We start from the raw sequence: 55,756 nt of genomic DNA, 5'->3' as shown, positions 1-55,756 counted from the left end.
CGGCAGCGACGCGGTGCGCTTCAACCGGGCGTTCGCCGACTACGGCCTGGACGCCCGCTGTCTGCGCCTGAGCACGCTGATGGACGAGAACATGCTGATGGCGAGCGGCCCTTCGGCCACCTCCGACCTCTACAGCACGGCCGGTTTCTTCGCCTCGCTCGCCAACCAGGACACCCTCGACTTCCACGGCCGGTACGCGGCCCGGTACGGCGTCGAGGCCCCGGCGCTCGGCAGCCTCGGCGAATCCTGTTACGAGGGCGTCCTGTTGCTCGCCGCGCTGCTCAAGCAGGCGGGCACGCTGGACGTGTCCGCGATCGGGGCGGCGGCCGGGACGGTGTCGTACGAGGGACCGCGCGGGCTGCTGCACCTCCGGGACAGCCATGTCCGCCAGCGCATCTACCTGGCGCGCGCCGACGGCCTCGACTTCGACGTGCTCACGGAGCTGGATCCGCGCGCGTGAGCGACCGCCGCCGGCGCTCCAGACAGGCGCGTTCCGCCGGGTTCTCGGCGAGTTCCACGGCCGTCTCGTACGCGCGTACGGCGTCCTCGGCGCGGCCCAGCCGCCGCAGCAGGTCGGCGCGGACCGCGTGGAGGACGTGGTACCCGGCGAGGTCCAGCTCTTCGACGAGGGCGAGGGCCTCCCCCGGCCCCTGGACCTCGGCGACGGCGACCGCCCGGTTGAGCGCGACCACGGGACTCGGAGCGACGGCCGTCAGCTGGTCGTACAGCTGGAGGATCTGGCCCCAGTCGGTGCCCTCGGCCGTGGGCGCGTCGCTGTGGACGGCCTGGATGGCGGCCTGGATCTGGTACGGCCCGGGCCGGTTCCGGCGCAGACAGCGCCGGACGAGCGCCTGCCCCTCGGCCACGAGATCGCGGTCCCACCGCCCCCGGTCCTGCTCGGGCAGAGTCACCAGCCCGCCGTCCGCGTCCAGCCGTGCCTCCCGGCGGGACTCGACGAGGAGCATCAACGCCAGCAGGCCGGTGACCTCCGGCTCGTCCGGCATCAGCTCCGCCAGCAGCCGCCCGAGGCGCAGGGCCTCCGCGCAGAGCTCGGGCGAGCCGCCGTACCCCTCGTTGAAGATCAGGTAGACGACGGCCAGCACCCCTTGCAGCCGCTCGGGGAGGTCGGCGTCGCTCGGGACGCGGTACGGGATCCGGGCGTTGCGGATCTTCGCCTTGGCGCGGACCAGGCGTTGGGCCATGGTCGGCTCGGGCACGAGGAAGGCGGCGGCGATGCGCGCGGTCGTGAGGCCGCCGAGGAGTCGCAGGGTCAGGGCGATCCGGGCCTGGGGCGCGAGCGCGGGGTGGCAGCAGGTGAAGATCAGGCGGAGCCGTTCGTCGCGCACGGGACCCTCCTCGGGCGGCGCGTCGGGGGCGTGCAGGAGGGCGGCCTCGGCGTGGCGGGACTCGCGGGTGGACTCGCGGCGCAGCCGGTCGACGGCGCGGTTGCGGGCGGTGGTGATGATCCATCCGGCGGGGCTGGGCGGTACGCCGGTCTCGGGCCAGCGGGTGAGGGCCGTGGTGAAGGCGTCCTGGACCGCTTCCTCGGCGAGGTCGATGTCGCCGAGGAAGCGGACCAGGACGGCGACCGCGCGGCCGTACTCCTGGCGGAACACGGCCTCGACGTCGGGTTGCCGCATCAGTCCTCGGACTGGTGCTGGAAGGGCCGCACCTCGATGGGCAGCGTGGTCGCGAGGGCGGCCTTGCGCCCCCACTCCAGGGCTACGTCGAGGTCGGGCGCCTTCACGACGCAGATCCCGCCGAGCTGTTCCTTGCCCTCGGCGTACGGCCCGTCGGTGACGATCACGCCCCCGTCCCGCGGCCGCAGCACCGTGGAGGAGTCGGGGCCGTGCAGTCCTCCGGCGAAGACCCAGGCGCCGGCCTCGCGCAGCTCCTGGTGAAAGGCGTCGAGCCGCTCACCGATCCCGGCGAGCACCTCGGGCGCGGGCAGCTCGTCCCAGCCGGGCTGCATGACGTTGAGCAGGTAGTACTGCATGACGGCCTCCTCGCCATCAGGGTGTCCTCTCACCTCCTACACGAACGGCACACCCCCGGATCGACACCCCGCCCCACGACACCCGGAAGAATCTTGCTCATGACGCACCCCTTGGTCACCGAAGCCCACCGCCTGGCCGACACCCTCCTCGCCCCGCACGCCGAACGCGTCGACCGGGAGGGCGTCCCGGCGCGCCACATCGAGGAGATCAAACGCTCGGGCCTGCTCGGGGTGACGGCTCCCGAGGAGTACGGCGGCTCGGCCGCTCCCGGCGCGGTGGCGCGGGAGACGGCGGAGATCCTGGCCGGCGCCTGTCTGTCGACGTGGTTCGTCCAGACCCAGCACCACACGCCGGTCCAGACCCTGGCGAAGAACGAGTCGGCGGTCCGCGAACGGCTCCTCGGCCCCCTGTCCCGCGGCGAACTCCTGGCGGGGGTGGCCTACGCCCATCTGCGCGCCCACCCGCGGACCCCGGTCCGGGCCACCCGGGACGGCGCCGGCTGGCGCTTCGACGGCACGGTTCCCTGGTACACCGGCTGGGGCCTCAACGACGTGATGCTCCTGGCCGGAGTCACCCCCGACGACGAGGCCCTGTTCGCCTTCACGGAGGCGCGGGAGCAGCCCGGTCTGCGCCCGTCGCGGCCGCTGCACCTGGCCGCCCTCACCGCGGCCCGCACGGTGACCCTGGAGCTGGACGGCTTCCGCCTCCCGGAGGAAGCGGTGGCCCTGCGCACCCCGTACGACCGCTGGGCGGCGACGGACCGCACGAAGACGGTGAACACCAACCCGGCGGTCTTCGGGGTCACTTCACGGGCACTGACCTTCGTGGACGAGGAGACGGCGGCACCGCTTCGGCTCCGCCTGTCCCAACTCCGCGACGCCGCCTACACCTTGGCGGACAGCGCGGACCACCTGGACGAACGCCTGTCCCTCAGAACCCGTTCCTACGAGTTGATGCAGGCGGCGACGACGGCCGCGGTGGTCTCGGGAGGCGGCCGCTCGATGAAACTGGACAGCACGCCTCAACGCCTCGCCCGGGAGGCGTTGTTCCTGATGGTCCAGGCCCAGACGAAGGAGTCGAGACGCTCACACTTGAACGCACTGGCGGGTGCTTCTTAGGGGCGCGGAGACCTCAGCCCGCGAACGGCACCTGAGCCGACGGCACCGACGGAGATCCGACCGGATGCCGCCAAACCCCCTCCGCGGCCAGTCGAGGCAGCACCCCTTCCCCGAACCAGTACGCCTCCTCCAGGTGCGGATACCCGGACAGCACGAACTCCTCGATCCCCAGCGCCGCGTACTCCTTGATCCGCTCGGCGACCTCCTCATGGCTTCCGACCAGCGCCGTCCCCGCACCCCCACGCACCAGACCGATCCCGGCCCACAGATTGGGGTAGATCTCCAACCCGTCCCGGTCCCCGCCCCCGTGCAGGGCCAGCATCCGCTGCTGCCCCTCCGACTCACTCCGGGCCAGCCCGGCCTGCACGGCCTTCACCGTCTCCGCGTCGAACCCCGCGAGCAGCCGCTCCGCCTCCGCCCAGGCCTGCTCGGATGTGTCCCGGGTGATCACATGCAGCCGGATCCCGAACCGCAGCGTCCGCCCCTCTTTCGCGGCCAGCCCCCGGATCCACGCGATCTTCTCGGCGACCTGGGCGGGCGGCTCACCCCAAGTGAGGTACACATCCACATACTTGGCGGCCACTTCCCCGGCGATGGGCGAGGACCCCCCGAAGTACACCTCCGGCACCGGATCCGGCACCCGCGCCAACTTCGCGTCCTCGACCCGGAGATGCTCCCCCGCGAGATCGACGGTCTTGCCCTCCCACAGTCCCCGGACGATCTCCAGGAATTCTCCGGTACGGCGGTACCGGGCGTCCTTGTCGAGGAAGTCCCCGTAGGCCCGCTGCTCGTGGCTCTCCCCACCGGTGACCACGTTGAGCAGCAACCGCCCCCCGGTCTGCCGCTGGAACGTGGACGCCATCTGCGCGGCGAGCGTCGGCGAGACGAACCCGGGCCGGAAGGCGACCAGGAACTTCAGCCGCTCGGTGTTCTGGCTGACCATCGCGGTGGTCAGCCAGGCGTCCTCGCACCACGCCCCGGTCGGGGTGAGCGCCCCCACGAACCCCAGGTCCTCGGCGGCCCGGGCGATCTGGCTCAGATAGGCGACCGTCGGCGGCCGGTCCCGCCCGAAGGACGTGGCCGGTGTGCCATGGCCGCCGCCGACGACGTGCCGGCTGTCGCCGTTGGTGGGCAGGAACCAGTGGAAGGTGAGGGACACGGGAGGTCTCCGTTCGTGGGGGCCGCTAGAGGAGGCCGTGGCGGGGCGGCCGGGTGCCGTTGAGTACGTACCGGCCGATGTGCTGGATCTTCCAGCGGGTCGGATCGTGGAGGGTGTGGGTGCGGGCGTCGCGCCAATGCCGGTGCAGGTTCAGGGAGTTGAGGGCCGAACGCGTACCGGAGACCTCGAAGAGGGCGCTTCCCACCTCCACGGCGGCCTGCGCGGCCTGCACCTTCGCGGCGGCCACCGCGATGGATGCCTCGGCCGCCGAGTCGTCGGTCAGGTCGTCCCGGGCCGCGTCCACGGCTCGCGCCGCCTCACGGAGCAGCGCCTCCGACGCCCGTACCTGGAGGGCGAGTTCGCCGAACCGCTGGATCAGAAGGGGGTCCTCGGCGGCCGTGTCGACGCCGCTCTCGAACCACGGGCGGCTCTTGGTCCGTACGAACTCGGCCGCCGCTTCGAGCGCGCCACCGGCGATTCCCACGTCGATGGCGGCGTGCAGCAACTGGGCCACCGCGCCGTGGAGTTGCGGTCCCTCGAAGGTCAGGTGGTGGGGAAGCACCCGGTCGGCGGGGACCTCCACGCCTTCGAGGCGGACGGTGCCGCTGGCCGTCGTACGCTGGCCGAGGCCGTCCCAGTCGTCGACGACCGTGACACCGGGTGCGTCGCGCGGGACGTACGCGACGTGGAGCTTGTCCTCTTCGGCGCGGGCCAGTACCGGGATCCAGTCGGCGAACAGGGCGCCGGTGGAGTAGTGCTTGACGCCGTCGAGGACGTAGGAGCCGTCCGGTCGCGGGGTCAGCCGGGTGCGGATGTCCTGGACGTGTTTGGTGCCCGCCTCCGACTGTGCGTTGCCGAAGCGGCGGCCGGCGAGGAGTTCGGCGAAGAAGAACTTCCGCTGCTGCTCGGTGCCCTGACGGCGGATCACATTGACGTAGGCGAAGTGGCTCTGCGGGATCTGGGCGAGGCTCGCGTCGGCGGAGGCGAGCAGGCGGAAGATCTCGGCGAGGGTCGGGGCACCGACGTCCGCCCCGCCGTGCTCGGCGGGGACGGTGACGGCGAGCAGGCCGGAGGCGGAGAGGCGGTCCAACTCGGCGCGGGGCAGCCTGCGTTCGGCGTCCCGCTCGGAGGCGCCCGTACGGAACTCGTCGGCGAGCGCCGCGGCGACCGCGAGGGCCTCCGTGTCGTCGGCGATCACATGGGCGGTCACGGTGCTCAGCTCGCCGCCGCCAGGACCGGCCGGTGGCCCAGCGCGGTCGAGAACTGGTCGACGACCTGGGCCAGGGCCTCGGTCGCCACCGGCGCCACGGTCAGCGAACCGTCCTCGTGCACGGTGATGTCCTTGTCGAGGGTGAACCAGCCCTGCACGATGTGCGCCGCGCCCATGGAGCTGAGGACGGGCCGGAGGGCGTAGTCGATGGCCAGGACGTGCGCGGTGGAGCCGCCGGTGGCCAGCGGGAGGACGGTCTTGCCGGCGAGGGCGTACTGCGGGAGCAGGTCCAGGAGGGCCTTGAGGACACCGGAGTAGGACGCCTTGTAGACGGGGGTGCCGACGACCACGCCGTCGACGCGGGCGAACAGTTCGGTTGCCTCGACGATCGCCGGGTGCTTGAAGTCCGCGCCGAGGAGCGCCTCGGCGGGGATGGTGCGGACGTCGAGCGGGATCACCTCGTGGCCCTGGGCGGTCAGGCGCCGGTCGAGGTGGCGCAGCAGCCGGTTGGTGCGGGAGGAGGCGGAGGGGCTGCCGGAGACGGACAGGACGGTGGCCATGCGGTCCTCTTTCGGGGAGGAGGGGCGGAGCGCCCCCGGTTCAGGCGGGGGCGCCCCCGGGGAAGCGGTCAGGAGTACCAGGTGGGTTCGGGCAGTTCGCCTTCGAGGACCCAGCGGCCGACCTCGCGCCGCTTGTAGGCGACGGGGTCGTGGAGGGTGTGGGTGCGGACGTTGCGCCAGAACCGGTCCAGGCCCTCCGAAGTGGCCGTCGAGCGGGCTCCCGTCACCTCGAAGATGCGACCGGCGACCTCCAGGGCCACGTCGGTGGCGATGGCCTTGACGGCGGCCACCCGGACCTCGAAGTCGCCGCGCGTCTTCTCGGTGACCGCGTCGGGGTCGTCGTGCAGCTTCTGTCCTTCGGCGGCGACGGCGTCGGCGAGGGCCTCGGCCGCCCAGAGCTTGGCGGTGAGGTCGCCGTAGATGTCGATGACGTACGGCTCGTCGACCGCGCGCTCGAAGCCGCCGTGCAGCCAGGAGCGGGACTTCTCACGGGTGTAGGTGGCGGCGGTCTCCAGGGCGCCGCCCGCGATGCCGAGGTAGAAGTTGACGAAGACCAGCTGGATGGTGGGGACGTTGAGGGTGTTGTAGATCCGGGGCTGGAACACCTTGTCGACGTATCCGGCCGCCGACGACCAGGGCGTGCGGACGCCGTCGAGGGTGACGCCGCCGCTCTCGGTGAGGCGCTGGCCGATGTTGTCCCAGTCGTCGTGGAAGGTCAGGCCCTCGGAGTCGGAGGGCACGATCGCGAAGACGTGCTGGTCGGTGCCGTCCAGGACGCCTTCGAGGACGGTGACGTCGGAGACCTTGCTGCCGGTGGAGAAGGTCTTGCGGCCGGTGAAGACGAGGTCGTCGCCGTCCTCGGTGACCAGGACGTCCTTGTCGCGCGGGTTGACCGCGCCGCCGAAGAACCACTGCTCCCGGCTGGCCGTGGCCTCCACCTGCTCCCACTGCTCGCGGGTGCCGACCAGGCGGGCGGCCCAGAACCAGAGGTAGTGGTAGCCGAGGAGCTGGCCGATGGAGCCGTCGGCCTTGGCGATCTCGCGGACCACCCGGTAGGCGGTGGGCCAGTCCTGGCCCGCGCCGCCGTGCTCGGTCGGGCCGAGGAGGGTGACGAGTCCGGCGTCCTTGAGGAGCCGGACCTCGGCGTAGGGGGTGGCGCCGGCGTGGTCGCGGGCGGCGGCGTCGGTGGCGAGGACGGCGGCGACCTCGGCGGCGCGGGCGATCCACTCCTGGGCCGTCTCGGGGGCCGGACGGGTCTGCCAGTCGGTGTTCGTGACGGTGCTCATCTCGGGGGCCTCCTCAGATCCGGGCGGGGACGGACGCGGTGTCGGGCAGCTGGGCTTCGAGTTCACGGACCAGCGGGAGCACCCGCCGGCCGAAGTACTCGACCTCCTCGTGGTAGTGCAGGAAGCCGAGGAGGAAGAGGTCCACGCCGAGCCGCTTGTAGGCGACGATCCGTTCGGCGATCTGCTCCGGGGTGCCGATGAGGCCGGTGCGGAAGCCGTCGTTGTACTGGACGAGGTCCTCGAAGGAGGAGTCCTGCCACATGCCCTTCTTGTCGCCGGTGGACTGACCCGCCTGCTTCACCGCCGCGCCGAACCCCTCGACGGCCTCGGTGTCGGCCTTGGCGACGATCTCGCGGAGGGTCTCGCGCGCCTCCGCCTCGGTGTCGCGGGCGATGAGGAAGCCGTTGAGGCCGAACTTCGGTGCGCTGCGGCCGACTTCGGCGGCGGACTTGCGGACGTCGGTGAGCTGCTCGGTGACCCCGTCGAAGTCCTTGCCGTTGGAGAAGTACCAGTCGGAGACCCGGCCGGCCATGGCGCGGGCGGCGGTGGAGTTGCCGCCCTGGAAGATCTCCGGGTGCGGGCGCTCGGGCGTGTTGAGCGGCTTGGGCTTGAGGGAGAAGTCGCGCAACCGGTAGAAGTCGCCGCCGAGTTCGGCGTGGTCCTCGGTCCAGATCTTGCGCAGGGCGGTGATGAACTCCTCGGAGCGGCGGTAGCGCTCGTCGTGCTCCAGCCAGGGTTCGCCGAGGGCGGTGAACTCCCCCTTGAACCAGCCCGATACGACGTTGACGGCGAAGCGGCCGTTCGAGAGGTGGTCGGCGGTGGCGCCGAGCTTGGCGAGGACGCCGGGGTGCCACAGGCCGGGGTGGACGGCGGCGATGACCTTCAGGCGCTCGGTGGCGAGCAGCAGGGCGAGGCTGAAGCTGGTCGACTCGTGCTGGTACTCGGCGCCGTAGCTGGCCATGTAGCGGACCTGGCTGAGGGCGTAGTCGAAACCGTTGTTCTCGGCGAGGACGGCGAGTTCGCGGTTGTAGTCGTAGCCCCAGTCGGTGCGCTGCTCGATCTTGCTGGTGACGAGTCCCCCGCTGACATTGGGGACCCAGTAGGCGAATTTCACGGGCGCGGGCATGCGGAACTCCTGTTGCGGAATGTTTTCGGGCACGCCGAATTCACCGAGGGCACAGGTGTGGTGCGGGTGCGGTGCTGGTGCGGTGAATTCAGGCGGGGAAAAGCGCGGCGGATCGCAGGAGGTTGATCAGGCCGCGGCGCAACAGGAGGCGCTGGAGACGCGCGCGAGGTCGACATGGCGTCGCCGCGTGAGGTCCAGTCGCATCTTCATGTCCTCGATCGTGGCAGCCGTCCGCGAGAGCCGTCAAGGAAAACCCGACCGGTCTCGTATCGCGGACCATTGAATTTCACGAACGTGTGACAGGGAAACCCTTGAACCGGGCGGGAAATGGCCCGCATTCTGCGGTGCATGCGGACCGAACAGCTGGAATACATCGCGGCGGTGACCCGGCTGGGCTCGCTGCGCCGGGCGGCGGAGGAACTGCGCCTGTCACAGCCCGCGTTGAGCGAGACCGTGCGGAACCTGGAGCGGGAGCTGGGCGTCGACCTGCTGGAGCGCAAGCGGTCCGGGGCGACGATGAGCGCGGAGGGCCGGGAGCTGCTGCCGCACATCGTCGGCGTCCTGGAGGCGGTGGACCGGCTCCGGGCGGCGGCGGGCGAACAGCACCGCATCAGCCGTATGGTCCGGGTGGGCACGGTGAACGCGGCGACGGTGCCACTGCTGATCCCGGCCGTCGAGGACTTCCGTACAGTGCATCCGCTCACGCAGGTCGAGGTGGTCGGCGCCCAGCAGACGGAGATCCGACGGGCGTTGTCCGAGGGCGGGTTCGACCTCGGGCTCGTCAACCATCTCGACGGCGACGACACCCCCGCCGGCTTCGAGTCGACCCAACTGCTGCACGGGCGGCCGGTGGTGTGCCTGCGACCGGACAACCCGCTGGCGTCCCGGCCTCGCGTGTCGGTGGACGACCTGCTGACCCAGCCGCTGATCGCGATGCGCACCGGCTATGTCATGCACCGTTTCGTGCACCGGCTGCTGGGCGGCCGTGAGGCGTCCTTCGCCTACTCCACAGACGGTGCCGAGATGGGGAAGCTGATGGTCGCCGAGGGCCTCGGGGTGACCGTGCTGCCCGACTTCAGCGTGGTCGGGGATCCGCTGGAGCGGCAGGGCACGATCACCCTCCGGCCGATCGAGGGGGACCCGGCCCGGGTGCTGCTGATGCTCCAGCGCCGCCGGGCCGAATCGGTCCCGCGGGCGGCCCGGGATCTGCACGAGGTGTTCGTGCGCCGGGCTCGCGAGTTGGGCGGGACGCTGACCGCCTCGGTCTGAGGATGCGGGTCAGTCCTCGTCGCGTGCCGGGACCACCACGAGGAACGCGTCCGACTTCAGATCCATCACGACGGTCGCGGGCTCGCCCTTGGCGCGCCGCGCCGCCGCGTACTCCTCCGCCGGCCACGATCCGCGCGGAGCTCCCGCAGGAAACCGCTCCAACACCTTCGCGCCCATAGCGGCAGACACCTCCAGCGTCGATCTCCTCTTCGTACCAGTCCGGTTGCCCGGGATCGGGGCGGGCATGTTCACGTCTTCGCGTTTTCGCCCACGGATGCCGGCCCCCGGACGCGGTCCCCGTCCGTCCGAGGGACGCGACCGCATCCGAAGCGGCCCCTGCGACGGAAGTGATCGCGAGACCGGAAGGACGAAGGCCGATGGACCACGACGACACGCGCACGGGCCTGCCGGGTCTCGCCTGGCTGGAGATGCGCGTCTCGCCGGGCGCCGACGGTCGGACCCGCTGCCCCGCCGGCGGGCTCTCTTCCCTCCGCACGGTCTGCTGGGCCCGCAACATCGCGCAGGCCGCAGCGGACTCCTCCCCAGCCCCCTCCCCTCTCAGGAGCAGCGCCATGAGCATGTCCGTCGTCCTGTTCACCGCCGACCTGCGGCTGCACGACCATCCGCCGCTGCGCGCGGCGCTCGACGGCACCGACGGGGTCGTCCCGCTGTTCGTGCGGGACCGGGCCGTGGACGGTACCGGGTTCGCCGTGCCCAACCGGCTCGCCTTCCTCGCCGACTGTCTGCGCGACCTCGACGCCGGGCTGCGGGAGCGGGGCGGCCGGCTGGTCGTGCGCTCCGGGGACCTCGTCGACGAGGTGTGCAAGGTGGCCGCCGAGGCGGACGTCGACGAGGTGCACATGGCGGCCGACGTCAGCGCGCACGCGCACCGGCGGGAGGAACGGCTGCGGCACGCGCTGGAGTCGGAGGGCGTACGGCTCCACGTGCACGACACGGTGACGACCGCCGTCGCCCCGGGTGCGGTGCTGCCCGCCTCCTCGGACCACTTCGCCGTGTTCACCCCGTACTTCCGGCACTGGTCGCAGCAGCCTCTGCGCGATCCGCTCGCCGCCCCGCGCACCGTCCGGGTCCCGGACGGGATCGGTTCCGAACCCCTGCCCTCACGAAGGGAGTTGACCGGACTCTCCGAGGGACTTGCGACCGGCGGCGAGCGTGAGGGCCGCAAGCTGCTGACCGCCTGGCTCCGCACCGGGATCGCCGACTACGCGGACCGCCACGACGACCTGGCGGGCGACGCGACCTCTCGGCTCTCGCCGCATCTGCACTTCGGCACCCTCTCCCCCGTGGAGCTGGTGCACCGGGCCGCCCGCGCGGGAGCCGACGCCTTCGTACGGCAGCTCGCCTGGCGGGACTTCCACCGCCAGGTGCTCGCCGCACGCCCGGCCGCCGCGAGCGCCGACTACCGTACGCGGCACGACCGTTGGCGGACCGCGCGGGCCGCGGACGAGGACGTGGCGGCCTGGCAGGAGGGCCGAACCGGCTATACGATCGTGGACGCGGCCATGCGCCAACTCCTGTACGAGGGCTGGATGCACAACCGCGGCCGTCTGCTGACCGCGAGCTTCCTCACCAAGACGCTGTACGTCGACTGGCGCGTCGGCGCCCGCCACTTCCTGGACCTGCTGGTGGACGGCGACGTGGCCAACAACCAGCTCAACTGGCAGTGGATGGCCGGAACCGGCACCGACACCCGCCCCAACCGGGTCCTCAACCCGGTCACCCAGGCCAGGCGGTACGACCCCGACGGCGCGTATGTCCGGCGCTGGGTACCGGAGTTGGCGCGGCTGAAGGGCTCCGCTGTACACGAGCCGTGGAAGCTCCAGGGCCTGGACCGGGCCGGGATCGACTACCCGGACCCGATCGTCCAGCTACCGGACGGACTCGCCCGCTTCAAGCGGGCCCGCGGCCGCGACTGAGAACGCCTCGCCGGTGAGACCGGCCAGCGCGTCCCGCAAGGTGGTGGGGCGTGCCATGCCGGGCGCCGAATGCCCCAGCCAGCCGGGGCCGCCCAGCATCACCAGGGGCTTTCGGCGGGCACCCTTCACGCCCCACCGGGCGCCCGCCACCTGCCGGGCGAGCGGCAGGCTCGCCGAGGAGCGGGTCTGCGCCCACAGGACGACGGCCGAGGGGCCGAGCCGGTCCACGGCTGCGGCGAGTGCCTCGGCGGGCACGGCGCCCCCGAACATCCGTGTGGGCAGCCGCAGTTCACTCAGCGCGGCGTTGAGCGCTTCGAGCGGCAGGGTGTGCTGCTCCCCCGGCACACAGGCCAGGACGACCGGCCCGGCCGGCGAGGTCTCCGTCTGCGCGGCCGGCGGGCGGGTGGCTCGGCGCAGGGTGGAGGACACATGCCAGGACAGCAGGTGCTCGACCTCGACGTAACGGTCCCCCGACGAGGCCCACTTGCGGCCGACCGCGTGCAGGGTCGGCACCATCACCTCCTGCCAGGCGACGGCCACCCCGTACGTCTCGACCGCGCGGGCCAACCGCTCCTCCAAGGCGGGCGCGTCGAGCCGTACGGCGGCACGCGCGAGGCCGCGGCACTCCTGACGGACGTCTCCCAGGGGAAGCCCTCCGCCCGCCCGGGAGCGCGAGGGAGCCACCGGTTCGAGGGCCCCGGGCGGCGCCTCGCGTGCCGCCTTCGCCGCCTCCGCCGGCGGCACACCGGCCGACGTCAGACGGCACATCGTCTCCAGTACGGCGACGTCCTGCGCGGTCCAGCGGCGGTGCCGTCCGTCGGTGCGGACCGCGGGGCCGATGCCATAGCGCCGGTCCCAGGAGCGCAGCGTGGTGGGCGAGACACCGAGCCGACGGGCCAGGGCGCCGGTGGTGAGACCTGCCGGGACGTCCGGTTTCTCCGTCATGAGTCGACTATACGATGCAGAATCGATGCGAGTTGAGCGGACTGTTCCCCGCCTCACAGGATGGCTCCACCGAACGTGAGGAGCCGCCGTCATGAACTCGCCCTCGAGCACGATCACGACCCACGGGGAGACGGAGGAGGAGCTGGCGCTCGCGCGCGGACTCGTGGCGGGTGACCAGGCGTCCCTGGCGGCCGTCTACCGGCACTGGTCCGCCCTGGTGCACACGCTGGCCTGGCGCTCCCTGGGCGATGCCAGGGAGGCGGAGGACGTCACCCAGCAGGTCTTCCTCGGTGTGTGGCAGGGCCGCGGGACCTACCGGCCGGAGCGCGGGACGCTCGCCGGCTGGATCGTCGGCATCACCCGGCGCAAGACCGCCGACGCGCTGGCCGCGCGCACGCGCCGGGCCGACCTGGTCGCCTCGGCGGGCGCCCGCCTCCCCTGCACCGGGTCCTCGGACGACCGGACCGAGACCACCCTGGACCAGCTGGTCGTGCGGGCCGGACTCGCCCGGCTGCCGTCCGCACAGCAGCGGGTCCTGCGGCTCACCTTCTACGAGGACCTCAGCCAGACTCAGATCGCCGAGCGCACGGGGTGGCCGCTGGGCACGGTCAAGAGCCACGCGCGGCGCGGGCTGCACCGGCTGCGGCGCGATCTCTCCTTGATTTTCGACCCCTACACATAAAGCCCAAATAAGCGCAGAATGTAAGGAGGCGGCGCTTACCGCACACCGCAACAGAAGCGGTCAGGCCTGCGAGTCAAAGGAGACGAGAAATGGCCAACGTCTCGCCCACCAGAGGTGACATCTCCAGCCACCCTGATGTTTCCGAGATGCGGGCTCGTTACGCCCGTATGCTCGGCGGTCGCGATGTGGCGCTCGTGGACGGACCGGTGTTCCTGCTCGGTCTGTACTGCGCCGTGTCCCCCTGGATACTCCACTACACGACGAGCCAGCCCGCCCTCGTGACCCACAACCTCATCGTGGGCATCGCGATCGGTCTGCTCGCCCTCGGCTTCACCCGGGCCCCGGAGCGCATGTACGGCCTCAGCTGGGCGTTCTGCGCGGTCGGCGTCTGGATGATCGTCGCCCCCTGGATCGTCGGGGACAGCCCGGACGCCGGTGTCGCGCTGAACAACATCATCATCGGCGCCCTGGCCGTGATCCTGGGGCTGATGTGCGCGGGCACGGCGGCGAAGAGCGCGCCGACTCCGTAGGAACACCCCGGAAAGGACACCACTCGGGCCGGTCCGCCTCCGCGGGCCGGCCCTCGCCGTCTCTACAGGAGGGCGCCCAGCTCGCGCCGGTGGGCAGCGACCCACTCGCCCGCGCGCCGCACCACGTCCACCGCCCCGCGCTCCCGCAACCCGACCATGGCGGGCTCACCGCGCAGCGCCCCGGCCTCGATCCCCCGCCGGCACCGGTCCTGCCACCACAGCACCGTGTCCAGGAGCGCGTCCCGCTCGTCGAGTCCGTACGCGTCGCACACGAGCCGCAGCCGCCGTGCGGTCTCCGGTACGTCGGTCACCTCCGGCCCCAACTCCAGGTACTGCCAGCACACATGGGCCACGTCGTGGATCCGGGCCCCCGGCGCGGCGAGGTCCCAGTCGATGAAGGCCAGCGGGCGCCAGGCGCTCCCGGTGACCGCGTACACGGTGTTCTTCGGCGCGAGGTCGTTGTGGCACACGACCTCCTGGTCGCCGGCCAGAGCCGTGCCGTGCGTCAAGTCATGGAAGGCGCGGACCAGTTGGACCACCTCCACGAGCGCCTCGTCGGTGCGGGCCGCACGCCGCTCGGCCGGGGTGAGTGCCGCCCGGCCTTCCAGATAGGTGAAGCTCTCCCTGCCCTGGGCGTCCGCGCCCAGGTGGCGTGGCGCGCCCTCCCATCCCGCCCACTCGAACAGCGCGAGCAACTCCCGCACGAAGTCCGTCCGTTGAGACCGTGTCCGCCGTACCGTCGCACCGACTCGTACGACCTCGTTCACCGCTCCCCCACCGAGCACCGACTCCTCCATCGACCGCCTCCCTGGGGCAGGATCACACATATCGACGCCCACACGAGTCTCACCCTCACCTCGCCGGGGCGCGACAGGGGCTGGTGGTCCTGCGGATCGACGCGCGGAACGCGGCGAGCGAAGGGGTCTCCCGGGGCCGTGAGGTCTTCCTGCGCACCTGGTCCCTGCGGGCCTGAAACTCCGTCGCCCCGGCCCCGCCCGGCCTGTCACCCTGTGTTCATGGACCATGCGGACGTACTGCTCATCGGCGGCCGCGCCGGCGTCGGCAAGACGACCGTCGGCTGGGAGGTCTCGGCCCTGCTGCGGGCCGCGCAGGTCGCGCACGCCGTGATCGACGGCGACTTCATGGGGCAGGTGCATCCGGCGCCCGAGGGCGATCCGGGCCGGGCGGCGATCGGCGAGCGCAACCTGACCGCCGTGTGGGGCAATTACGCCGAACTCGGCTACCGCCGCCTCGTCTACACGAACACCGTGAGCGTGCTGGAGGAGCAGACCGGGATGTTCCGGCGTGCGATGGGAGACGGCGTGCGGATCGTCCGGGTGCTGCTCACCGCCACCGACGCGACCGCCCGACAGCGGCTCACGGCACGGGAGTTGGGCTCCGAGCTGGAGCACGAGCTGCGGGGCAGCGCGCGCAAGGCGCGCATGCTGGAGGACCGTGCGCCCGTCGGCACCTTGCGAGTGGTGACCGACGGGCGCGGTGTACCGGACATCGCGGCCGAGGTGCTGGCCGCGACCGGGTGGGTCAGCTGACGTTCAGCGCGGTGTCGTCGAGGACGAACGACGTCTGGAGGGTGGAGCCCTCCGTGCCGGTGAACTTGAGGGTGACGGTCTGACCGGCGTAGCTCGCCAGGCTGAAGCTGCGCTGGGTGTAACCGCTGGCGGCGTTGAGGTTCGAGTAGGTCGCCAGGGTGCCGAGGACGGTTCCGGAGCTGTTGAGGACCTGGACCTTGAGCGTGTCGTACGCCGTGCTGGTCGTGGTCTCCGCCGTGTCGATGTGCAGATAGAAGCTCAGCGCGGCGGTGGTGCAGCCGGACGGGATGGTCACCGACTGCGAGAGCGTGTCGGTGGTGGCGGAGCCGTAGCCGTCGAGCCAGGCGTAGTACGAGCCCGAACGGGCCGACTGGCTGCTGGAGTTGGTGATGACACCGCTGCTGGCGCTCCAGGTGGTGTTGCCCGACTCGAAGCCGTTGTTGCCGAGCAGCTGGGCGGCGGTGCAGGTGCCCGAGCCGCCCCCGTCGTCGCCTCCGCCGCTGCTGCTCGCGCCAGAGAGCCACTCGGTGGCGTTGAGGGCGAGGGCCGCGTTCGTGGCGCCGGAGTCGTTCCAGCCGTCGTAGAGCGTGTTGCCGGACTGGCCGGTGCCGTCGTCGATCGGCGAACTGTCGCCCCAGAAGGCCACCCGGCCGCTGCCGAAGGTACTGGTGGCGAAGAAGGCGCCGGTGTTGCCGGAGTAACCGGTGCGGTAGAGCAGGCCCTTGACCGAGGAGTTGTCGGCGGGCTTGAGGGTGGCGGTCGTACCGCTGGCGATGAGGCTCTTGGTGACGGTGCCGAAGGAGCCGTGCAGCACGGGGTCGCTGCTGTCGCTGATGGCCGACGGGTAGTCGGAGCTGATGCTCAGCGAGTCGATCGAGAAGCCGAACGGGTCGGTCGAGTCGACGCTGTTGTTGGTCATCAGGTCGTTGAGGATCTCGACCGCGTCCTCGCCGTCGTTGTTGCGGTCGGCGCCGGTGTGGTCAGAGATCATGAAGAGACCGCCGCCGTTCTTCACGAACGTCATGATCGCCGTCTTCTCGGCGGTCGTGAAGAGCGTGTTCGGCTCGGGCAGCACGAGCGTGTCGAAGTTGGAGAGGTCGGTGGTGGACGAACCGCCGTACGTGAGCGCGCTGGTGGCGGTCTTGAGGCTGTAGCTGCCGGTCTTCTGGAGGTCCACGCCCCAGGACGAGAGCGCGCCGGTCCAGTCCGTCTCGGCGGACGGGGAGGAGTCCTGGGCCAGCGGGTCCGGCTTGCTGGTGGAGATGATCCAGTCCGCGTTGCCCGCCTCCTCGGCGTGGCCGTCGTCGAACAGGACACGGTGCGTCGTGGCCGCGTGGGCAGCGGGGGTGGCGGCGACCTGGACGGCGAAGCCCGTGGTGAGCAGGCCGATTCCGGCGAGCACCGCGCTGAGTCTGCGTCGGGGTCTGGTGAGTCCACGCATCCGGCGTACCTCCGTGAGGGGTCGGGGGGAAGGAGCTGTGCGGGTGCCGGTGGCTACGCGCGTAGAAACAGGGCATCTGCGCGCGTAGACCATCCGCCGTACGAACTCAGTACGGCGGATCGAGTTGAACGGTACATGGCAAGCGGAAGGCCGAACAGGGTCGATCCGGCCCAGCGGCCCAGGATTGACCGGCTGTTGACCGATGGTTGAAGCGGAGCCGGACTGCCCTTGCCTCCAGCGGGCAATGGCATTACTGCGGGGGCTTTCGGAAAAGGGGGTGGAGATGGAGATCGACGGCATCATCAGCGCCATCGTGATCGGCATCGTCATCGGAGTCCTGGGCCGGCTCGTGGTACCCGGCCGGCAGCGCATCGGGATCCTGTGGACCATTCTGGTAGGCATCGTGGCCGCGCTCATCGGCTCGGCGATCGCCGGTGCCTTCGACGTGGCCGACACCAAGGGCATCGACTGGGTCGAGTGGCTCATCCAGATCGGTCTCGCCGCGCTGGGCGTGGCGGCACTGGACCGGTCGAAGGCCCGCCGCTGACCTACGGACACCGACAGCAGAGCGCGCCGGACGGTCCGGCGCGCCGTCGTATATCCGTTGCGTCCGGCGGACCGCGGCGGCAGGCTGCGACAGCCCGCACACCGCCTCCCCGTGACGGAGACCCTCTTGTCCTTCCACCTCACCCCGCTCGCCGATCCCGAGCCCGGTGCCTCCAGTCGCCGGCTCGCCTGGCTGGCGACCGGGGCCGACGGCGTGCCGCTCGGGTCCGCGTTCCTGCGGCTGTTCACGAAGGAGGGGCAGGAGCATCTCGCCGAGCTGGAGGTCGCGGTGCACGGCGCGGAACGGCGCCAGGGCGTGGGGACCGGGCTCCTGGAGGCGGCGGTGGCCGCGGCGAAGACCGAGGGGCGGCGGAGTGTCATCGCCCAGAGTGTGCTGGGCTCCCCCGGTGACCTGTTCCTGGCCGCGCGCGGCTTTCGCCGGGTGCTGTCGCTGACGTACGCCCGCCTTCCGCTGGCGGACGCGGACCTGAAGATGCTCGACGCGCTCGTCGAACGGCCTTGTCCCGGCTACCGGTTGACGCGGTGGGAGGGCACCGTGCCGCCGGAACGGGCGCGGTCGTTCGCGGACTCACGCCGTGCCATGGACGACATGCCGATGGAGGGCACGGACTTCGGCACGGTCGTCTGGGACGTGGAGCGGGTGGTCGCGGCCGCCGAGGCGGTCGCCCGGCGCGGGGAACTCCTGTACACGGTGGCCACCGTCGAGGAGAGCACCGGCGAGGTGGTCGGCTTCTCCGAACTCGTCGTGCCCGGCGACGGGTTGGGCGACGGGCAGCACTACGGCACCGCCGTGCTGCCCGAGCACCGTGGCCGCGGCCTCGCCCGCTGGATGAAGGCGGCCTCGATCCGCTCCGCCCGCGAACGGCACCCGGAACTCGCCGGGTTGTGCACCGACACCGCGGACGGCAACGCGCCGATGCTCGCCGTCAACGACGCGCTCGGGTACGTACCGACGCACCGGGCCGTGGAGTACCAGCTCGACCTGTAGATCACCGGGTCGCCGCGTGCAGCGCGGCCACGCCGTCGCGGGTCGACGGATACCTGGGCGTCCAGCCCAGCTCCCGCTCGGCCTTCGCGGTCGAGACCCGCATGTTCGACACCATGATGGCGTGCGCGTACGACAGGGGCCGCATCAGCCACAGCGGTACGGTCATCGGCTTCGGCACGCCGAACTCCTCGGCGGTGGTCACCACTTGGGCGCGGAAGCCGATCGGTGTGCGGTCGGCGATGTTGTACGCCTGGCCGGGGCGCCCGTGGTCGACGGCGGCGGCCACCGCGCGGCCCGCGTCGGTGAGTTCGACCCACGGCAGGACCCGGCCGTGGTCGCCCGGGAGAGGGAGCTGCCGCTTGCGCAGCATGGCGAGGATGGCCTCGGTGCCGCCGGGGCCGTAGAAGAGGCCGAAGCGGAGGGCGATGCCGTCCAACCCGGGGGTGCCGAAAGTGAGTTGTTCCTTGGTGCGCATGCCCGCGAGGTGCTGCTCCAGTTGCCCGGTGGTGCCGGGCGGGCCGAAGGGGTCGTCCTCGGTGAGTTCGTGGTCGCCGAAGTCGCCGTAGCCGTAGCCGAAGACCATCGACTCGGTGACGAAGCGGCCCGCTCCGACGAGCTGGGCGGCCTCGACGAGGTGCGAAGTGCCCTGGATGCGCAGGGCGTTGGTGGCGTGCATGTCGCTGTGGCGCATGGGCGCCTTGCGCAGGGCGGTCGCGGCGTGGACGACCGTGTCGAAGCGGTGCCCGTCCACGGCACGCAGCAGGGCGTCGCGGTCCATGAGGTCGGCGCGGACGCCGTTGTCCCTGCTCCGGCCGAGTCCGGTGACCTTGTGACCGGCTTCGGTCAGGGCCCGGGTGATGTGCCGGCCGAGGACTCCGCTCGCGCCGGCGAGGAGGATGCTCTGGTTCTGGTTCGTCGTCATGCCGGTACGACGGACCGGGCGGCGGGGATGTGACATCCGCCAACGAGATTTCCGGCTACACCTCGTACACGTACGGTGTCGTGGTCGTCAGCGGTTCGAAGCCGAGGCGTTCCAGGATGGGGCGGCTGGTGCTCATCGCGTCGACCTGGAGGTAGCGGTAGCCGCGGTCCACGGCGGCGCGGGCGCGCTGGGCGACCAGGGCGCGGTAGATGCCCCGGCCGCGCCACTCCTCGACGGTGCCACCGCCCCACAGACCGGCGAAGCGGGTGCCCGGCACCAGCTCCATGCGGGCCGCGCTCACGGGCTCGTCGCCGGCGAGCGCGACGACGGCGACGACCGTGTCCGGGTCGTCCGTCAGCCGGGCGAGCAGCTGGCGCCGGAGCCGGGAGCTGTCGGTGCCGAAGGCCTTCTCGTGGACGTCCGCGACGAGATCGACGCCCGCCCGGTCGGTGACCGGCAGGACCCGGATCCCCTCGGGCGGATCGACGTCCAGGGTCAGGTCGGCGACCTCCGCGATCATCAGCGTCTCCTCGGGCTCGGGCGTGAAGCCCGCCGCCCTCAGCCGCTGACCGAGGTCGAAGGGCAGGTCGTGGCCGTACAGCTTCCACTCGAACTCGCGGCCGAGCCCCGTGTAGTACGCGACCTGCTCGGCGATCGCCGCGTCGGCGTTCGTCTCGTCCAGGTCGGACCAGACGACGCCGTTCCAGCCGTGCGCCTCGGCGACCTGGCGGACCACCCCGCCGACCCGCTCGACGCGCGTACCGGGGCCGTCCGGCTGGGCGCCTTCGCGCATGTCCCGGTCGTAGAGCGCGAGCACCGCTGCATGATCCATGGGCCCACTTCACCACCCGGACGTCCCCGGGGCAATGTCGTTTACGGCCGCCGCACCACGTTTTCGCCGCTCTAGGCTGTGCGCATGGTCGTGACGGAGATCGAACTGCCCCATCTGCGCCGCTGCGTGGAACTGGCCGCCGAGGCGCTGGAGGCCGGGGACGAGCCCTTCGGCTCGGTGCTCGTGGGCGCCGACGGGGAGGTGCTCGCCGAGGACCACAACCGGGTGGCCTCCGGCGACCGCACCCGGCACCCCGAATTCGAGCTGGCCCGCTGGTCGGCCGCCCACCTCAGCCCCGAGGAGCGGGCGGCGGCGACGGTGTACACCTCCGGTGAGCACTGCCCGATGTGCGCGGCCGCGCACGCCTGGGTGGGCCTCGGCCGGATCGTGTACGTGGCCTCCTCCGAGCAACTGGCTGGTTGGCTGGCCGAGTTGGGCGTCCCGGCCCCGCCGGTCCGGACACTCCCCGTCCACGAGATCGCACCCGGCGTGATCGTGGAGGGCCCGGTCCCCGAGCTCACGGAGCGCGTACGGGACCTGCACCGCCGGTTCCACCGGCCGTAGTCGGCCGTCCCTCCAGATGCAGCCGCCTCATCCGGCTCCTACGATCGACAAGGAACCCGGACCAGGTGGACGGCCCGGTCTCCTCCAGTGGGGGGAGGCGCTTGCCCTTGCTGTCGGCATACCGGCTGATGGCCGCTCACGCGACCCTCGTCGCGGTCGCCACCGTCGTCTACATGACGGTGCCGAGCGCCCGTACCCCGCTGTGGGCCGTGATCGGGCTCGCCGGTGTCGCCGCCGTGCTGACCGGGATCCGGATCCACCGACCCGCCCACCGCTGGCCCTGGTGGGCCCTGGCGGCGGGGCTGCTGACCTTCATCGCGGGCGACACGTACTACAACGTCCTGGAGGAGTACTTCCACGCCTCCAACCCGTTCCCCTCCCCCGCCGACGCCTGCTACCTGGCCACCTATCCGCTGCTCGCGACCGGGCTCTACGGGCTCATCCGCTACCGCTGGGCCGGACACGACCTCCCCAGCCTGCTCGACGCCCTGATCCTCACCGCCGGACTCGCGCTGCCGGTGTGGGTGTATCTGGTGCAGCCGCTCGCCGAGACGGCGGGGATGACCTGGCAGCAGCGGGCGATCAGCATCGCCTATCCCCTCGGTGACGTGCTGGTCCTCGCCCTGCTGGCCCGGCTGGTGACCCCGAGCCCCGTCGAGGGCCACAACCGCTCGGTCCAGCTGCTGGTCGTGGGGACACTGACGCTGCTCGGCTTCGACATCGCCTACGGCATGCTGCAACTGGGCGGGATGTGGCAGGCGGGCACCCTGCTGGACTCGGGCTGGATCGTCTTCTACACCGCCTGGGGCCTGGCCGCGCTGCACCCGGCGATGGCCGGGCTGACGGCCGCCGTACCGCAGAGGCGGTCCCTGCTCCCGCCCCGGGGCCGGGTGCTGATCCTCGCGCTGGCCACCCTGATCGCCCCGGGCATCCTGCTCGCCGAGGCGATGACCGGCGCACCTCATCACGCGGCCGTCATCGCCGCCTTCTCGGGCGTCCTCTTCCTGCTGGTCATCCTGCGGCTGTCGGGCATGGTCGTGGCCCACCGCGGAGCGGTCGCGCGCGAGCTGGCGCTACGGCGGGCGGCCGCCTCGCTGGTGTCCGCGGTACGGCAGCAGGAGGTGGCCCGGGCCTGCGAGGGGGCCGTGGACCTGCTGCTGGGCCCTGCCGAACACCACCGCACCCTGCTGCTGCCCGCCGACCCGTCCCTCGGCCCGGCCCCGTCCGAGACCCGGCTCGTGGCCCCCACCGAGCTCGGACCCGCGCTCGCCGCCCTGCTGGGCGACCTGCCCGCGATCCTGGTGTGCCCCATGATCCCGCCCGACCGTCCGGCCGCCGAGATCCCGGGCGTGCTCCTGGTCGCGGGACCCCGGCGGGCGCTCGCCGAGACCCGGCGCTCCCTGGAGATCCTGGCCTCGCACGCGGGGCTAGCCATGGAGCGGGTCGTGCTGCGCCAGGAGGTGGTGCGCCGGGAGAGCGAGGCCTACTTCCGCACCCTGGTCCGCAACACCTCCGACGTCATCCTGATCGTCGAGGACGACGACACCGTCCGCTACGCCAGCCCGTCCGCCGAGGCCGTGTTCGGCACCGCCGAGCTGGTGGGCGTCCCGCTGCCGGACCTGGTCGATCCGCGCGACCGGCTCCGGGCCGCCCGCGAGCTGACCGCCGTACGGGACAACGGGCCGCGCGCGACCCACGACCACTGGTGGATACGGCACCGGGGCGGCCGGGTCGAGGTGGAGGTGCGGTGCAGCGACTTCCGGGACGAGCGCACGGTCGCCGGGCTGGTGGTCACCCTGCGGGACGTCACCGAGCAGCGCAGACTGGAGCACGAGCTGACCCAGCGGGCCTTCCACGACTCGCTGACCGGCCTGCCGAACCGCACGCTGCTCCTGGAGCGCGTCGAGCGCGCCCTGCTGCGCGGCCGCCGGGAGAACTCGCTGACCTGTCTGCTCTTCATCGACCTGGACGACTTCAAGCAGGTCAACGACACGATGGGGCACTCGGCGGGGGACCGGCTGCTGATCGCCGTCGGCAACCGGCTGACCCGGACGCTGCGGCGCACCGACACCGCGGCCCGGCTGGGCGGCGACGAGTTCGCCGTCCTCATGGAAGGGGCGCGCGAGCCACTGGACGCCGAGCTGCTGGCCGCGCAGGTCGTGCAGACGCTGACCCGGCCGTTCGTGCTCGGCGACGAGTCCGTGAGCGTGTCGGCGAGCGTGGGCGTGGCGACGGCCCACGACAGCACGGACGCGGAGGAGCTGCTCGGCCACGCCGACCTCGCGCTGTACGCGGCGAAGGCGGCCGGGAAACGGCAGTGGCGCCGCTTCCAGCCGCTGCTGCACGACCGCATGGTCGAGCGGCACGACCTGCAGAGCCGGCTCGCGCGGGCGGTCGCCGACCGGGAGTTCGCGCTGCGCTACCAGCCGGTCGTGGACATCTCGGCGGGTGCGGTGGTCGGCTTCGAGGCGCTGGTGCGCTGGCCGCGGGCGCCACGCCGACCCGTCTCGCCCGAGCAGTTCATCAGCCTCGCCGAGGAGACCGGGCACATCGCGCCGCTGGGCTCGTGGGTGCTGGAGAACGCGGTCAGTGACATCGCCGGGCTCCAGCGGCTGCCGGGGCCCGCGACCGCGCCGTACGTGAGTGTGAACGTCTCGGCCCGGCAGTTCCGCGACGCCGGGTTCGTCGACCAGGTCGGGCAGGCGCTGCGGACGCCGGGGCTCGCGCCCGGATCGCTCCAGCTGGAGCTGACGGAGAGGGTGCTGCTGCGCCGGGACGCGCAGGTCCAGGGGGTACTGGAGGACCTCAAGGGGCTCGGGGTGCACATCGCGGTCGACGACTTCGGGACCGGCTTCTCCTCGCTGCGGTACCTGCGGGACTTCCCCATCGACGTACTGAAGATCGACAAGACGTTCATCGACGACATCACCCGCGACGCCCAGCAGGTCGCGCTGGTCGAGGGCATCGTCCGCATCGCCGACACCCTGGGGCTCCAGGTGATCGCCGAGGGCATCGAGGACTCGGCCCAGCGGGATCTGCTGGCCGGGATGGGGTGCCGGTTCGGACAGGGGTTCCTGTTCGCCCGGCCGATGACGGTGACGCAGAGCGAGCGGGTGCTGCGGCGGGACGGCGGGAGGGTGGCGCCGGGTGTCGCGCGGGCGAACGGGCGGGAGGGGGGCTGTACGCCGTCACGGGGCTTGTCGGAGGAGCGGCGGGGGGACGGCCGTACACCCTCGCCCTCACGGGAGGAACGCCCGGCGGCTCGCCGTATGCCTTCATCCGCGCCCAAGCCTGCACCCGCACCCACGCCCTCGTCCATACGCTCGCCTTTGTCCTCCCCGCAGGCACACCCCGCGGCCCGTCCCGGGCCTGCGTTCCTGCCCTCTCACCACCCGTCGGACATCGAGCGGCTGCGGCTGACCAGTCCGATGAGTGACGCGGTCATCGACGAGGTGCGCGGGCGGCGGATCCGCAGCCGCGGGCACTGGCTCGTCGACTTCGCCTCCTGCAACTACCTCGGCTTCGACTGGGACCCGGAGATCGCCGCCCGTATCGGCCCGGCCGTCGAACGCTGGGGCACCCACCCGAGCTGGTCACGGCTGCTGGGCAGCCCCCGTCTGTATCCCGCGCTGGAGGAGCGCCTCGCCGCGCTGCTGGGCGCCCCGGACACCCTGCTGCTGCCGACGCTGACCCTCATCCACGCCTCGGTGATCCCGGTCCTGGCCGACGGCGGGCACGTCTTCGTCGAGGCGCGAGCGCACCGCACGGTCTACGACGGCTGCGTGGTCGCCCGCGGCCAGGGCGCCACCCTGCACCGCTTCCACGCCGAACACCCGGAGGAACTCGCCGAGTTGCTCGACTCGGCACCCGCGGGCACGAGCCGGCTGGTCTGCCTGGACGGCGTCGACAGCATGACCGGCACCGTCCCCGACCTGCCCGCGCTGGCGCGGGTGTGCCGGGAGCGGGGCGCGACGCTCTACGTCGACGACGCGCACGGTTTCGGGTTGATCGGGGAGCGCGGGCCCGGCGAGCCGTGTCCGTACGGCATGCGCGGCAACGGCGTGGTGCGGTACAGCGGCGAGTCGTACGACGGGATCGTGCTGGCCGCGGGCTTCTCGAAGGCGTACTCGTCGCTGCTCGCCTTCCTGGCGCTGCCCACCGAGTTGAAGAACCGCCTCAAGACGACCGCGGCGCCCTATCTCTACTCCGGCCCCTCGCCCACGGCGTCCCTGGCCACCGCGCTGGCCGGGCTCGACGTCAACGACCGGCGGGGAGACGAGCTGAGGGCCGCGATCCACCGCAGGACCGTGCGGGTGCTCGACCATCTCGCCGCTCTCGACGTGGCCACCCTCAACACGCATGAACTGCCCATCGTGGAGATCCCGTTGGCCGATCCGGCCGACCTCGACGCGGTCGCCGCGTTCCTGTGGGAGGAGGGCATCTACGTGACGCTGGCCGCTCATCCCCTCGTCCCGCGTGACCGGGTCGGCTTCCGGGTGCAGATCACGGCCCTCAACTCGGACGAGGACATCGACCGGCTCAACCGCACGCTGACCGCGCTCGCGGCGCGGTTCCGGCTGCGGGCGAGGGAGTGCGGGAGGTGAGGCGCCGATGACCACGCACAACGACGACGTGGACTGGGACCGTTGGCCGGTCGTGGACTATCTCGCCGAGAACTACCGGGAGTTGCACCCCTCGGACGCCGCGGTCATCGCCCACCACGCGGCGTTCTACCGCGGGCTCGCGCCGGGCGGTGTCGCTCGGTCCGTGGAGTTCGGCGCGGGGCCGAACCTGTATCCGCTGATCCTGGCGTCCGCGGTGAGCCGCCGGATCGACGCCGTCGAGGCGGGGGCCGGGAACGTGGCCTATCTGCAGCAGCAGATCGTCTGCCGGCCGGACGCGAGCTGGCTGCCGTTCCACGCGCTGTGCAGACGGTTGAACCCCGCCGTGCCGGGCACCTTGGCGCGGTCTCTGGCGCAGGTGCGCGTAGTCCACGCGGATGTACGGGACTTGGAGGCGGGCGCGTACGACCTCGCGTCGATGCACTTCGTCGCCGAGGGGGCCACCGAGGACTTCGCCGAGTTCGCGAGCTTCTGCCGGGCGTTCGTGCGCTGTGCGGTGCCGGGCGGGCATCTGGTGGCCGCGTTCATGGAAAACCTGCCGACCTACCGCGTCGGACCGGCCTCCCGCTGGCCGGGCTGCCCGGTCGACCCGGCCCTGGTCACCGAGGTGTTCGCGCCGCTGACAAAGGAGTTGACGGTCACTCACCTCGACAGCGACCCGACGCTGCCGAACTACGGGGACTCGGGCATGGTGCTGCTGACCGGACGTCGGGCGTGAGCGGAGGCCCCATCGGCCACCCGTGCGATGGGGCCTTCCGCCCGCCGGAGAGGTCGCGCGGTCAGCGCACCGCGCGGGAGCGCCGGTACAGCACGGCTCCGCCGAGGACGAGCGCGGCGCTTCCCACCCCCGCGGGCAGGGTCTGGTCGGCGCCGGTGTGGGCGAGGGACGGCCCGGGCGGCGTGTGTGGGGCGGCCGGCCGCGGTGCCGGGGTCTCCTTCGGCGGCGTGCTCGGTGTGGGTGTCGGCGTGGTCGGGCGGTTCGGTTCCGCGGGCGGTTCCCCGGGCCCGTTCACCGACGTGTTGCCGTCGGAGGGGTTGCCGATGCCGACCACGTTCACGCTGTTGCCGCTGACGTTCAGCGGGAGGTGGACCGGCAGCCGTACGCCGTTGCCGGAGAGGACGCCCGCGGAGTCCTGGACGTCACCGCGGGCCGTGGCGCCGCCGTCCGTCGTCGTGGCACCGGCCGCCCGCACTGAACTCCCGCCCCTGGAGCCCTCGTTGACGCACGTGTTGCCCGCGGCCGGATTGAGCAGCCCCACCACGTCTACGGTGTTCCCGCACACGTTCACCGGCACGTGCACAGGGAGTTGGACGGTGTTGCCGGAGATCAGCCCGGGCGAGTCGGTCGCGGCGCCGTCCGCCGCGGCACCGGCGTACGCCGGCATCGTCACGGCCATCGCCCCGGACGCGGCGGCGACGGCGATCAGACCGTTTCGGGTAGCCCGTCTCATGGTTGCCTGCCTTCCAGACTTGGACGCGAGCAGTCGCCCGCACCGCGTAAAACGCAGGCGAACCATCAGAGTTATGGCTAATCGGCCTTTCACCCCATCGAGCGACATGGTTGTCGAACTTGCGGCAAAACCTACTCATCACCACCGATCGGGCACAGGGTAGGGCAGATTATAGGATCCCGCTCGCCGGGAGGCGGCCCGCCGGGAGCCCACCTATCGTGATCGAGGGCGCCGATGACCGGTCCGCGGCGGGCGTCCGTGGAGGCATGGATGCTGGCCAGGCTGTCGACACGAGGCGGGGTCCGGCGGTACGCCCTCTCCGCGGCCGTGGGAGTGGCCCTGCTCGGCACCACACTGCCCGCCGAGGCCGCCGACGGCTCCGGGCTCGGGCGGTTCTACCGCCAGAAGGTGCACTGGTCGAAGTGCACGGGCATGGAGGCGCCCTACGATCTCCAGTGCGGCAAGATCACCGTCCCCCTCGACTACGCCCACCCCGGCGCGGGCACCCTGGACCTCGCGCTCGCCCGCTACCGGGCCACGAGCAGACACCCGCGGGGTTCGGTCCTGCTCAACTTCGGCGGGCCCGGCGGCGCGGGTGTGCCCGAACTCGCCGCCGGGGGCAAGGAGTTCATGGATCTCACGGACGAGTACGACGTGGTGTCCTTCGATCCGCGCGGGGTGGGCAGGTCCGCCCCGGTCAGCTGCGGCGACGGCACCGACGAGGCACTCGACGCGACCGCCGGGGAAACAGGGCTCGGCGACGATCCGCAGGCCGTGCTCCAGCAGTTGCGCAGCGCCGCCGACCAGTGCGCCGCGCACTCCGGGCCGGTCCTGCGCCACATCGGCACGGTGAATGTCTCGCGCGACCTGGACGTCATGCGCCAGGCTCTCGGCGACAGGAAGCTCAACTACCTCGGCTTCTCCTACGGGACCCGCCTCGGCGCGGTGTACGCCGCGCAGTTCCCGAAGAAGGTGGGACGACTCGTGCTCGACGGCGTCGACACCCTCACCGAACCGCTGTCCGAACAGGGCGTGGCGGGTGCCGCGGGGCAGCAGACGGCGCTGGAGGACTTCGTCGACTGGTGCGTGAAGGACGTCGGTTGTCCGTTCGGCACGGACGCGCGCAGTGCCCGGGCGCAGGTCGGACAGTTGGTGAGGTCGCTGGACGAGGATCCGCTGGCGACGGGCTTCGGCCCCGACTTCACGGGACAGGACCTCGTCGGCGCGATCGGACAGGCCCTCTACAGCAGGCAGTTGTGGCCGTCCCTGGAGCGGGCGCTGGCCGAACTGGTGGAGCAGGGCGACACGTCGGGCATCCTCGGCTTCGGAGGCGGCGGCATCGGCCTTCCCACGAAGGGCACCGGCGTCGGCCTCCTCACGAAGAGCACCGGGACCGCCTCCCCCACCGCCGACGAGACGCACCTCCCCCTCGCCGACGCGGAGGACGTCCCGCTCGACAATCTTCCGGCGGCGCTGATGGCGGTCAACTGCGCGGACGATCCCGACCGCCCCGGCGCCGACCGGATCGGCCAGGACCTGGGCCGCCTGCGGGAGGAGTACGAGCAGGCGTCCCCGGTCTTCGGCCGGTACCGGCTCACCGAGTACCTGATGTGCTACGGCCGCCCCAAGGGCACCGACTTCATCCGGGAGAAGGTGCGGGACGTCCGTACCCCGAAGATGCTCCTCGTCGGGACCCGCGGTGACCCGGCGACGCCGTACCGCTGGACGGTGGAGACCGCGAAGCGGCTCGGCGACTCGGCGGTCGTCCTCGACAACAAGGGCGAGGGGCACACCGGTTACGGCTCCTCGAAGTGCGTACACCGCAAGGTCGACGACTTCCTCCTGTACGGCACCCTGCCCCCGGACGGCAGCTCGTGCGGGCCCGAGGACGAGGACTGAGCGCCGCTCCGCGACGGGAGCCGCCTCAACCTCGCCCTGTCCGGCCCTCTACGCCTCCCCGTAGGCGAGCCGGCGCAGGGCCGCCGCCGTGCCGGCGAAGCCGTCGTCGCCGAGCAGCGCGCGCAGTTCGGCGTTGAAGCGGTCGATCTCCGGAGCGGCCGCGTCGAGGGCGGCGGTGCCCGCATCGGTCAACTCCAGGACCACGGCCCGGTGTTCGCGCGGATGCGGGCGCCGGGCGAGAAGCCCGGCCGCCGTGAGCCGGCCGACGAGGCCGGTGACGGCGGACTCCCGCAGACCGAGCGTCCCGGCGAGCCCCTGCTGGGTGACGCCCGGCTCGTCCCGGACGGCGAACAGGGCGCCGAGCTGGGCCGTCGTCACGCCGGCCGCGGCCAGACAGCGCCGGTCCGCGGAGGTGCGCAGCCGGTGCGCGGCCCGCTGGAGCAGGAAGTACAGACGCTGGTCGTCGGGCTCGGACATGGGCCGATGTTGACACGCGGGGCCGATCCGCGCCACCCTCACTTCACCAGTGAAGTGAGGTGCCCATGAGTCAGTCCCTGGACTTGGCGCTCGCCCGGAAGGTCCTGGCGGAGCAGCCCTTCAGCAGGCTGGTCGGCGCTCGCCTGACCGCCTTCTCGAAGGGTGCCGCGACCCTCGAACTCGACATCCGCGGCGATCTCCTCCAGCAGCGCGGCACCGTCCACGGCGGTGTCCTCGGGTACGCGGCGGACAACGCGCTCTCCTTCGCCGCGGGCTCGGTGGTGGGCTCCGCGGTGAGCACGGCCGGCTTCACCGTCGACTTCCTGCGCCCGGCCCGGGGTGAGGTGCTGCGCGCCCGCGCCGAGGTCGTCCGGGCGGGCCGTACGCGCGTGGTGTGCCGCTGCGATCTCAGCACGGTCGACGCGGAGGGCACCGAGACCCTGTGCGCGATGGCGCAGGGCTCGATCGCCGTTCTCGGACCGTCGGAGCCGCGAGCCACCGGAACCGATCAACTTGCCCCAAATGCCTGATCGGTGAATCGGTCCTATGGTGCTGTTATGGAGCACGCACTCAGCCCCGCGACCCTCTCCGACCTCCGTCGCCCGCGCGCCTATCCCGCGGTGTCGGTGCTGACGCCGACCCATCGCCGTGAGCCCGAGAACACCCAGGACCCGGTCCGGCTGCGCAATGTGGTGGCCGAGGCCAAGCGGCGGCTGGAGACCGATCCGGCGGTCCCCCGGGAGCGGCGCATCGACGTCTCCCGCCAGCTCGACCAGGCGCTCGCCGAGGTCGATCTCGCGCACGCCGAGGACGGTCTGGTCATCTTCGCGGCTCCGGGTGAGCACCAGGTGTGGTCGCTGGCCCGCGAGGTTCCGGAGCGTGTGGTCCTCTCGGACACCTTCCTGACCCGCAACCTCGTCTCCGCGCAGGCCGCCGAGCGGCCGTACTGGGTGCTGTCGGTCTCCCCCGACCGGATCACGCTGTGGAACGGCGGTCCCGAGCGGGTCGCCGAGCATCGCGCCGGCGGCTTCCCGCTCACCAGGAGCCGGGAGAACTTCGACGCCGAACGCGTGGAGCGGGTGGGTGACTTCCCGAGCACGTTCCGGGACGAGGGCACCCGGCAGTTCCTGCGCGAGGCGGACGGCGCGCTGAGCGCGCTGCTGCGGGAGGATCCGCGGCCGCTGTACGTCACGGGGGAACCGGCGGCGCTGTCCCTGCTGGACGAGGTCGGCGGCGCGACCAAGGACGCGGTGCACGTCCCGCACGGCGGCCTCGCGCACGGCACGCCCGACGCGGTCCGGCACGCGATCGCTCCGCTGGTCGCCGCCGAGGCCCGCAAGAACGCCCACGCGGTGGCCCGGGAACTCGACGCGGCGCGCGGGCGCCACGCGTTCGCGGCCGGCGTCGACGAGATCTGGCGCAGCGCCCGGGAGGGCCGGATCCGTCTGCTGGCCGTCGAGGAGAACTACCGCGCGACCGTGCGCGACGACCACGGCGACCACCTGGTCCCGGCCGCGAGCGGCGACCTCGACGCCCGCGAGGACATCGTGGACGAGATCGTCGAGCAGTGCCTGGAGACCGGCGCGGACGTGAGGTTCGTCCCGGACGGCACGCTGGGCGGAGCCGACGGGATCGCGGGGATCCTGCGGTACTGAGACCCAGGGCCGGTCACTCCGCACCTGCCGGGGGCGACGGCCGGACGGTCCCGAAGAGCTCGCTCAGCCCCTCCTCCACGGCCGCGCCGAGATCCTCCTGCCCCGCGCCGATCACGGCATAGGTGCGCAGCAGGAAGCGGCGCAGGGCCGGCGTGTCGAACTGCAGCAGCGCGAGGCCGTGCGGCGAGTGCAGCTCCACGACCGTGGTGTCCGGGCCGCACGGCCACAGATGCACGTCGCCGCCGCCGGCCGGCCCGCGCAGCCCCTCCTGCAGCAGCGTGCGGGCGAAGGTCCAGCTCACGCCCTCGCCGTCCAGGGAGACCTCGGGCGGGAACGCCAGGGACACCGCCAGCGGGTCCCCGGAGTCGTAGCGCAGGGTCGCGGGGACGGGCAGCTCCTGGCTCTCCGCGGTGATCAGACGGGCCCGGGCGGGCTGCTCGAGACTGATGTCCATGGGCGGTCTCCCCTGCGGGTCGGACGGCGGCGGTCGTGCCGTTGTGTTTGTAGGACCTCGCAGGTGCCGTTTCCTTACGCCGAACCCGGCATGAATTTATGTGACCTGCGTCACTTTCCCCAAAGGGAACACAAGACCCTCGAACACCCGCATGAATATCGGATGGATGGACCCACGCGACCCCACCAAGTCGCGTAGTCCGTCTACGATTTGCTGCACCGAACGACGTACCCGCTCCACCCGTCACCAGCTCGCCGTAAAGACTGTGGCATATGCCAGAAGCACCACCGGATCGTGTGTTGCCGAATCCCTTACAGCGCGTCGCGGCCTGTGCAACAGTCGTAACGGTCCCTCCGTCCGCCTTGGTCGAACCGTCCCCGCATCGGAGTGCGTCATGCCGTCCCACCTCTCCGCGGACCGCCCAGCCGGCCAGCCGCCCGGACGCGGCCCGGTCGACGCCCTGATATCGCAGGCGCGCCGGCTCAAGGGCGACGTGGACGCCGTGCGACGGGACGCGCCCAGCGACGGAGCGGACCCGCAGGGACGCTGGCAGCGCGCGCTCTACGACCTCGCGCTGCACCAACTCACCGACCTGGACGCGCACTTGGCGCAGCTGCGGGACGGTCCGCCGCCCGTGCGGTCGTCCCCCGGGGCGGACCCCGCCGCGCGAACCGCGCCGCCCGCTCCCCGGCGCGGCTCGTTGCTCAGCCGGGTGGGCAGCGCGGAGTGGAACCTCCTGACGGACGAGGCCAGTTGGTCCGGCGAGCTCTACCGCATCCTGGGCCGGGACCGCACCGCTCCCCCGCTCACCCTCGACGAACTCCCCTCCCTCGTCCTCGACGAGGACCGGCCCCGGCTGACCGCGATGGTCACGGACTGCCTCGTCGACGCCCAGCGCATCGACGGCGAGTTCCGTGTCGTGCGCCCGGACGGCGAGGTGCGCACGGTCCACATGATGGGCGAGCCCGTACTCGACACCGACGGCAGCACCGCCTCGATGTGGGCGGTGCTGCGGGACGTCAGCGAACTGCGGCGCAGCGAACGGGCCGTGAGCGAGACCCGTGACTCGTTACACCGTCACCGCCGGCAGGCCCAGTCCGAGCACCGGCTCGCGGTGGAACTGCAGGAAGCCGTGCTGCCGCCGTGGCGCGGCTCCCTGCGCCTGCCGCACCAGGGCGCGGAGACCCTGGACCTCGCCGCCCACTACCTGCCCTCGGCGACCGGCGCCCTGATCGGCGGCGACTGGTACGACGCCCTCGAACTGGCCGACGGAGAAACGCTGTTGAGCGTCGGCGACCTCACCGGCCACGGAGTCGCCGTGACCTCGGGCATGGCGACCCTGCTGGGCGCCGTCCGCGGGATGGCGATGGCGGGCACCCAGCCGGGTCAACTCATGGGCTGGCTCAACCAGTTGCTCGACGCCACCGTCCAGCCCGCACTCGGCAGCGCGGTCTGCTGCCGCTACCGTCCCGAGACCCGCACCCTGCTCTGGGCGCAGGCCGGACACCCCGCCCCACTGCTGTTCCGCGGCGGGACGGGGCGCAGGCTGGACGCACCGGACGGCGTGCTGCTCGGCGCGACCTCCGGAGCCGTCTACGCCCAGGCCGAGGAGACCCTCGAACCGGGCGATCTGCTCCTGCTGCACACGGACGGACTGGTGCCCGGGCACAGCGGAACGGCCGCGGTGGACCGACTCCTCGGCCTCGCCCCCCGTTTCGGCGGGGCGCGCACCGCGCAGGACTGCGTGCGGACGGTCGTGGAGGAGTTCGGCGAGGCCGAGCGCGAGGACGACGCCTGTGTGCTCGTCGCCAAAGTGATGTCATAACAAGCTCACGCCCGTGCGCTGTTGCCGCCCCTTCCCTTGGGCTTCGGCAGGGCCATCCTGATCTCCTCCCGCAGTTCGTTGATCTTCGGATAGCTGGAGTACTCGGCGGTGAGCCGGTACATCTGGCGCAGCCGGTCCCAGGTGCGGCCGGAGGAGTTGGAGCCCATCGCCATCAGGGCCAACCGCGCGTACCGGTCCGCCTGTTCGGGGTCGTCCGCGATGAAGCAGGCGGACGCCATCGACAGATGGTCGAAGATCTTCGAGCGCTCCCGCCCGTCGTTGCGCAGGGACAGGGCCTTCTCCGCGTAGTGCTGGGCGTGGGCGGCCGCACCCGGCTCGAACTCCGCCAGTGTGCGGTAGGCCAGGGCCTGCATGCCGTACAGATCCTCGTCCTTGAAGGTCTGCATCCAGCTCGGCGGCGGTACGTCGCTGCGGTCGGAGACGAAGAGGTCCTCCGCCTGGCCGAGGGTGCGGCGCATCGCCTGGCCCTTGCCCATGGAGGCCTGCGCCCAGGCCTCGATGGTGTGGAACATGGCCCTGGTCCGCGGCAGCACCTGCTCGCCCGACCCCGACTGGGCGAGCTTCATCAGGTCGAGCGCGTCGTCGGGCCGGCCCAGGTGCACCATCTGACGGGCCGCGCGGGACAGGGCCTCGCCGGCCCTCGGCCGGTCGCCGCCCTCTCTCGCCGCGTGCGCGGCGATGACGAAGTACTTCTGGGCCGTGGGTTCGAGGCCGACGTCGTGGGACATCCAGCCCGCGAGGACGGCCAGGTTGGCGGCGACGCCCCACAGGCGCCGCTGGAGATGGTCGGGGTGCCGGTAGGCGAGCATGCCGCCCACTTCGTTGAGCTGTCCCACGACCGCCTTGCGCTGCAGCCCGCCTCCGCGGGCCGCGTCCCAGGCCCGGAACACCTCGACCGAGCGCTCCAGTTCCTCGATCTCCTGCGACCCGATGGGGGCGGCCTCGTAGCGGTCGAACCCAGCGGGGTCGGCGTGCAGGGGATCGTCGAATCGGGGAGCGTCGGCGGTGAGGGCAGGGTCGGTGTGCAGCCAGTCGTGCATGGCACTGGTGAGAGCTGATCCCGCGGCGAGCGCGGCACCCGCGCCCACCAAGCCGCGTCGGTTGAGCATGAGGTCCATTCCCGTGAATTCGGTGAGGACCGCGGCGGTTCGGTCGGGCGCCCACGGCATGCCGTCGGGATGTTCCGCACTCCCGTCGCCCGGCCGTTTCCCCGTACGCCCGTGCCGGACCAGACCGAGATCCTCGATGGTCACGACACGGCCGAGACGCTCGGTGAACAGAGCTGCCAGCACCCGCGGCACCGGATCGCGCGGGATCTCTCCCATGTCGATCCAACGCCGCACTCTCGAGGTGTCGGTCGACAGCTGGGGGTGGCCCATGGCCGCCGCCTGCCGGTTGACCAGCCTCGCGAGCTCGCCCTTGGACCAGCCGGCCAGGCCGAACAGGTCCGAAAGACGGGTGTTGGGTTCTCCGCTCACGTCAAGCCCCCAGGTTCTCGGCTGAGTTGACAGTAGCCCGGTGAAAGATGCCGGGCGACTATTCGCCAGGGTTCGCCAGGGTGCGCCAGATGGTGTGCCACTGGGCATATGCGCTGAGGTAGGAACGCGCCACCCCGACCCGGACCGCACAGGGACATTCCCCAGGGTGCACCCGGTGGTCCGGGTCGGGCAGCGCACTGCTTCTCCAGGCACAGCAGGCACACGAAGGGATCTGTTTCTCCCATGTACGCAGCATCGTCCTCCGTGTCCGCCCCGCCCCGGCCGCTGCGCCCCCGCCCGGCGGGCAGCGGCCCCTACCTCGACCCCGCGCGGCCGACGGCCCCCGTACCGGGTACGGGCAGGGCGCGACGCGTTCCGGGGCTCGGCACCCAACCGCTCAGCGGGAGACTCGACTTGTCCGGCCCCCAGGGCGCCCAGCTGCGCACGGCGATCGCGTCGGTGCACCGGATCTGCCCGGAGTTCGCCCCGGTGCAGGTGCTGCGGCGCAGCGGACGGTCCGTGCTCCTGGTCGGTACGACCGGACGCAGCACGGCCGTCGCCAAGTGTTTACTCGACCACTCCCCGGTATGGGCCGAGCGGATCCGGCACGAGATAGCGGCCTATCGCTCGTTCGTCCGGCACCGTCCCCCGGTGCGCGTCCCCCGGCTGATCGCGGCGGACCCGGACAACTGCACCCTGGTCATCGAGCGGATGCCCGGACGGGTCGCGGCCCTGCACCGGCATCCGGCGGAGGCGCCGCCGCGGGCGGACATCAGGGCGGCACTCGGCGCGGTCTGCCGGCTCAACGCCTGGCGGCCCCCGGCGGGCACCTTCGACGCCCCGCTCGACTACGCGGCCCGGATCTCCCGCTACCACGAGCTGGGGCTCCTCACCGACCGGGACATGGGCGACCTGCAGAAACTGCTCCACGGCATCGCGCACTCCGCGGGCCGGCAGGGCATGGGCCAGTTCTGCCACGGGGACGCACTGCTCTCGAACATCCTCCTCTCACCGGCCGGTCCAGTGCTGGTGGACTGGGAGCACGCGGGCTGGTACCTCCCGGGCTACGACCTGGCGACGCTGTGGGCGGTCCTCGGGGACGCCCCGGTGGCCCGCCGCCAGATCAGCCAGATCGCCCAGTCCGCGGGCCCGGCATCGCGGGACGCCTTCCTGGTGAACCTGATGCTCGTCCTGACCCGCGAGATCCGTACCTACGAGACGGCCGTGCAGCGTTCGATGCACGACACGGCCCCGGCGGCACCGGGAGCGGCCCACCCGGGTGCTGCGCCGTCCGGCGAGGAACAGCGGCTGCTGCTGAGGCGGCTGCACGACGACTGCCAGCTGGCCCGACGGGCCGTGCGCGCGGCGGTCGGCACTCGCTGACGGGGACGGTGGTCCGCGGTGCGCCCGGTGGAGCGGCGCGCCGCGGACCTTCGTATGTGCGGGTCCGCTTCGACCGTATGGATCAATGGAGAAGGGAATTCCCCTGCCCCTGGGCATGATTGACGGATCGTCGGCAAGCCGGTAGCACTGACGCACGCCCGGCCCCGCCCGAATCGTCGCGCTCGATCGTCCCAGGAGGCTGCCTTGCGAAGATCCGCCACCGCCACCGACAGAGCCACCCGCAGACTCGTCGGCACCCTGGCCGGCACCACTCTGCTGCTGCCCCTGCTCGGCGCGGCTCCTTCGGCGGCCGGGGACTCCTCGGCCGGTGACTCCTCGGCCGGCCTCCAGCGGGCCTTCGCCTCGGCGGCCGCCGAGTACCACGTGCCGCAGAGCGTCCTGCTGGCCGTCTCCTATCTCCAGTCCCGCTGGGACACACACGCCGGCGCGCCGAGCGTGACCGGCGGCTACGGCCCGATGCACCTCACCGACGCCCGTACGGCGATCGCCTCGGCGCCGCACCACAGCGAGGGCACGGAGGACGCCCGCGGCGACAGCGCCCGCGCCGCCCTGCACCCGGACGTGCAGCTGCCGGAGACGGAGATCCCGGCCCGGCTGGAGACCCTGCCGAAGGCGGCCGGGCTGACCGGGCTGAGCGCCGAGGAGCTGCGCACCGATCCCGCCGCGAACGTGGCCGGCGGCGCCGCGCTGCTCGCCGCCGCGCAGCAGGACCTGGGCGAGCCGCTCAGCACCGACCCGGCGGACTGGTACGGCGCGGTGGCCCGCTTCTCCGGCGCGGACGACACGGCGACGGCGGCGTCGTACGCGAACGACGTGTTCGAGGTGCTGCGCACCGGCGAGGAGCGCACCACGGACGCCGGCCAGCAGGTCGCGCTGGCCGCCCGGCCGGATCTCGCCCCGGACACCGGGCAGTTGGCGCGGACGGGTCTGCGCACGCTGAACCAGAACGGCACCGAGTGCCCGAGGACGGTGTCCTGCGAGTGGATCCCGGCGCCGTACGAGGAGTTCGGGGACGGCGACTACGGCAACCACGACCTGGGTGACCGGCCGGCCGCCCAGAGCATCAAGTACATCGTCATCCACGACACCGAGGGCGCCTGGGAGGGCGTCCTGCGGCTGGTCCAGGACCCCACCTATGTGTCGTGGAACTACAGTCTGCGCTCCACCGATGGTCACATCGCCCAGCATGTGAAGGCGAAGGACGTGGCCTGGCACGCGGGCAACTGGTACGTCAACGCCAAGTCCGTCGGCCTGGAGCACGAGGGCTTCCTGGCGAACCCGGACGCCTGGTACACGGAGGCGATGTACCGCTCCTCGGCCCGCCTGGTCAGGTACCTGGCGGCGAAGTACGGCATCCCGCTGGACCGGCAGCACATCCTGGGCCACGACAATGTGCCGGGCCCGACGACCTCGACCGTGGCCGGGATGCACACGGACCCCGGTCCGTACTGGGACTGGCGGCACTACTTCGAGCTGCTGGGCCACCCTTTCAAGGCCACCGCGGGCAAGAGGGGCGGCCTGGTGACGATCCGCCCCGACTACGCCACCAACCAGCCCACCTACACGGGCTGCGTCACCAAAGGCGTGCCCTGCGCGTCCCACGGTTCGAGCGAGGTGCGCCTCTACTCCGCCCCCGACGAGACCTCGCCGCTGATCACCGACATCGGTCTGGGCGGCAGGGCCCCCACGACCGACGTCAACGACCTGTCGTCGCGGGTCTCCACCGGCCAGCAGTACGCGGTCGCGGGGCGCGACGGCGACTGGACGGCGATCTGGTACCTGGGCCAGAAGGCCTGGTTCCACAACCCGCGGAGCAACCCCACCGCGGTGAACGCCACGGGCCTGGTGGTCACCCCGAAGGAAGGCCGCACGAGCATCCCGGTCTACGGCCGCGCCTACCCGGAGGCCTCCGCCTACCCGACGGGAGTCCCCGCCCAGACGGTCTCCCCCCTGCCGTACACCCTGCCCGAGGGCCAGAGGTACGTGGTCGGTGACAAGGTGCCCGGTGAGTACTACTACGCGGTCACCTTCGCCACGGACTCCCACCAGGTCGTCCGCGGCAAGGAGCTCTACTACGAGATCCAGTACGGGCACCGCGTGGAGTTCGTACGGGCGGCGGACGTCGACGTCCTGCCCTCCCGGTGAGGCTCAGCCCTGTTGGAACAGCTCCGCCGGCAGCGGTTTCAGCAGGGCGTACAGGTCGTCCGTGATGGGGCGGTCCCAGGCCGCGATGGTGACCAGGACGTTGTCGCTGCGGTCGAACTGGACGCAGGAGATACGGCTCTCGGAGAGCTTGAGCCGCCGGACGATCAGGAGGTTGTCGCCCTGCATCACCGGCATGTCCTCGGTGTCGGTGACGGTGATCTCCTCGTCGTTCTCCAGCGCGATCAGCAGCTGGGCGACCTCGAAGGGCACCTGGCCCTCGGGGACCTCGCGGGCCGGGGAACCCTCCGGCAGATTGCCGATGATCATCGCGGGACCGCGGCCGCCGAAGAGGTCGTAGCGCAGGAAGACGCCCTGGCAGGTGCCGTCGGGGGCGGGCAGGAGCCCGGCGCCGAGGTTGCCGGGCCAGTCGCCCGGGTCCATGGCCAGTACGTCGAAGTCTGGACCGGCGGGGGTTGCGCGGCGGCGGAGGAACGACATGCGCCAATGGTAACGGGGTGCGCAGGTGAGCGGGCGCCTGCGGGTGGTGGGGGTTCCTCGCGCAGTTCCCCGCGCCCCTAGGTGGGTTTCAGGGCTGTTGGCAGGCCTGTGCTGTCCGTTCCCAGTTTGCGGTAGACCGCGGACAGCAGGCGCACGATCGTGGCTTCGTCCAGTCGTAGATCATGAGCGATCTCGCTTTCCGTCCGGCCTTGGATCATCAGCTCGGCCACGGTCCGCTCGCGTGCCGTCAAGGTGTCCGTTTCTGTGCTGTGCAAGCGGCGGGGGCGGAGGCCCGCGGCGGTGATTTCGTCGCGGGCTGTGTTCACCAGGCCGTCCGCACCGCACTGTACGGCCACCTCCAAGCCGCGATACAGGTGTTCGGCCGCCTCCTTGATCGATCCCGTGCGGCGCAGTTCCGTTCCCAGAGACACCAGTGCGCAGGCCAGTTCGTAGGCGGCCGGGGAGCGTTCGAGGTGGGTGACGGACTCCTCCAGGAGTTTCAGACGGGCCGAGCCCGAAGAGACCTCCGCGGCCAACCGCAAAGCCTGGCCCACGGCGGACGGGGCCCCGAACTGGCGGGCGCGGCCTACTGCTTCGAGGGCCGTGGCGACGGCGCGTTCCGGGGCGTCGTGGCTCTCGGCGCGGGCCAGGTGGAGCTGCCAGGGGCACCATGAGGGGTTGCGCATGCCGCGGGGTTCCAGGCGGCGGCCGGCGGCGGCGAGTTCGGCGGCCGCGTCCTTGGTGAGGCCGCGGGCCAGCAGCAGTTCGCCGTGGACGGTCTGGGCGTCCGGGAAGACGACGGCGGCCGGGAAGGGCGCGGAGAAGGAGTAGTGCTCGGCGATCCGCGTGGCCTCGCCGACCCGGCCGCGGGCGAGCAGCACCTCGACGAGGACGCCGACGGCGTACCAGTGGGCGGGGGTGCCGGGTCCGACGCGCTCGGCGAGGCGCAGTCCGGCCCGTACGAAGTCCTCGGCCTCGGCGAGGCGGCCGCGGCGGAAACGGACGTAGGCGAGGAGGGTGTAGGCGAAGGAGAGGTGGGCGCCGCGCCAGCCCTGCCGTTCGAAGTCGGCGATGCCGGTGGCGAAGAGTTCCTCGGTGCGGCCGGGCCGGTCGGCGTACATGAAGGCGAGGGCGACCAGGACGGGCACCTCGAAGCCGCGGTCGGGCTCGGCCCAGCCGAGGCCGCCGGCCAGGGCGCGCTCGGCGTGGTGGAGGGCGATGTGGGCGGGTTCGCCGCGCAGGACGGCGTCCCAGGTGCGCAGGCCGATGATGTACCGCTCGGTGAGGTCGCGGCCGGTGAGACGGTCGGCGAGGCGGGCCATCCGGCGGGAGCGGGAGGGGTGGTCGGGCTCGTCGGCGCGGAAGGCGTCCCACATGAACTGCTCGGCGACCATGCGGAGTTTGACGCGGGCGTCGCCGGTGACCCTGATCTCGCGGGCGAGGGTGTCGGAGGCCTCGGCGAGGCGGTCGCTGTGGGCGAGGACCTGGGAGAGCCGGTAGACGATGCGGTGGCGCAGGTCGGGGGCGGCGATGGGTTCTTCGAGGGCGGCGCGCAGGTGGTTGACCGTGGTCGCCGGTTCGGTGAGCAGGGAGGCGCTGCCCAGTTCGTACAGGACGGTGGCCCGGTCCTCGCAGGGCGGGGGTTCGCGCAGGGCGCGGGCGAGGTAGCTGCGGGCCGCGTCGGGGGCGCCGGAGCGGAGGGTCTCGGCGGCCGCGGCGCGGAGTTGCTGGACGACCCAGGGGTCGCCTTCGGGGTGGGTCTCCAGGAGGTGGCGGGCGGCCGCGGCGGGGCCCTGTCCGCCGTCGACCACGCACCAGGCGGCCTGGCCGTGCAGGGCGACGCGGGTGGCGGGAGGGATGGCCCGGTAGACGCCGGTCGCGATGAGCGGGTGGATGAACTCCAGGGTCTCGACGCCGGTGAGGATGCGGGCGCCGCGCAGGGCGTCGGCCGCGTCGGCGGCCTCCTCCCGGCCGACTCCGGCGACGGCGGCGGCGAGCGGCGGCTGGATCTCGGTGCCGAGGACCGCGCAGGCCCAGGCGAAGCGGACGGCGGAGGCGCCGAGGCGTTCGAGACGGGCGGCCAGGCCGCTGCCCTTGACGGCGGCCGCGAGGTCGCGCAGCAGGTGCGCGGCCTCCTCGGTGGGGGCGACGCCGCGGTCGCGCACCTTGGCGGCGAGTTCGACCGTCTCGAAGGGGTTGCCCGCGGTGACGGCCCAGCACTCACGGCAGAAGGCGTCGTCGGCGTGTCCGCCGAGCGCCTCGCGGACGAGCCGGGCCACGGCGAGGGCGCTGAGCGGCTCCAGGTCGAGCGGGCGCCCGCCGGCCCGGCCGGGCAGTCCCCTGAACGCCTCGGCGTGGTCGGGGAGTTCGTCGGGACGGTAGGCGACCACGACGAGCAGCGGGAGTTGTTCGGCGCGTGGTGCGAACGCGGCGAGCCAGCCCAGGGATTCGGGGTCGGCCCAGTGGGCGTCGTCGAGGACGAGCACCATGGGGGCGCGGAGAACGGCGAGGTGGGTCAGCACCCAGTCGAGGCCGTCGCGCAGGCCCTGCGGGTCGGGCGGCGCTCCGTCGGTCGGGGCGCACAGGCCGAGGGCGGGGCCGACGATGTCGTACCAACTCCCCAGCTGGTCACGGAGATCGACTTCGCCGGCGCCGGCGAACTGCGGCTGGAGGAGCTGTCGGGCGACGTGGAAGGCGACCCGTTGCTCCTGGTCCCCGCCGCGAGCGGCGAGGACGGTGCAGCCGCGGGCGGCGGCACGGCGGCGGACCTCGCCGAGGAGCGTCGTCTTGCCGATACCGGCGCGTCCGGCGACGGCGAGCAGCGCGCCGTGCGGGCGTCCTTGCGCCGTGGAGTCGTACGGCCGCCCCTGGGACTCGGCGCCGTCCACACGCAACCCGGTGAGCTCGGTCAACGCCTCGTCGACGGCGGCGAGTTCACTCTCCCGCTCCAGGAGAGTCTTCTTGCTGCGCGCACTGCGCTGGACCATGGCGCACCCCCCGCCACGGCCGTGCGCCCACGCGGGGAGCGAGCGCGCACCGTGACCTGATGGCACCTCAGCGTACGCTTCCCGCCCGGCCGACGTGGGGTTCTCGGCCCACCCGGTGCTAGGGACCCATGTGGCTCCACAGCACGGCGATGCCGTAGACCAGCGTGCCGGCGAGCACGGCCCTGGCGAGCCGTCCGGTCCTGCGCGGTCGGGCCGCCGCGACGGTGTGCGGGCCGCGCAGGATCGGCACCGCGCAGATCCCGACGTCGATCAGGAGCAGCCCCAGAAGGGTCACCGTCGCCCACCCGGCGACCGCCCGGAAGCCCAGCGTCTCCAGGCCGACGACGGGCAGGTCCCGTACGGCGACGGTCGAGCCGACGCGGGCGTCGGCCTGCATCGCGGCACGGGTGTCGATCAACGTGCCATCGGGCGAGAGGAGTTGGCCGTAGCACTCCGTGGCCCGCTTGCCGCCCTCCCAGACCATCGCGCACGAGTCGACGCGCAACCGCTCGGAGGCGCCGGTCAGCCCGACGGCACCGGTGAACATCAGCCCGCCGTACGCGAGAAGCAGCAAGCCGACCATGCCTCCCAGTACGGCCCCCACTGTCTGCCGGCCCCGTCGCCCGGGCGAGCGCTTCTCCCGGAACGCCCGCAGCCGCTCCGCCTTCTTGAAGCGCCGTCTGGCCGCCTTGGAGGTCACGCCCTCATGGTCGGCGCCACATGTGGTGCGGAGCCACATCCGGGAGAAAGCCTTGCACCGATCTTGACGTGGGGATCACTCCTCGGGCGGCGCGGGCTCCAGCATTCCCGGCGGGACCACCGCCACGGGGCTCGCCGCGTGCAGCAGGACGGCCTGGGTGACCGAGCCCGTCATACGGGCCGGGGCCGACAGACGGCGGCGATGGCGGCCGACGACGACCAGGTCCGCGTCCTTGGAGGCGGCGACGAGGTGACCGGCCGCGTCGCCCGGGGCCACGTACGGCTCGGCGACGACCTCCGGGTGTCGTGTGCGGTGCGGGGCGACGAAGCCCTCGGCCAGGGCCCGGGTCTCGTTCTCGACGGCGTCCTGGTCGACCGTCGGCAAGATCGGCTCGCCCGGCGACGCCCAAGTCCGCAACGGCCACTGGTAGGCGGCGACCACCTGGAGGCGGGCACCGCGCAGGGCGGCCTCGGCGAAGGCGAACGCGAGCGCGCCCTCGTCGGGGCTGTCCACATGGAGGCCGACGACCACCCGGGGGCCGGGGCCGGCCGGCGCCTCGGAGGGGACCTCACGTCCCGGGCGGGGCACCACGACGACCGGGCATGCGGCGTCCCGCGCGGCCGCCATGCCGTTGGAGCCGAGCAGCAGACTGGCGAAGCCGCCACGGCCCCGGGAGCCGAGCACCAGGAGCTGCGCGGCCGAGCCCAGCTCGGGCAGCACCGCGCCCGGTGCGCCCTCCAGGCCGACATACTCCACGCGCGGGCGGTCGGACAGCCCCTCCAGATACGTCCGTGCCCGGTCGAGGACCGGATCGTCGTCCGGGTCGGGGGCACCGGCCACCAGGACGTCGGGCTGGCCCCAGGCCGCGTACTGGCGCACATGGGCCACCCGCAGGGGCGCCGCGCGCCTGCGGGCGGCGTCGAGCGCCCAGTCCAGGGCGCGCAGGCTGTCGTCCGAACCGTCGACCGCCGCGATCACCGGCAGCGTGCTCATCAGGGTTCCTCACCTCCGGAAGTACGACCCTCCCCTTCCCGGACCTGCCTCGCTCAGGCATCGGTCCCGGGAAGGGACTCCAGGTCGCGTGTCCGGAAAAACGGAAGGAACACCTCCGGGTCACCTCGGGTGATCACACCCCGTCGGCTCAGGTGAGGTCGAACTCCCCTTCCCGTGCCCCCGACACGAACGCGCCCCACTCGGCGGGCGTGAAGATCAGAGAAGGGCTCTCCGGGCGGCCGCTGTTGCGCATCGCGATGAACCCCTCGACAAAGGCGATCTGGACATCCCCCAGGCCACGGCTGCTCGAGTGCCAATCGGCTGTGCTCAGGTCCAGCTCCGGCTTGTCCCAGCCCATGAGCGGCTGCTGCTGGATGGTGCTCTCGGCCACGTCCGTGCTCCTCCCGATTGCGTCGTCCGCGGCCAGCCTAGCGATCGACTTCCACCGCCGACAGGCCACGTGAGGGGGACCTTTACCGAGGCATTTCACGCATCAGGGAGTTCGGACCCCACGAGCCACATCGAGAAGAACTGGGAGCCGCCGCCATAGGCGTGCCCCAGCGCCCGGCGCGCCCCGTCGACCTGGTGCTCCCCGGCAAGACCGCGCACCTGGAGGGCTGCCTCCGCGAAGCGGATCATGCCCGAGGCGCCGATCGGATTGGTGGACAGCACCCCGCCCGACATGTTGACGGGCAGGTCCCCGTCGAGTTCGGTCACCCCGGCCTCGGTGAGCTTCCAGCCCTCGCCCTCGTCGGCGAACCCGAGGTTCTCCAGCCACATGGGCTCGTACCAGGAGAACGGCACGTACATCTCCACGGCGTCGATGTCCCGGCGCGGGTCGGAGATCCCGGCCTGCCGGTACACGTCGGCCGCGCAGTCCTTCCCGGCCTGCGGCGACACCGCGTCCTTGCCGGCGAAGAGCGTGGGCTCGCTGCGCATCGCGCCGCCCAGCATCCAGGCGGGTCGACGGGGCGCGCGGGCGGCGCCGGCCCGGTCGGTGAGCACCATCGCGCAGGCGCCGTCGGAGGAAGGGCAGGTCTCGGAGTAGCGGATCGGGTCCCAGAGCATGGGCGAGGCCTGGACCTTCTCCAGGGTGATGTCGTGCTCGTGGAGGTGCGCGTACGGGTTCTTGAGGGCGTTGCGGCGGTCCTTGTACGCCACCAGGGAGCCGACGGTGTCGGGCGCGCCGGTGCGCCGCATGTACGCGCGCACGTGCGGCGCGAAGAAGCCGCCCGCCCCCGCGAGCAGCGGCTGCTGGAAGGGGATGGGCAGGGACAGCCCCCACATCGCGTTGGACTCGGACTGCTTCTCGAAGGCCAGCGTCAGCACGGTGGAGTGGACACGGGAGGCGACAAGTCCCGAGGCGACCAGGGCCGTTGATCCTCCTACCGATCCCGCCGTGTGCACCCGCAGCATCGGCTTGCCCACCGCGCCGAGCGCGTCGGCGAGGTACAGCTCGGGCATCATGACGCCCTCGAAGAAGTCGGGCGCCTTGCCGATGACGACGGCGTCAATGTCGGCCCAGGTCAACTCGGCGTCGTCGAGCGCCCGCCCGGCGGCCTCCCGGACGAGCCCGGCGATCGACACGTCCCGGCGTGCCGCGACGTGCTTGGTCTGGCCGATGCCTACGACGGCCACGGGCTCCTTGCTCATCGGGGATCCCCTTCGAGTACGGCGACCAGGTTCTGCTGGAGGCAGGGGCCGGAGGTGGCGTGGGCGAGGGCCCGGTCGGACTCGCCCCGGTGGATGCGGGAGGCGGCCTCGCCGATGCGGACGAGACCGGCGGCCATCATCGGGTTGGCGGAGAGGGCACCGCCGGACGGGTTGACGCTGGTGGAGTCGTCGAGCCGCAGCGCCTTGCGCAGGACGACCTCCTGCGAGGTGAACGGCGCGTGCAACTCGGCGGTGTCGACGGGCCGTTCGAAGACACCGGCCTTCTCGGCGGCGAGGCGGGTGGAGGGCGAGTCGGTGAGGTCCCGGACGCCGAGCGAGTGCGCCTCGATGCGGTGGTCGATGCCGCGGATCCAGGCGGGCCGCTCGCAGAGTTCCCGCGCCCGCTCCCCCGCGGCGAGGACGACCGCGGCGGCTCCGTCGCCGATCGGCGGGCAGTCGCCGGTACGCAGGGGTCGTACGACGTAATCCCCTTGCGGCACCGGACTCTTGAGCTGGGCATGCGGGTTGTCCGTGGCACGGCTGCGGGCGCCGATCGCCGCCAGTTCCGGTTCGTCCGTCTCGCCCGCGTCGATCAGCGCCTGCGCCTGGAGGGCGGCCAGGGCCACCGAGTCGGGCCACAGGGGGGCGACGTAGTACGGGTCGAGCTGGCGGGTGAGGACGTCGCGCAGGGAGCCGGGCGAGGACTTGCCGTAGGAGTAGACGAGCGCGGTGTCGGCGTCGCCGGTGAGCAGCTTGGTCCAGGCCTCGTACAGGGCCCAGGCGCCGTCCATCTCGACGTGCGACTCGGAGATGGGCGGCCAGGCACCGACGCCGTCGAGGGCGAGGGTGAAGGAGAAGGCGCGCCCGGCGAGGTAGTCGCTGGAGCCGGAGCAGGTGAAGCCGATGTCGGCGGTCTTCAGGCCGGTCTGCGCCAGCACGCCGTGCAGGACCGGCATCAGCATCTCCACCTCGGACATGTCCTCGGTGGAGCGCAGGGTGTCGGTCTGGGCGAAGGCGACGACCGCGATGTCACGCGTCACAACAGCTCCTTGTAGGTGTCGTACTCCGCGTCGGGCTCCCCGGTGGGCCGGTAGTGGTCCGGATAGCGGCCGCCTTCGGTCCACACCGGCTCGACCCTGAGGCCCATCCGCACCTGGTCGTACGGGATCCCGCCGATCCGGCCGTGCAGCGCGAGGTCGGCGCCGTCGAGGGCGATGTGGGCGTAGACGTACGGCACCTCGATGTCGAGGTTCTTCGCCTTGATGTTGACGATGCAGAAGGTGGTGACTGTGCCGCTGGGACCCACTTCCACCTGTTCCGATGTGGCGACACCACATGTGGGACACGCACCCCTCGGCGGCACGTACACCTTGCGGCAGGAGGGGCAGCGCTCGCCTACGGTCCGGTTCTCGGCGAGGGCGTTGATGTAGGCGGTCTGGGCGCGGCCGGGTGAGTAGGTGTAGTCGAGACGGGCCTGGGCGACGATGCCGGCGACCGGGTCCTCGGTCTCGCCCGCGTGGAGGGTGGCCACGGACTCCTCGCCGTCGTACGGCTCGAAGCAGGCGATGTCGGTGATGGCGCCGGAGCGCTCCTCGGCCCAGCGGATGCGGACGCGCATGCCGGTTCGCACGGCGTCGGGGCCGGGGGCGTCGAGGGCATGCAGGAGGGCGGTGTCGGCGCCGTCGAGCTTCACCAGGACCCAGGCGAAGGGCCTGTCGAGCGGCTGGCCTCGGCGTGGGGCGGGGTTCCAGGCCCAGGTGGTGACGGTGCCGGTGACGCCGACATGGACGAGATCGCGGATCTCCTCGGCGGTGACGGGGTCGTACTCGACCGGCGGGACGAGGATACGGCCGTCACGGGTCCGTACCCCGAGGACGAACCGCTCGCGCAGGCCGGTGAGGAAGGCGCTCTGCACGGGGCCGAGGGAGCGGGTGAAGGGGAACTCGACGACGAGGGGGGCTTTGAGGACTTCGGGCATGCCCGGGCTCCTTCAGTGGCGTTGGTAGTCGGGCGGTCGCTTCTCCGCGAAGGCGCGGGCGCCCTCCTTGGCGTCGGCGGTGTCGAAGATCGGCCAGCCGCGCTTGAGTTCGGCGGCCAGTCCGTCGGTCTCCGTCATCTCGGCCGTCTCGTACACGGAGGCCTTGACGGCCTCGACGGCCAACGGGCCGCAGGCGTTGATCAGTTCGGCGATCTCCAGGGCCTTGTCGAGGGCGGCGCCGTCCGGGACGACGTGGCCGATCAGTCCGATGTCGGCGGCCTCGCGCGCGGTGTACGGCCGTCCGGTGAGCAGCATCTCCAGCGCGTGGGTGCGCGGGATCTGGCGCTGGAGACGGACAGTCGATCCGCCGATCGGGAAGAGCCCGCGCTTGACCTCGAACAGTCCGAAGGTCGCGGACTCGCCCGCGACCCGGATGTCGGTGCCCTGGAGCATCTCGGTGCCGCCGGCCACACAGTACCCCTCGACGGCCGCGATCACCGGCTTGCGCGGCCGGTGATGGCGCAGCATCGCCTTCCAGTGCAGGTCCGGGTCCGCCTTGAGGCGGTCGCGGTACTGCTCGCCCTCGCCGCCCCGGCCCCCGGCCAGGGCCTTGAGGTCCATGCCGGCGCAGAACGTGCCGCCCGCGCCGGTGAAGACCACCGAGCGGATCGAGTCGTCCGCGTCGGCCTCCATCCAGCCGTCGTGGAGCCCTACCAGCATCGGCAACGAGAGCGCGTTCTTCGCCTCCGGCCGGTTGAGCGTGAGCACCAGTGTGGCGCCCTCGCGCTGGACGTTGAGGTGTTCCGTGCCACCCATCGACCGTCTCCCCTCTGCCAGAACGAGAACAGGTTGCAGGAGTGGCCGATCCACTTCAAGGGTTTTCTGACAGACAGTCAGATTTCTTCGCGCGGACCCTTCACAGTTGCGTTGCCCTTTGCTCTGATGACCGGCGAACCCTCACAGAGACAGGCCCTTGCTCGGTCAGGAGGAGCGGTGGAGTACAACCTTGCGGACCTGTTCGAGTCGGTCGTCGACGTGGTCCCGGATCGTGAGGCGCTCGCGTACTTCGACATCCCGGGCACGGGCGAGGAGCGCCGGCTGACGTACGCGGAGCTGGACGCCGCCGCCAACCGCGTCGGCCACCATCTGCTCGACAGCGGGATACGCGCCGGCGAGCACGTGGGCCTGCATCTCTACAACGGCGTGGAGTACCTCCAGGTGCTGCTGGGCTGCCTGAAGGCGCGGCTCGTGCCGGTCAACGTCAACTACCGCTACGTAGAGGACGAGTTGGTCTATCTGTACCGGGACGCCGATCTGACCGGCCTGGTCTTCGAGGCGGAGTTCGCGGAGCGGGTGGCGGCCGCGTTGCCGCACGCGGAGCGACTGCGGCATCTGGTGCGGGTCGGGGACGCGACCGAGGCGGGCGGGCTGTCGGCGGTGCCCTTCGCCGAGGCCTCGGGGTCAGCGGAGCGCGGGTTCCCCGCCCGGTCCGCCGACGACCAGTTCATCATCTACACCGGCGGCACCACCGGCATGCCCAAAGGGGTGATGTGGCGTCAGGAGGACCTGTTCTTCTCGGGGTTGGGCGGTGGCGCGCCGACCGGTGAGCCGGTGAAACGGCCCGAGGAGCTCGCCGAGCGGGTCGCGGCGGGCGGGGCGGGCCTCACCTTCTTCCCCACGCCCCCACTGATGCACGGTACTTCCACGCTGACGGCGCTCATCGGCTTCAACTTCGGCCAACGGGTCGTCCTGCACCGCAAGTTCGTGCCCGAGGAGGTGCTGCGGACCGTCGAGCGGGAGAAGGTCAACGCCATGTCGCTGGTCGGCGACGCGATGCTGCGGCCGCTCATCGACGCGTTGGCCGGGCCGATGAAGGGCACGGACATGTCGTCGGTGTTCAGCGTGTCCTCGTCCGGGGCGATCATGTCGGACACCGTGCGCCGGGAGTTCCAGGCGCTCGTCCCGAACGCCATGCTGCTCAACAACTTCGGCTCCTCCGAGTCCGGTTTCAACGGTACGGCGACGGAGGACGCCGGTCCCGAGCGCGGCTTCCGGGTCCGGGTCAACTCCCGTACCCAGGTGGTCGACCCGGCGACGTACGAGCCCGTCACGGTGGGCGAGGTGGGACGGGTCGCCCAGTGCGGCCATGTGCCGCTCGGCTACTACAACGACCCGCGGAAAACCGCCGAGACGTTCTTCGAGAAGGACGGCGAGCGGTGGGTGCTGCTCGGGGACATGGCGACCGTCGACGAGGAAGGTGTCGTCACCGTCCTCGGCCGTGGGTCGCAGTGCATCAACACGGGCGGCGAGAAGGTGTATCCGGAGGAGGTCGAGCAGGCGCTCAAGGCGCATCCCGATGTGTACGACGCGGTGGTGGCCGGGGTGCCGGACGTGAAGTGGGGTCACCATGTGGCCGCCGTGGTGCAGCTGCGTGAGGGGGCGGGAGGGATGTCTCTTGAGGACGTCCAGACGCACTGCCGGGCGCGGCTCGCGGGATACAAGATCCCACGTCAGCTGGTGGTCGCCGAGTCCATCCACCGGTCGCCGAGCGGCAAGGCGGACTACCGGTGGGCGCGGAAGGTGGCGGTCGCGGCGGACGGGTGATTCCTTACCGGTGCCTTACCCATGCATTTGAACCGGCGGCGACATGGGATCGTACTGGGGATGGCAGGCGCGGACACGGGCTTTGTCCGACCTGCTGTCCCAGGCTCCCTCGCACGACCGCACGGAAGGACCATCGAGTGCCGCTCTTCACTCGCTCCCGCCACCTGCACGACCGCACCGAGGGCGAGACGGAACCGGGGAGTGGTGGGGCGGAAGAGGCGGAGAAGACCGGCGGTGCCGTCGATAGGGAAGGCCCGGAGGCCACCGGCGGCACGGAGGCCGAGCCCCAGGCCGAGCCCCAGGCGGATGCCGGCGACGACGAGGCAGCCGACAAGGCCGAGGTCATTGCCGACAAGGCTGCGGAGGAAGGCGACGCGGCAGCCGCCCCCGCCAACTCGCCCGCCTCCCAGCGCCCCGGCTGGTTCGGCTGGCGCCGCCGCTACCCCTTGGCCGCGCGAGTCGTGAACGTCGGGACGACCGTGCTGGCCGCCGTGCTGGTGCTGCTCGTGCTGCTGCTCCCGAACCGGCTCGACCGCATCTCGCTCCTGTGGTCCCTGCGGATCCCCGTGGAGGGCATCATCCTCGCGGGCGTCCTCCTCGTGCTGCCGCCGAAGCCGCGCCGGATCCTGGCAGTCCTCTCCGGCCTCTTCCTCGGGCTGTTCGCGGTCCTGAAACTCACCGACATGGGCTTCTACCAGTTCCTGGCCCGACCGTTCGACCTGGTCTTCGACTGGATCCTGCTCACCGACGGCATGGACTTCCTCAAGGACACATTCGGCCGCACCGGCGAGGTGCTCGCGGTGATCGGCGTCATCCTCCTGGTCATCGCCGTCATCACGCTCAACACCCTCGCGGTGGTGCGGCTGTCGAACGTCCTGGGCAGGCACCGCCCCGTGGCCGTCCGCACCACCCTCGTCTTCGGCACCGTGTGGGTGCTCTGCTTCACCCTCGGCGTGCAGTTCGGCGGTGTCGCGGTCGCCAACAAGGGCAACACCGAGGTGATCGCCAACCGCATCCAGTTCGTGCGCAACGGCCTGGGCGACGCCGAGGTGTTCCGCAAGGAGGCCGCCGTCGACGCCTTCGCCTCGACCCCGTCGGACCAGCTGCTGACCGGACTGCGCGGCAAGGACGTCCTGTTCACCTTCATCGAGAGCTACGGCCGGATCGCGATCGACGACCCGACGATGGCCCCGGAGATCGACGCGACCCTCACCGAGGGCACGAACCGGCTCAAGTCGGCCGGTTTCGCCTCGCGCAGCGGCTGGCTCACCTCGCCCGTGACGGGCGCCGGCAGCTGGATGGCCCACTCGACGTTCCTGTCCGGCCTGTGGGTCAAGAACCAGCAGCGCTATCTGAGCCTGACCAGGAGCGACCGCGCGACCCTCACCAGCTACTTCCAGAAGACCGGCGCCTGGCGCACGGTCGGCATCGTCCCCGGCGTGCGCAAGTCCTGGCCCGAGGGCAAGTACTTCGGCCTGGACCACATCTACGACTCCACCCACCTCGGCTACAAGGGCCCGTACTTCAGCTGGACGCCGGTGCCGGACCAGTTCAGCCTGGAGGCCTTCCAGAAGCTGGAGCACGGCAAGAAGGACCGTGACCCGATCATGGCGGAGATCATCCTGGCCTCCAGCCACAACCCCTGGTCGCCCATCGCTCACATGATCGACTGGAACGACCTCGGTGACGGGACGGTCTTCAACCAGATCAAGAAGGAGGGCACCGACCCCAAGCAGGTCTGGAAGAGCGCGTCGCGGGTGCGCACCGAGTACCGCAAGGCCATCCAGTACTCGCTGGACAGCCTCACCGAGTGGATGCAGCGCTACGGCGACGAGAACACCGTCCTCGTTTTCCTCGGCGATCACCAGCCCGTCCCGACGGTCACCAAGGGCACCAGCAACCGGGACGTGCCGATCACGATCGTCGCCAAGGACCCGAAGGTGCTGGACCGGGTCGCCGACTGGGGTTGGACGGACGGCCTCAAGCCGGCCGACAACGCGCCTGTGTGGGGCATGGACACCTTCCGGGACCGTTTCATGACGGCGTTCGCCAAGTAGGGCCGAGTCGGCCGGGTCCGGCCGGGGTCCGGTATGCCTGCGCCGAGTAGGGTGCGCTCGTGGAGACGACGCGGCTGCTGGACTCCGGGGAACGGCTGAACGGCGAGGAACTCAGGGCGCTCCAGCTGGAGCGGCTGCGCGGTTCCCTGCACCATGCGTACGAGAACGTGCCGTTCTACCGGGCGGCCTTCGACAACGCCGGTGTCGCACCCGCCGACTGCCGGTCGCTCGACGACCTCGCCCACTTCCCCTTCACCACCAAGGCGGACCTGCGCGAGAACTACCCGTACGGCATGTTCGCCGTGCCCCGCGAACATGTGCGCCGCATCCATGCCTCCAGCGGCACCACCGGACGCCCCACGGTCGTCGGCTACACCGAGAACGACCTTTCCATGTGGTCCGACATGGTGGCGCGGTCCATCAGGGCGGCCGGCGGACGCCCCGGGGACGTGGTGCATGTGGCGTACGGCTATGGGTTGTTCACCGGTGGTCTCGGCGCCCACTACGGCGCCGAACGACTCGGCTGTACGGTCGTCCCCGCGTCCGGCGGCATGACCGCCCGCCAGGTCCAGCTGATCCAGGATCTGCGGCCCGGGGTCGTCATGGTGACGCCGTCGTACATGCTGACGCTCCTGGACGAGTTCGAGCGGCGGGGTGTGGACCCGCGCGGGACCTCGCTGCGGGTCGGTGTCTTCGGTGCCGAGCCCTGGACCGAGGCGATGCGCCGGGAGATCGAGGAGCGGTTCGCGATCGACGCCGTGGACATATACGGGCTGTCGGAGGTGATCGGTCCCGGTGTGGCGCAGGAGTGCGTGGAGACGAAGGACGGGCTCCATGTGTGGGAGGACCACTTCTTCCCCGAGATCGTCGACCCCGTGACCGGTGAGGTGCTGCCTGAGGGCGAGAAGGGGGAGCTGGTCTTCACCTCGCTCACCAAGGAGGCCATGCCGATCGTCCGCTACCGCACACGGGACCTCACGCGGCTGCTGCCGGGGACGGCCCGTGTCTTCCGGCGGATGGAGAAGGTCACCGGCCGCAGCGACGACATGGTGATCCTGCGCGGGGTGAACCTCTTCCCCACCCAGATCGAGGAGATCGTCCTGCGCACCCCGGGCGTGGCACCCCACTTCCAGCTCCGCCTCACCCGAGAGGGCCGCCTGGACGCCCTCACGGTCCGGGCGGAGGCCAGACCGGACACCACGCCGGACGACCGGTCCAGGGCTGCCCAGGCCATCACCGCGGCCGTGAAGGACGGCATCGGGGTGTCGGTCACGGTCGAGATCGTCGACCCGGAGTCCCTGGAGCGCTCGGTCGGCAAGATCCGCCGCATCGTGGACCTGCGCCCCCGCTGAGACGGATCCCGCTCAAAGAGGCTCGAAGCTCGGCTGCACGGGCCCGATCTCACCGGCGGCGGCCAACTCCGCCAGGTCCTCGGGCTCCAGGAACTCCAGGGCTTCCGGCTCGACGCCGTGGTAAGGATCGACATCGAGCAACTGCCGCACGAAGGCCAGGACGAAGCCGGAGAACGGCCCGTCGAAGGTCTCGCACCCCTCCTCGTGGGCCATCGTGACGATCTTCCAGCGGCCCGGATCCGGGTCGCAGGGCAGAAAGAAGTGCTCGTCACCGCTGTGGTCGTAGCCCCAGGAGATCAAGCCGCCGGGTTCCGGATGGAACGGATGAGGGACATGTCCGGTGTCACCGTCCCCGAACGCTCTGGCCCGTCGCCCGGCGAACCTCTGATGCGTCTTCCGCATGCGCTCCAGCAGTGGGGTCGATCCGCCGGGGTGGAAGACGACGAGTTCGCCGGAGATCACCCCGCTGCCGTAGGCGTCCAGGAAGGCCTTGAAGTCGGCCGGAAGGGCGGAACCCAGGTGGTGCTCGACGTCCGCCCAATCGTCCGGGCGCGGCCGGCGGCCCGGAGGCGCTCCCAGCAGTGACCGCAGCTCTTCCAACGGGGTCATGTGCTGCTCCGAATCTCGTACAGCGGGCTAGGACAGCCGGTCCCGCAGCTCCCGCTTCAGGATCTTCCCGCTTGCGTTGCGTGGCAGTTCGTCGACGAAGATCACCCGCTTCGGGGCCTTGAAGTGGGCGAGCTTTTCGCGGGCGTGGGTGATCAGGGTCTCTTCCGTGACCTCGTCGCGGGGGACGACGACCGCTGTGACCGCCTCGATCCAGCGGTCGTCGGGCAGGCCGATCACGGCGACCTCGGCGACCGCCTCATGGGTGTAGAGCGCGTCCTCGACCTGGCGTGAAGCGACCAGCACGCCACCGGAGTTGATGACGTCCTTCACCCGGTCGACGATGGTGAAGTAGCCGTGCGCGTCTCGGACGGCGAGGTCGCCGGAGTGGAACCAGCCGTCGCGGAAGGCCTCGGCGGTCTCCTCGGGCTTCTCCCAGTACCCCTCGCACAACTGCGGTGACTTGTAGACGATTTCGCCGGGCGTCCCGTCGGGCACGTCCTCGCCGTCCTCGTCGACGACCCGCGCGTCGACGAACAGGACGGTACGGCCGCAGGAGTCCATACGGCCCTTGTGCTCGTCCGGCGCCAACACCGTGGCCAGGGGCCCGATTTCGCTCTGACCGAAGCAGTTGTAGAAGGCCAGTTCCGGAAGGCGCTCGCGCAACCGCTCCAGCACGGGCACCGGCATGATCGACGCGCCGTAGTACGCCTTGCGCAGCCCGCCGAGGTCGCGGGTGGCGAAGTCGGGGCGGTTGGCGAGGCCGATCCAGACCGTGGGCGGGGCGAACAGGCTGTCCGCGCGCCCCTCTTCGATCAGGTCGAAGAGCCGGTCGCCGTCGGGCCCGTCGAGGATGACGTTGGTCGCGCCGACCGCGAGATAGGGCAACAGGAAGACGTGCATCTGCGCCGAGTGGTACAGCGGCAGCGAGTGCACGGGCCGGTCGCCGGCGCTCAGGTCGCAGGCGGCGATCGCGCTCAAGTACTCGTGCACCAGGGCCCGGTGGGTCATCATCGCGCCCTTGGGCAGCGCGGTCGTACCCGAGGTGTAGAGCAGTTGGACGAGGTCCTCGCTGCGCGGCTCCGGTCCGTCGTACGGCGCCGAAGCGGGCAGGCGGGCCAGCAGCGAGTCGTCGGAGTCGCGCAGCGGCAACACCCGTACGCCGTCCGGGAGTCGGTCCGCGAGACCGGGGTCGGCGAGGACCACCTCGCTGCCCGACTGGCCGACGATGTAGGCGAGATCGTCCCCGGTGAGGTTCTGGTTGACCGGCACGTGGACCAGGCCCGCGCGGGCGCAGGCGAGGAACGCGATGAGGTAGGCGTCGGAGTTGTGGCCGTAGGCGCCGACCCGGTCGCCGGGCGAGAGACCCTCGCCGAGCAGGACGCCCGCGGCGCGTGAGACGGCGTCGTCGAGGTCCTCGTACGTCCACGAGCGGTCGCCGTACTCCACCGCGACGCGCGCGGGCGTGCGGCGGGCGCTGCGCCGCAGCACTCCGTCAACCGTACTGCCGTGTCCTGGCGTCATACCGCACAACCTACCTGTAGGTATGGTCAACCGCTCCTTCCCTCAATGATGTTGGGAGGCACCATGCGCACCCGCTTCAGACACACCGTCGTCGCGGTCGTCGCCCTGCTCACGGCGGGTACCGCGTTACCGGCGTCCGCGGCGCAGAGTCCGGAACGCCAGGACCGTCCGTCCCACGGCGGTCTGTCCGCCACCATCCGTTACACCGAGTACGGCATCCCGCACATCCTCGCCAAGAACTACGCGGACCTCGGCTTCGGCACCGGATGGGCGCAGGCCGCCGACCAGGTGTGCGTGCTCGCCGACGGGTTCGTGACCCTGCGCGGCGAGCGTTCGCGCTTCTTCGGCCCGGACGCGGCCGCCGACAGCGCACTGTCGGGGGCGACCGGGAACCTCTCCAGTGATCTGTACTTCCGCGGTGTGCGGGAGTCGGGCACCGTCGAGAAGCTGCTCGCCGAGCCGGCGCCGGCCGGGCCGAGCCGTCGGGTGAAGGACCTCATGCGGGGCTTCGCGGCGGGCTACAACGCCTGGCTGAAGCAGAACCGCGTCGGCGACCCGGCGTGCCGGGGCGCGGACTGGGTCCGCCCGGTCACCACGGTGGACTCCCGGAACGCCCCGACGGCAATGGACCCCCCGGTCATCGCCACGGCCAACAACACGGCACACCCGGCGAGTTGAGCGGCGCGCCAC

At 71.7% G+C, this 55,756-nt stretch carries 50 protein-coding genes and 1 pseudogene (1 of these 51 cut by a window edge); 22 read left to right on the top strand and 29 right to left on the bottom strand.

Features of this window, described 5'->3' with window-relative positions; translation table 11 throughout:
- Window positions 1–460, top strand: partial view of a substrate-binding domain-containing protein gene (locus ABZ896_RS23805; RefSeq protein ID WP_360932459.1) — the 3' portion only. Its footprint begins 644 nt before the window's first position; 460 of the gene's 1,104 nt are visible here — the last part of the coding sequence; its start codon lies beyond the left edge, outside the window; the stop codon is at window positions 458–460.
- Here ABZ896_RS23805 and ABZ896_RS23800 read toward each other — a convergent pair.
- Window positions 435–1,640, bottom strand: a complete 1,206-nt coding sequence (locus tag ABZ896_RS23800; RefSeq protein WP_360932456.1) for an RNA polymerase sigma factor — start codon at window positions 1,638–1,640, stop codon at window positions 435–437. The genes ABZ896_RS23805 and ABZ896_RS23800 overlap by 26 nt on opposite strands.
- On the bottom strand, window positions 1,640–1,996 hold the full coding sequence (locus ABZ896_RS23795; protein WP_360932453.1) for a YciI family protein: 357 nt from the start codon (window positions 1,994–1,996) through the stop codon (window positions 1,640–1,642). Before ABZ896_RS23795 ends, ABZ896_RS23800 begins: the two co-directional genes overlap by 1 nt.
- A gap of 99 nt (window positions 1,997–2,095) precedes the next feature.
- On the opposite strand from ABZ896_RS23795, the gene ABZ896_RS23790 reads away from it, so the two are divergent.
- Window positions 2,096–3,115 carry an acyl-CoA dehydrogenase family protein gene (locus ABZ896_RS23790; RefSeq protein ID WP_360932450.1) on the top strand — a complete coding sequence of 340 codons (1,020 nt, stop codon included), beginning with the start codon at window positions 2,096–2,098 and terminating at the stop codon, window positions 3,113–3,115.
- 13 nt (window positions 3,116–3,128) lie between these two features.
- On the opposite strand, the gene ABZ896_RS23785 is transcribed toward ABZ896_RS23790, so the two are convergent.
- From ABZ896_RS23785 to ABZ896_RS23760, 6 genes are all read right to left on the bottom strand, one after another.
- Window positions 3,129–4,274: an LLM class flavin-dependent oxidoreductase gene (locus tag ABZ896_RS23785; protein ID WP_360932447.1), complete on the bottom strand. Its 1,146-nt coding sequence runs from the start codon at window positions 4,272–4,274 to the stop codon at window positions 3,129–3,131.
- 25 nt (window positions 4,275–4,299) lie between these two features.
- A complete protein-coding gene (locus tag ABZ896_RS23780) occupies window positions 4,300–5,484 on the bottom strand; it encodes an SfnB family sulfur acquisition oxidoreductase (protein ID WP_360932444.1) in 1,185 nt (394 codons plus the stop codon).
- Window positions 5,485–5,489: 5 nt separating this feature from the next.
- Window positions 5,490–6,044, bottom strand: coding sequence for an NADPH-dependent FMN reductase (gene ssuE / locus ABZ896_RS23775; RefSeq protein ID WP_360932441.1), 555 nt, complete (start codon window positions 6,042–6,044; stop codon window positions 5,490–5,492).
- Between the two features lie 68 nt (window positions 6,045–6,112).
- A complete protein-coding gene (locus ABZ896_RS23770) occupies window positions 6,113–7,330 on the bottom strand; it encodes an acyl-CoA dehydrogenase family protein (RefSeq protein ID WP_360932438.1) in 1,218 nt (405 codons plus the stop codon).
- A 13-nt stretch (window positions 7,331–7,343) separates the two neighbouring features.
- On the bottom strand, window positions 7,344–8,456 hold the full coding sequence (gene sfnG, locus ABZ896_RS23765; RefSeq protein ID WP_360932435.1) for a dimethylsulfone monooxygenase SfnG: 1,113 nt from the start codon (window positions 8,454–8,456) through the stop codon (window positions 7,344–7,346).
- A gap of 126 nt (window positions 8,457–8,582) precedes the next feature.
- Window positions 8,583–8,660: a putative leader peptide gene (locus ABZ896_RS23760; protein WP_350786652.1), complete on the bottom strand. Its 78-nt coding sequence runs from the start codon at window positions 8,658–8,660 to the stop codon at window positions 8,583–8,585.
- A gap of 144 nt (window positions 8,661–8,804) precedes the next feature.
- On the opposite strand from ABZ896_RS23760, the gene ABZ896_RS23755 reads away from it, so the two are divergent.
- Window positions 8,805–9,725, top strand: a complete 921-nt coding sequence (locus ABZ896_RS23755; protein ID WP_360932432.1) for a LysR family transcriptional regulator — start codon at window positions 8,805–8,807, stop codon at window positions 9,723–9,725.
- Window positions 9,726–9,734: 9 nt separating this feature from the next.
- On the opposite strand, the gene ABZ896_RS23750 is transcribed toward ABZ896_RS23755, so the two are convergent.
- On the bottom strand, window positions 9,735–9,902 hold the full coding sequence (locus ABZ896_RS23750; protein WP_360932430.1) for a hypothetical protein: 168 nt from the start codon (window positions 9,900–9,902) through the stop codon (window positions 9,735–9,737).
- A 395-nt stretch (window positions 9,903–10,297) separates the two neighbouring features.
- Between ABZ896_RS23750 and ABZ896_RS23745 the strand changes: the two genes are divergently transcribed.
- Window positions 10,298–11,662, top strand: coding sequence for a deoxyribodipyrimidine photo-lyase (locus tag ABZ896_RS23745; protein WP_360932476.1), 1,365 nt, complete (start codon window positions 10,298–10,300; stop codon window positions 11,660–11,662).
- On the opposite strand, the gene ABZ896_RS23740 is transcribed toward ABZ896_RS23745, so the two are convergent.
- Window positions 11,615–12,607, bottom strand: coding sequence for a MerR family transcriptional regulator (locus ABZ896_RS23740; protein ID WP_360932427.1), 993 nt, complete (start codon window positions 12,605–12,607; stop codon window positions 11,615–11,617). The genes ABZ896_RS23745 and ABZ896_RS23740 overlap by 48 nt on opposite strands.
- A gap of 91 nt (window positions 12,608–12,698) precedes the next feature.
- Between ABZ896_RS23740 and ABZ896_RS23735 the strand changes: the two genes are divergently transcribed.
- Entirely contained in the window at window positions 12,699–13,289 is a 591-nt protein-coding gene (locus ABZ896_RS23735; protein WP_360932424.1) for a sigma-70 family RNA polymerase sigma factor, read from the top strand.
- 89 nt (window positions 13,290–13,378) lie between these two features.
- A complete protein-coding gene (locus ABZ896_RS23730; protein WP_360932422.1) occupies window positions 13,379–13,819 on the top strand; it encodes an SPW repeat protein in 441 nt (146 codons plus the stop codon).
- Window positions 13,820–13,881: 62 nt separating this feature from the next.
- On the opposite strand, the gene ABZ896_RS23725 is transcribed toward ABZ896_RS23730, so the two are convergent.
- The gene (locus ABZ896_RS23725; protein WP_360932420.1) at window positions 13,882–14,616 is read right to left on the bottom strand and encodes a phosphotransferase; all 735 of its coding nucleotides are present in this window, start codon (window positions 14,614–14,616) and stop codon (window positions 13,882–13,884) included.
- Window positions 14,617–14,835: 219 nt separating this feature from the next.
- On the opposite strand from ABZ896_RS23725, the gene ABZ896_RS23720 reads away from it, so the two are divergent.
- Complete coding sequence (locus ABZ896_RS23720) at window positions 14,836–15,369, top strand: hypothetical protein (protein WP_360932417.1); 534 nt, start codon at window positions 14,836–14,838, stop codon at window positions 15,367–15,369.
- On the opposite strand, the gene ABZ896_RS23715 is transcribed toward ABZ896_RS23720, so the two are convergent.
- Window positions 15,362–16,810 carry a hydrolase gene (locus ABZ896_RS23715; RefSeq protein ID WP_360932414.1) on the bottom strand — a complete coding sequence of 483 codons (1,449 nt, stop codon included), beginning with the start codon at window positions 16,808–16,810 and terminating at the stop codon, window positions 15,362–15,364. The genes ABZ896_RS23720 and ABZ896_RS23715 overlap by 8 nt on opposite strands.
- 283 nt (window positions 16,811–17,093) lie before the next feature.
- Between ABZ896_RS23715 and ABZ896_RS23710 the strand changes: the two genes are divergently transcribed.
- Window positions 17,094–17,357: a GlsB/YeaQ/YmgE family stress response membrane protein gene (locus ABZ896_RS23710; RefSeq protein ID WP_360932411.1), complete on the top strand. Its 264-nt coding sequence runs from the start codon at window positions 17,094–17,096 to the stop codon at window positions 17,355–17,357.
- A 126-nt stretch (window positions 17,358–17,483) separates the two neighbouring features.
- Window positions 17,484–18,365 carry a GNAT family N-acetyltransferase gene (locus tag ABZ896_RS23705; RefSeq protein WP_360932473.1) on the top strand — a complete coding sequence of 294 codons (882 nt, stop codon included), beginning with the start codon at window positions 17,484–17,486 and terminating at the stop codon, window positions 18,363–18,365.
- Between the two features lies 1 nt (window position 18,366).
- Here the strand turns inward: ABZ896_RS23705 and ABZ896_RS23700 are convergent, their stop codons facing one another.
- Window positions 18,367–19,287, bottom strand: coding sequence for an NAD(P)-dependent oxidoreductase (locus ABZ896_RS23700; RefSeq protein WP_360932408.1), 921 nt, complete (start codon window positions 19,285–19,287; stop codon window positions 18,367–18,369).
- A 55-nt stretch (window positions 19,288–19,342) separates the two neighbouring features.
- On the bottom strand, window positions 19,343–20,119 hold the full coding sequence (locus ABZ896_RS23695; protein ID WP_360932405.1) for a GNAT family N-acetyltransferase: 777 nt from the start codon (window positions 20,117–20,119) through the stop codon (window positions 19,343–19,345).
- An 84-nt stretch (window positions 20,120–20,203) separates the two neighbouring features.
- Between ABZ896_RS23695 and ABZ896_RS23690 the strand changes: the two genes are divergently transcribed.
- The 3 genes from ABZ896_RS23690 to ABZ896_RS23680 all read left to right on the top strand — a co-directional run bounded on the left by ABZ896_RS23690 (window position 20,204) and on the right by ABZ896_RS23680 (window position 26,023).
- Entirely contained in the window at window positions 20,204–20,683 is a 480-nt protein-coding gene (locus ABZ896_RS23690) for a nucleoside deaminase (protein WP_360932402.1), read from the top strand.
- A gap of 128 nt (window positions 20,684–20,811) precedes the next feature.
- Window positions 20,812–25,287 carry an aminotransferase class I/II-fold pyridoxal phosphate-dependent enzyme gene (locus ABZ896_RS23685; protein WP_360932470.1) on the top strand — a complete coding sequence of 1,492 codons (4,476 nt, stop codon included), beginning with the start codon at window positions 20,812–20,814 and terminating at the stop codon, window positions 25,285–25,287.
- 7 nt (window positions 25,288–25,294) lie between these two features.
- The gene (locus tag ABZ896_RS23680) at window positions 25,295–26,023 is read left to right on the top strand and encodes a class I SAM-dependent methyltransferase (RefSeq protein WP_360932399.1); all 729 of its coding nucleotides are present in this window, start codon (window positions 25,295–25,297) and stop codon (window positions 26,021–26,023) included.
- A gap of 61 nt (window positions 26,024–26,084) precedes the next feature.
- Here ABZ896_RS23680 and ABZ896_RS23675 read toward each other — a convergent pair whose 3' ends face one another.
- Window positions 26,085–26,756 (bottom strand): chaplin, encoded by a 672-nt coding sequence (locus tag ABZ896_RS23675; protein ID WP_360932396.1) that lies wholly within the window; start codon window positions 26,754–26,756, stop codon window positions 26,085–26,087.
- Window positions 26,757–27,026: 270 nt separating this feature from the next.
- Here ABZ896_RS23675 and ABZ896_RS23670 point away from each other — a divergent pair, with 270 nt between their 5' ends.
- On the top strand, window positions 27,027–28,655 hold the full coding sequence (locus tag ABZ896_RS23670; RefSeq protein ID WP_360932393.1) for an alpha/beta hydrolase: 1,629 nt from the start codon (window positions 27,027–27,029) through the stop codon (window positions 28,653–28,655).
- A 48-nt stretch (window positions 28,656–28,703) separates the two neighbouring features.
- Here ABZ896_RS23670 and ABZ896_RS23665 read toward each other — a convergent pair whose 3' ends face one another.
- Window positions 28,704–29,132, bottom strand: a complete 429-nt coding sequence (locus ABZ896_RS23665) for a MarR family winged helix-turn-helix transcriptional regulator (protein WP_360932390.1) — start codon at window positions 29,130–29,132, stop codon at window positions 28,704–28,706.
- Window positions 29,133–29,197: 65 nt separating this feature from the next.
- On the opposite strand from ABZ896_RS23665, the gene ABZ896_RS23660 reads away from it, so the two are divergent.
- Together ABZ896_RS23660 and ABZ896_RS23655 are read left to right on the top strand one after the other, a co-directional pair.
- On the top strand, window positions 29,198–29,662 hold the full coding sequence (locus ABZ896_RS23660) for a PaaI family thioesterase (protein ID WP_360932387.1): 465 nt from the start codon (window positions 29,198–29,200) through the stop codon (window positions 29,660–29,662).
- Window positions 29,663–29,689: 27 nt separating this feature from the next.
- Window positions 29,690–30,787 (top strand): chemotaxis protein, encoded by a 1,098-nt coding sequence (locus tag ABZ896_RS23655; protein ID WP_360932385.1) that lies wholly within the window; start codon window positions 29,690–29,692, stop codon window positions 30,785–30,787.
- Between the two features lie 13 nt (window positions 30,788–30,800).
- Here ABZ896_RS23655 and ABZ896_RS23650 read toward each other — a convergent pair whose 3' ends face one another.
- On the bottom strand, window positions 30,801–31,241 hold the full coding sequence (locus ABZ896_RS23650) for an SsgA family sporulation/cell division regulator (protein ID WP_360932382.1): 441 nt from the start codon (window positions 31,239–31,241) through the stop codon (window positions 30,801–30,803).
- Window positions 31,242–31,635: 394 nt separating this feature from the next.
- Between ABZ896_RS23650 and ABZ896_RS23645 the strand changes: the two genes are divergently transcribed.
- Window positions 31,636–33,066, top strand: coding sequence for a SpoIIE family protein phosphatase (locus tag ABZ896_RS23645; protein WP_360932379.1), 1,431 nt, complete (start codon window positions 31,636–31,638; stop codon window positions 33,064–33,066).
- A gap of 5 nt (window positions 33,067–33,071) precedes the next feature.
- Here ABZ896_RS23645 and ABZ896_RS23640 read toward each other — a convergent pair whose 3' ends face one another.
- Entirely contained in the window at window positions 33,072–34,565 is a 1,494-nt protein-coding gene (locus tag ABZ896_RS23640; RefSeq protein ID WP_360932376.1) for a hypothetical protein, read from the bottom strand.
- Between the two features lie 243 nt (window positions 34,566–34,808).
- Here ABZ896_RS23640 and ABZ896_RS23635 point away from each other — a divergent pair, with 243 nt between their 5' ends.
- Both ABZ896_RS23635 and ABZ896_RS23630 read left to right on the top strand, forming a co-directional pair.
- Complete coding sequence (locus ABZ896_RS23635) at window positions 34,809–35,948, top strand: aminoglycoside phosphotransferase family protein (RefSeq protein ID WP_360932372.1); 1,140 nt, start codon at window positions 34,809–34,811, stop codon at window positions 35,946–35,948.
- Window positions 35,949–36,206: 258 nt separating this feature from the next.
- Complete coding sequence (locus ABZ896_RS23630) at window positions 36,207–38,114, top strand: peptidoglycan recognition family protein (protein WP_360932467.1); 1,908 nt, start codon at window positions 36,207–36,209, stop codon at window positions 38,112–38,114.
- Window positions 38,115–38,117: 3 nt separating this feature from the next.
- Here the strand turns inward: ABZ896_RS23630 and ABZ896_RS23625 are convergent, their stop codons facing one another.
- The 9 genes from ABZ896_RS23625 to ABZ896_RS23585 form a co-directional block, all read right to left on the bottom strand.
- Window positions 38,118–38,612, bottom strand: a complete 495-nt coding sequence (locus ABZ896_RS23625; RefSeq protein ID WP_360932369.1) for a hypothetical protein — start codon at window positions 38,610–38,612, stop codon at window positions 38,118–38,120.
- A gap of 77 nt (window positions 38,613–38,689) precedes the next feature.
- Window positions 38,690–41,599: an AAA family ATPase gene (locus tag ABZ896_RS23620; RefSeq protein WP_360932366.1), complete on the bottom strand. Its 2,910-nt coding sequence runs from the start codon at window positions 41,597–41,599 to the stop codon at window positions 38,690–38,692.
- Between the two features lie 118 nt (window positions 41,600–41,717).
- Window positions 41,718–42,299: a hypothetical protein gene (locus ABZ896_RS23615; RefSeq protein ID WP_360932363.1), complete on the bottom strand. Its 582-nt coding sequence runs from the start codon at window positions 42,297–42,299 to the stop codon at window positions 41,718–41,720.
- Window positions 42,300–42,374: 75 nt separating this feature from the next.
- On the bottom strand, window positions 42,375–43,292 hold the full coding sequence (locus ABZ896_RS23610; RefSeq protein ID WP_360932360.1) for a universal stress protein: 918 nt from the start codon (window positions 43,290–43,292) through the stop codon (window positions 42,375–42,377).
- 148 nt (window positions 43,293–43,440) lie between these two features.
- Window positions 43,441–43,683 (bottom strand): DUF397 domain-containing protein, encoded by a 243-nt coding sequence (locus ABZ896_RS23605; RefSeq protein ID WP_360932357.1) that lies wholly within the window; start codon window positions 43,681–43,683, stop codon window positions 43,441–43,443.
- A gap of 95 nt (window positions 43,684–43,778) precedes the next feature.
- On the bottom strand, window positions 43,779–44,945 hold the full coding sequence (locus ABZ896_RS23600) for a thiolase domain-containing protein (protein WP_360932355.1): 1,167 nt from the start codon (window positions 44,943–44,945) through the stop codon (window positions 43,779–43,781).
- Window positions 44,942–45,985: a thiolase domain-containing protein gene (locus ABZ896_RS23595; protein WP_360932352.1), complete on the bottom strand. Its 1,044-nt coding sequence runs from the start codon at window positions 45,983–45,985 to the stop codon at window positions 44,942–44,944. The genes ABZ896_RS23600 and ABZ896_RS23595 overlap by 4 nt, the downstream gene beginning before the upstream one ends.
- Window positions 45,982–46,923 (bottom strand): OB-fold domain-containing protein, encoded by a 942-nt coding sequence (locus ABZ896_RS23590; protein WP_360932349.1) that lies wholly within the window; start codon window positions 46,921–46,923, stop codon window positions 45,982–45,984. Before ABZ896_RS23590 ends, ABZ896_RS23595 begins: the two co-directional genes overlap by 4 nt.
- Before the next feature lie 12 nt (window positions 46,924–46,935).
- A complete protein-coding gene (locus tag ABZ896_RS23585) occupies window positions 46,936–47,739 on the bottom strand; it encodes a crotonase/enoyl-CoA hydratase family protein (protein WP_360932346.1) in 804 nt (267 codons plus the stop codon).
- Between the two features lie 177 nt (window positions 47,740–47,916).
- Here ABZ896_RS23585 and ABZ896_RS23580 point away from each other — a divergent pair, with 177 nt between their 5' ends.
- The 3 genes from ABZ896_RS23580 (at window position 47,917) to paaK (ending at window position 52,936) form a co-directional block, all read left to right on the top strand.
- Window positions 47,917–49,527, top strand: a complete 1,611-nt coding sequence (locus ABZ896_RS23580; RefSeq protein WP_360932343.1) for an acyl-CoA synthetase — start codon at window positions 47,917–47,919, stop codon at window positions 49,525–49,527.
- Between the two features lie 344 nt (window positions 49,528–49,871).
- Window positions 49,872–51,584, top strand: coding sequence for a sulfatase (locus tag ABZ896_RS23575; protein WP_360932464.1), 1,713 nt, complete (start codon window positions 49,872–49,874; stop codon window positions 51,582–51,584).
- A gap of 59 nt (window positions 51,585–51,643) precedes the next feature.
- Window positions 51,644–52,936 (top strand): phenylacetate--CoA ligase PaaK, encoded by a 1,293-nt coding sequence (paaK, locus tag ABZ896_RS23570; protein ID WP_360932340.1) that lies wholly within the window; start codon window positions 51,644–51,646, stop codon window positions 52,934–52,936.
- 12 nt (window positions 52,937–52,948) lie between these two features.
- Here the strand turns inward: paaK and ABZ896_RS23565 are convergent, their stop codons facing one another.
- Both ABZ896_RS23565 and ABZ896_RS23560 read right to left on the bottom strand, forming a co-directional pair.
- Entirely contained in the window at window positions 52,949–53,545 is a 597-nt protein-coding gene (locus ABZ896_RS23565) for a hypothetical protein (RefSeq protein ID WP_360932337.1), read from the bottom strand.
- A 27-nt stretch (window positions 53,546–53,572) separates the two neighbouring features.
- Window positions 53,573–55,066: an acyl-CoA synthetase gene (locus tag ABZ896_RS23560; RefSeq protein ID WP_360932334.1), complete on the bottom strand. Its 1,494-nt coding sequence runs from the start codon at window positions 55,064–55,066 to the stop codon at window positions 53,573–53,575.
- A 63-nt stretch (window positions 55,067–55,129) separates the two neighbouring features.
- Here ABZ896_RS23560 and ABZ896_RS23555 point away from each other — a divergent pair.
- A pseudogene (locus tag ABZ896_RS23555) lies at window positions 55,130–55,669 on the top strand (penicillin acylase family protein); the annotation flags it as partial.
- Between the last annotated feature and the right edge of the window lie 87 nt (window positions 55,670–55,756).

This window comes from Streptomyces sp. NPDC047072 (genome assembly GCF_040643855.1).
Classification (GTDB): domain Bacteria; phylum Actinomycetota; class Actinomycetes; order Streptomycetales; family Streptomycetaceae; genus Streptomyces.
This window is presented reverse-complemented; position numbering and strand designations above follow the sequence as displayed.

Excerpts from the sequence above, each read along its gene's own strand:
- ABZ896_RS23675 (WP_360932396.1), bottom strand. The coding sequence starts at position 26,756 with ATGAGACGGGCTACCCGAAACGGTCTGATCGCCGTCGCCGCCGCGTCC.
- ABZ896_RS23730 (WP_360932422.1), top strand. The coding sequence starts at position 13,379 with ATGGCCAACGTCTCGCCCACCAGAGGTGACATCTCCAGCCACCCTGAT.
- ABZ896_RS23585 (WP_360932346.1), bottom strand. The coding sequence starts at position 47,739 with ATGGGTGGCACGGAACACCTCAACGTCCAGCGCGAGGGCGCCACACTG.
- ABZ896_RS23655 (WP_360932385.1), top strand. The coding sequence starts at position 29,690 with ATGGAGCACGCACTCAGCCCCGCGACCCTCTCCGACCTCCGTCGCCCG.
- ABZ896_RS23695 (WP_360932405.1), bottom strand. The coding sequence starts at position 20,119 with ATGGATCATGCAGCGGTGCTCGCGCTCTACGACCGGGACATGCGCGAA.
- ABZ896_RS23755 (WP_360932432.1), top strand. The coding sequence starts at position 8,805 with ATGCGGACCGAACAGCTGGAATACATCGCGGCGGTGACCCGGCTGGGC.
- ABZ896_RS23610 (WP_360932360.1), bottom strand. The coding sequence starts at position 43,292 with ATGAGCACGCTGCCGGTGATCGCGGCGGTCGACGGTTCGGACGACAGC.
- ABZ896_RS23800 (WP_360932456.1), bottom strand. The coding sequence starts at position 1,640 with ATGCGGCAACCCGACGTCGAGGCCGTGTTCCGCCAGGAGTACGGCCGC.
- ABZ896_RS23750 (WP_360932430.1), bottom strand. The coding sequence starts at position 9,902 with ATGGGCGCGAAGGTGTTGGAGCGGTTTCCTGCGGGAGCTCCGCGCGGA.
- ABZ896_RS23635 (WP_360932372.1), top strand. The coding sequence starts at position 34,809 with ATGTACGCAGCATCGTCCTCCGTGTCCGCCCCGCCCCGGCCGCTGCGC.
- ABZ896_RS23735 (WP_360932424.1), top strand. The coding sequence starts at position 12,699 with ATGAACTCGCCCTCGAGCACGATCACGACCCACGGGGAGACGGAGGAG.
- ABZ896_RS23685 (WP_360932470.1), top strand. The coding sequence starts at position 20,812 with ATGGCCGCTCACGCGACCCTCGTCGCGGTCGCCACCGTCGTCTACATG.
- sfnG (WP_360932435.1), bottom strand. The coding sequence starts at position 8,456 with ATGCCCGCGCCCGTGAAATTCGCCTACTGGGTCCCCAATGTCAGCGGG.
- ABZ896_RS23560 (WP_360932334.1), bottom strand. The coding sequence starts at position 55,066 with ATGACGCCAGGACACGGCAGTACGGTTGACGGAGTGCTGCGGCGCAGC.
- ABZ896_RS23790 (WP_360932450.1), top strand. The coding sequence starts at position 2,096 with ATGACGCACCCCTTGGTCACCGAAGCCCACCGCCTGGCCGACACCCTC.
- ABZ896_RS23710 (WP_360932411.1), top strand. The coding sequence starts at position 17,094 with ATGGAGATCGACGGCATCATCAGCGCCATCGTGATCGGCATCGTCATC.
- ABZ896_RS23770 (WP_360932438.1), bottom strand. The coding sequence starts at position 7,330 with ATGAGCACCGTCACGAACACCGACTGGCAGACCCGTCCGGCCCCCGAG.
- ABZ896_RS23650 (WP_360932382.1), bottom strand. The coding sequence starts at position 31,241 with ATGGACATCAGTCTCGAGCAGCCCGCCCGGGCCCGTCTGATCACCGCG.
- ABZ896_RS23690 (WP_360932402.1), top strand. The coding sequence starts at position 20,204 with ATGGTCGTGACGGAGATCGAACTGCCCCATCTGCGCCGCTGCGTGGAA.
- ABZ896_RS23625 (WP_360932369.1), bottom strand. The coding sequence starts at position 38,612 with ATGTCGTTCCTCCGCCGCCGCGCAACCCCCGCCGGTCCAGACTTCGAC.
- ABZ896_RS23660 (WP_360932387.1), top strand. The coding sequence starts at position 29,198 with ATGAGTCAGTCCCTGGACTTGGCGCTCGCCCGGAAGGTCCTGGCGGAG.
- ABZ896_RS23760 (WP_350786652.1), bottom strand. The coding sequence starts at position 8,660 with ATGCGACTGGACCTCACGCGGCGACGCCATGTCGACCTCGCGCGCGTC.
- ABZ896_RS23680 (WP_360932399.1), top strand. The coding sequence starts at position 25,295 with ATGACCACGCACAACGACGACGTGGACTGGGACCGTTGGCCGGTCGTG.
- ABZ896_RS23665 (WP_360932390.1), bottom strand. The coding sequence starts at position 29,132 with ATGTCCGAGCCCGACGACCAGCGTCTGTACTTCCTGCTCCAGCGGGCC.
- ABZ896_RS23565 (WP_360932337.1), bottom strand. The coding sequence starts at position 53,545 with ATGACCCCGTTGGAAGAGCTGCGGTCACTGCTGGGAGCGCCTCCGGGC.
- ABZ896_RS23670 (WP_360932393.1), top strand. The coding sequence starts at position 27,027 with ATGCTGGCCAGGCTGTCGACACGAGGCGGGGTCCGGCGGTACGCCCTC.
- ssuE (WP_360932441.1), bottom strand. The coding sequence starts at position 6,044 with ATGGCCACCGTCCTGTCCGTCTCCGGCAGCCCCTCCGCCTCCTCCCGC.
- ABZ896_RS23645 (WP_360932379.1), top strand. The coding sequence starts at position 31,636 with ATGCCGTCCCACCTCTCCGCGGACCGCCCAGCCGGCCAGCCGCCCGGA.
- ABZ896_RS23700 (WP_360932408.1), bottom strand. The coding sequence starts at position 19,287 with ATGACGACGAACCAGAACCAGAGCATCCTCCTCGCCGGCGCGAGCGGA.
- ABZ896_RS23720 (WP_360932417.1), top strand. The coding sequence starts at position 14,836 with ATGGACCATGCGGACGTACTGCTCATCGGCGGCCGCGCCGGCGTCGGC.
- ABZ896_RS23745 (WP_360932476.1), top strand. The coding sequence starts at position 10,298 with ATGAGCATGTCCGTCGTCCTGTTCACCGCCGACCTGCGGCTGCACGAC.
- ABZ896_RS23740 (WP_360932427.1), bottom strand. The coding sequence starts at position 12,607 with ATGACGGAGAAACCGGACGTCCCGGCAGGTCTCACCACCGGCGCCCTG.
- ABZ896_RS23795 (WP_360932453.1), bottom strand. The coding sequence starts at position 1,996 with ATGCAGTACTACCTGCTCAACGTCATGCAGCCCGGCTGGGACGAGCTG.
- ABZ896_RS23600 (WP_360932355.1), bottom strand. The coding sequence starts at position 44,945 with ATGAGCAAGGAGCCCGTGGCCGTCGTAGGCATCGGCCAGACCAAGCAC.
- ABZ896_RS23590 (WP_360932349.1), bottom strand. The coding sequence starts at position 46,923 with ATGCCCGAAGTCCTCAAAGCCCCCCTCGTCGTCGAGTTCCCCTTCACC.
- ABZ896_RS23725 (WP_360932420.1), bottom strand. The coding sequence starts at position 14,616 with ATGGAGGAGTCGGTGCTCGGTGGGGGAGCGGTGAACGAGGTCGTACGA.
- ABZ896_RS23620 (WP_360932366.1), bottom strand. The coding sequence starts at position 41,599 with ATGGTCCAGCGCAGTGCGCGCAGCAAGAAGACTCTCCTGGAGCGGGAG.
- ABZ896_RS23715 (WP_360932414.1), bottom strand. The coding sequence starts at position 16,810 with ATGCGTGGACTCACCAGACCCCGACGCAGACTCAGCGCGGTGCTCGCC.